The sequence below is a fragment of the Microbacterium elymi genome, assembly GCF_021582895.2.
Taxonomy (GTDB): domain Bacteria; phylum Actinomycetota; class Actinomycetes; order Actinomycetales; family Microbacteriaceae; genus Microbacterium; species Microbacterium humicola.
This window is the reverse complement of record NZ_CP091139.2, coordinates 286696-343546: the sequence shown is the minus strand read 5'-3', so window position 1 is coordinate 343546 and position 56851 is coordinate 286696. Positions and strand designations below refer to the sequence as shown.

Here is a 56851-nt window from a genome sequence, read left to right as displayed (position 1 = left end):
CGTCGACGGGCTGTCCGATCCTGAGCTGTCCGGCTGCTGCGGCGCCGTCTGGAAGCCCTTCCGCGATCAGCCGACCGTACTCCTGATCCGCCTCATCGAACGGCACCGGGCCGAGCTCGACGACGTTCGCGTGCAGTGCTTCCTCCAGCACGCGGTTCGGCAGCATTTCGGCGCAGGCGCCGTCGAACTCGATCTCCACCTCGGTCTCGGTCATCATCGCGGCCCCCTCGGCGACCTTCTTGACCCGCTCGTACAGCGTGCGCATACTGACCACGGTGCGGGAGCGGACGATGTAGTACAACGCTGCGGTCGGCTGCACCACGTTCGCGGAGGGCCCGCCGCCATCCGTGAAGGCGTAGTGGATGCGATCGGAATCGTCCATGTGCTCACGGAGGAAGTTGACCCCGACGTTCATCAGCTCGGCCGCGTCCAGCGCGCTGCGCCCGTGCTGTGGCATCCCTCCGGCGTGCGAGGCGACCCCGCGGAACCGGAAATACGCCTGCGTATACGCGAGTGTGTTCCACTGCGTCGTGGTCATGGCATCCATCGGATGCCATGACACCGCGGCGTCGACGCCGTCGAAGGCTCCGCCGGCGACCATGAAGGTCTTGCCGGCCGCTCCTTCTTCGGCGGGACAGCCGTAGTAGCGCACGGTGCCCGGCTGCCCGGTGGCTGCGAGGTGGCGGGCGAGAGCGACGGCTGCCAGCAGCGATCCGGCGCCGAGCAGGTTGTGGCCGCAAGCCGTGACCGGCACTGGTCGTGTTGCCCGGGTCCGGTTCGCGGATGGTGGAGCCGGCGGCCTGGCTGAGGGAGGCGAGGGCGTCGTATTCGCCGAGGAAGCCGATCACGGGGGATCCGGACCCCCATTCGGCGGAGAACGCGGTGGGAACGCCGCCGGCTTCGCGGGTGATGCGACCGCCGAACTCCTCGGCGGCTTCGATCTGCTTGGCCATGGAGCGGTGCTCTTCCAGCGCAAGCTCGGGGTGGCCCCAGATCTCATCGCTGAGCCGGGTGAACCGGTCACCGAGCTCCTCCACGAGCGGTGTGACCGTCGCGATCGAGCTCACTGTCTGCGCGTCCATCGTCATCTGCGTATCCTTTCTGCCGCGGCGTGTGGTTGCGTCCTCGCTCACGACATGTCCTCGAGCTCGGGGTCCTCGACCACAGGCTCAGCCTTCTTGCGCCCCGGAAGCACCAGGGCGAGTACGACGGTGGCGACCACCGAGACCGCGATGCCGATCAACGCGAAGATCGGGATGAGCGGAGTCAGTACGAGCTGGACCACAAGACCCACGACGATCGCGATGGCCAGGATGCGCGGCTGCGGGTTGCTTGCGACCATCTGCACGATCACGCCGCCCATCACGGCCGGGAGTACGAACGTCTGGATGGAGGTGACGATGTCAGCCGGAATGACATTGAGCACGAGAGTGCCCAGGATGCCCACGAAGATGATCAGACTGAGCAAGTGCGTCGCGGCCGCGCCGCAGATGGCCAGCACAGCTGCCAGCTGTCCTCGTTTGGTCTCGGGTCGGGCACCGATGGTCGACTGCGCCACGATGGCGGACGGCAAGCTTGTTCGAGATGTTCCCGATCATGAAGGCCTGGTACATGCTCGCAGGACCCAGGATGGGGAAGTATGACAGCGGCTCGATGAACCAGAGCGACCCGAACGCGACGGCCACGGCCAGGACCCCGGTGACCACGGCGCTGGGAGCCACACCCAGCTGTACGGCGATGGTGCCCGGGCCGGTGACCATGATGATCATGGCGATGATCATCGTGATCCGGCCCCAACGGGACGTCGTGGTGTCGAATGCCGACCAGGCTGCGGTGGCGGTGTCGGCGGAATCAGTGGAGGTGGGGTCGTTCACAGTCGCTTCTCCTGAGGCTCGATCGATGGCGCTCATGCGATCCCCGCATTGCTGACGAGGATGCCGACGAAGATGCCGATCACGAGTGAGAAGCCGAGTCCCCACTCGCGCAGCCATGGTTGCCGTGCGGCCTTGGCCAGCCAGAGGCAGAGGACCATCACGAGGCCGCTCACGATCACGACGATCGACGCGGCGAGCCCGCGTTGGAACTGTTGGATTCCGAAGGTTCCGAACGCGCCCAGCAGAGCCGCGGCAGGGATGATCGCCATGGCTCCCGCGGCACCCGCCGTGCTCTTGGACTCGAGCTTGTTCGAGCCGCGTTTGAGCAGGGGAGTGGCGATCAGTGTCACCAGCATCCACCCCGCTCCGGACAGGGCTATGCACAGCAGCACCGTCGCGAACACGGCCTGCGTGTAGCCGTCGCCGCCCAGGGTGGCGTTCTGGGTGCCTGCGGCGATCTGCCCGCCGGCGACGTCGAACGCTGCGGAACCGATCAGGCCGATCCGGGTGAGGACGCCCGGGGTGCCGAACACCGCGATCAGGGTGATGGCGATGAGGGCTACAGCCATCGAGGGTCCGATGGCGGCCACGGCGCCGGCGCGGAATGAGCGCTTGACGTCGTCACCCGACATCCCGACCGCCGGTGCGGCCTTGCGCACGGCAAGGAAGTAAATGACGGTCTGGACGCCGATCACGACGAAGATGCCGCCCGCACAGAGCCACAGGATCGGCTGGTCGGCAGCGGCGAGGATGTCAGTTGATCCGGGATCGAGCGCAGTCAACGGTGAGTGCACGGGGAACTCCTCCTGATGGTGGACGTTGCAGGGCGCCGACTCTGGCGTCCTGAGTTCCCCTCTGTCCTTGTGCCTGAGAGTGTCGCGCGGAGCGCTCCCCTTCGGCGGGCCATCTCGGTGGCCGCTCTCCAGAGTTCCCCAGTCGCGGGTCCTTTTTGCCTGAGAGATTGGCGGGTGCTTGCCCCTTCGGCGTCCGCGTGTGCGGAACTCTCCCCTGCGACTTGTGGGCATCAGAGGCCAGGTGGGCCGCCGATGGTGATGCGTGTGGAGTTGGTGTCCTCAATGATGGACACTGTCCGATTGTATCGGAAGAGGCAGAAGATCACGATTGGGTAACGGCATCTCCGTATGACTTCTCTCACACAACGACAGTTGACAGGCCGCGCTTGGTCTGCATAGGCTCGCCGGGCAACCGAACAACGGACCATTGGATCCACTCGGGAGAATGCCGCATTCGCGGCTGCCGTAGGAGCAAGCCCTCCCCGGAATCTCTCAGGCGCACGTACCGAGCGGATCAGGTCACTCTGGAAAGCGGTGCGTCGCGCACCCGCCGACGGGGCAAGCACCGCACGCGCGGTGCGGAAACTCTCAGGCCGATGACAGAGGGGAGGAACTCATGTCAACCACTGTTGACGCCCTAACGAGGAGTTCCCACCATGACCATCGATGTTCAACCCTCCACTTCCCCCTCACCGCGTCGCTCGCTGACCTCGATCCCGTCATCGCCCAGGCTCTCGACCGGGAACTCGCCCGCGAACGCGCCGGACTCGAGATGATCGCCTCGGAGAACCATGCGCCGGTCGCTGTCATGCAGGCGCAGGGTTCGGTTCTGACGAACAAGTACGCCGAGGGATACCCGGGCCGCCGCTACTACGGCGGCTGCGAGGTCGTCGATGTCGTCGAGACGCTCGCGATCGAGCGCGCCAAGGAACTCTTCGGCGCCGCATTCGCGAATGTGCAGCCGCACTCGGGAGCCCAGGCAAACGCCGCGGCCATGCACGCACTCATCCAGCCTGGCGATACGATTCTGGGGCTGGACCTCGCACACGGCGGGCACCTCACGCACGGCATGCGGCTGAACTTCAGCGGCCGACTGTACGAGGTCGCCGCGTACCACGTGCGCGACGGCCACGTCGATATGGACGAGGTGCAAGAGCTCGCCCGGCGCCACCGCCCGCGACTGATCATTGCCGGGTGGTCGGCGCACACCCGCACGATCGACGCCGCGGCGTTTCGTGAGATCGCCGACGAGGTCGGAGCGTTCCTGCTCGTAGACATGTCCCACTTCGCCGGGCTCGTTGCCGCCGGCCTGCATCCGTCGCCGGTGCCGCACGCACATGTGGTCACAACGACGACGCACAAGACGCTCGGCGGCCCACGGGGCGGACTTATCCTCAGCAACGATCCCTCGACAGCCAAGAAGATCAACTCCGCCGTCTTCCCCGGCCAGCAGGGCGGTCCACTCGAGCACGTCATTGCGGCGAAGGCCGTCGCGCTCGGGATCGCGAGCACCGAGGAGTTCCGGGATCGTCAGCGGCGCACCCTGGCAGGCGCTCGCATCCTGGCCGAACGACTCTCAGCCGGTGACTGCGCCGCCGCCGGCATCGTGCTGGTCTCCGGGGGAACCGACGTGCACCTGGTCCTGGTCGACCTGCGCGACTGCGCCCTGGACGGCAAGAGCGCCGAGGCGCGGCTCGAGAGCATCGGGATCACGGTCAATCGCAACGCCGTGCCGGACGACCCGCGCCCGCCCATGGTCACCAGCGGCCTGCGTATCGGCACACCGGCACTTGCCACACGCGGCTTCGGCGACCACGCATTCCGCGAGGTCGCGGACGTCATCGCCACGACATTGATCGCGTCCGACGGGGCCGAGCTCTCCTCGCTCGCGCGGCGGGTCAGTGAGCTCGCCCTCGCGCACCCCCTCTACCCCGGGCTCACGCCGCTCGGTGCCGCGTCATGACCGTCGGGGTCTTTGACCTGTTCACCGTCGGAATCGGCCCGTCCAGTTCGCACACGGTCGGCCCGATGCGCGCGGCCGCCGACTTCATCTCACGCATCGACGTCGCACGCGTCGCGCGATTGGACGTCGAGCTGTTTGGATCGCTCGCCGCCACCGGCCGCGGCCACGGCACGCTGACAGCCGTGCTGCTCGGACTGGAGGGGTTGCATCCCGAAACGGTGCTGCCCACGCAGGTCGACAGCCGGAGCGCGGCGATCGAGTCGCAGCGCCGCGTCCGCGTGGGCGGTGTCACCGACGTGCCGTATTCCGCCGACGACATCCGGCTCAGCCCCCGCACGGTCCTGCCCGGCCATGCCAACGCCCTACGTCTGCAGGCATGGGACGCTGCCGATGAGATGCTGGATGCCGCGGTCTATTACTCCGTGGGCGGCGGGTTCATTGAGCGCGAGGGAGAGGCGGTGCATGCCGGTGCCGAGGTGGCCGTGCCGTTCCCCTTCGCGACTGCCGCCGAACTCCTCGCCCACTGCGAGCGCGAAGGCGCGCCGATCTCCGAGATAATGCTCGGCAACGAGGCGGCGTCGCGCTCGCAGGATGACGTCCGCGACTGCATCCTGCATCTTCGCGACGTCATGGACGAGTGCGTGCGCACGAGCATCGGCCGGGCCGATGTGCTTCCCGGCGGCCTGCGCGTACGGCGTCGTGCCCCCGCGTGGCATGCGCGGCTCATGGCGGAGGATCCGGACGCGATAGACCCCGGTCTCTGGCAGGAGTGGGTCAATTTCGTGGCACTGGCCGTGAACGAGGAGAACGCCTCCGGCGGGCGCGTGGTCACTGCTCCCACCAACGGTGCCGCTGGGATCATCCCGGCCGTGCTGTGGTACGCGACGCACACGGCCGCGCATGGCACCGGCCGCACCCGCGATCAGATCACGGTCTCGTTCCTGCTGACCGCTGCCGCCATCGGCGTCCTCTACAAGGCTCGCGCGTCGATCTCCGGCGCCGAGGTGGGGTGCCAGGGCGAAGTCGGATCGGCATCGTCAATGGCCGCAGCAGGCCTGGCCGAGGTGCTGGGCGGTACGCCGCAGCAAGTGGAGAACGCCGCCGAGATCGCCATGGAGCACAATCTCGGCCTGACCTGCGACCCGATCGGCGGGTTGGTCCAGATCCCGTGCATCGAACGCAACGCCATCGCTGCCGCGAAGGCCATCAATGCGGCGAAGATGGCTCTGTGGGGCGATGGACATCATCGGGTGTCGCTTGACCAGGTCATCGCCACGATGCGTGAGACCGGACGCGACATGAGCAGGCAAGTACAAGGAGACGGCGCTCGGCGGCCTCGCCGTGAACGTCGTCGAATGTTGAGCGGAAGGACGGACATGACACCCACCGAATCGGATCCGGCGCGCACCAGCCCCCTGCACGATCGGCATGAGGCCCTCGGTGCGACCTTCACCGACTTCGGCGGCTGGCTGATGCCGGTCCGCTACGCATCCGACCTCGACGAGCATCGTGCGGTCCGGGAGGCGGCTGGACTGTTCGACATCTCGCATATGGCGGAGTTCACCGTCGTGGGCGAGGATGCCGCGGCTTACCTCGACAGAGCACTGGCCGCTCGCCTGTCGGCGATGGCGGAAGGTCGGGCGAAGTACTCTCTGCTGCTCGCCTCGTCCGGGGGCATCCTGGACGACGTCATCGTCTACCGTCTGGCCGCGGATCGGTTTCTGATCATCGCCAACGCGGGCAACCGGGCCGTGGTGGCGGGCGCGCTCGCCGACCGCGTGGGCAGCTCCGGGTCGAGGTGGCCGACGTCAGCGATGCCTTCGGCCTGATCGCGGTGCAGGGACCCGCGGCTCGCGCGATCCTCCAGGCCGTGCCGGAGATCTCCGGCTGGGAGGACCCCCTGGAGGACGTGCCGTACTATTCGGCCACGCACGCAGCCTTCGCTGGCGAACCGCTGATGATCGCACGGACCGGGTACACCGGCGAGGACGGCTTCGAACTGCTCGCGCCCGCCGGCGTCGCACCGGCGCTCTGGGACGCAGTGCGGGCCGCCGGAACCGCGGCGGGCCTGGAGCCGGCGGGTCTGGCCGCGCGTGACACCCTCCGACTCGAAGCCGGCATGCCGCTGTACGGGCACGAGCTGTCACCGAACATCGTCCCGACGCAAGCCGGTCTCGGCCGGACCGTTGCCGGAGACAAAGACGACTTCGTCGGCAAGGCCGCACTGGAGGCGATCGTCGCCTCCGATGCACCGGTCCTGGTAGGTCTGGTCTCGGACGGCCGCCGCGCCGGGCGGGCGGGCTACGAGGTGTTCGCCGGCTCCGAGCGCGTCGGCGAGATCACCAGCGGCGCGCTGAGCCCCACCCTCGGGCATCCCATTGCGATGGCCTTCGTCGCGCCCTCCCACGCCGAGGTCGGCACCGCCTTATCCATCGACATCCGGGGAACCCGGATTCCCGCCACCGTCACCGCACTGCCGTTCTACCGGAGGAAGAAATGACCGACCTGACTGCACTCTCCTACACCGCCGAGCACGAGTGGATCTCGTTCGACGCGGACATCGCCACCGTCGGGATCACCGACTTCGCCGCCGACAAGCTCGGTGACGTCGTCTTCATCGAGCTGCCGGATGTCGGCGCCACGGTGGAAGGGGCCCAGGTATGCGGCGAGATCGAGTCCACCAAGTCGGTGGGCGAGCTGTTCGCGCCGCTGAGCGGCGAGGTCGTCGAAACCAACGAGGCCGTCGTCGACGATCCGTCGCTGCTGAACTCCGACCCGTTCGGCCAGGGCTGGCTGATCAAGCTGCGGGTCGACGCCGCGACCACCCCCGACTTCCTCGACCGCGACGCGTACGTGGCGCTGACGGACGGCCAGGAGTGAGCGTCGACGCGCGCGGGGAGTTCGCCCGCCGCCACATCGGCATCGACGACGCCGCGCAGCGGCGGATGCTGGATGCCCTCGGGTTCGCGAGTGTGGACGCGCTCGTGGACGCGGCGGTGCCGGCATCCATCCGCTCCACCGCGGCGTCTGCGCCGCGGACGACCACCGACATCCCGCCGGCCGCCACCGAGGCCGAGGCGCTGGCCGAACTGCGCGCCCTGGCGGACCAGAATCGCTCCGCCCGTCCGATGATCGGCCTCGGCTACTACGACACCTTCACCCCGTCGGTGATCACGCGCAACGTGCTGGAGAACCCGTCCTGGTACACCGCGTACACCCCCTACCAGCCCGAGATCTCGCAGGGACGGCTGGAGGCGCTCATCAACTTCCAGACCATGGTCACCGACCTGACCGGCCTGGCCACCGCGAACGCCTCGATGCTCGACGAGTCCACGGCCGTCGCCGAGGGGATGCTGCTGGCCCGGCGCGCCTCGAAGGCCGCCAGCCCGGTGTTCGTCGTGGACGCCGACGCGCTGCCCAGACCAAGGCCGTGCCTGCGCGTGCGGGCCGCCGCCGTCGGCATCGAGCTGGTCGAGCGGGCCCTCGCCGACGGGGCCACGCTGCCGGACGAGCTGTTCGGGGTGCTCGTGCAGTACCCGGGCGCGTCCGGGCGGGTGTGGGATCCGTCCGGCGTGATCGATGCCGCCCATGTGGCCGGCGGACTGGCGGTGGCCGCCGCCGACCTGCTCGCCCTCACGCTGCGCGTCGCCGGGCTCGCTGGGCGCGGATGTCGCGGTCGGCACGACCCAGCGCTTCGGCGTGCCGATGGGCTTCGGCGGCCCGCACGCCGGCTACATGGCGGTGCGGCAGGGGCTGGAGCGGCAGCTGCCGGGACGCCTGGTGGGCGTCTCGCAGGATGCCGCGGGCCAGCCGGCGTACCGACTCGCGCTGCAGACGCGCGAGCAGCACATCCGGCGAGAGAAGGCGACCTCCAACATCTGCACCGCCCAGGTTCTGCTGGCGGTGATGGCGGCGATGTACGCCGTCTACCACGGCCCGGACGGGCTTGCGTGCGATCGCGTCGGACGTCGCCCGCAAGACCACGGCGCTCGCCGGGCGGCTGCGCGACTACGGGCAGAGCGTGCACCACGACGCGTTCTTCGACACGCTGCGGGTGACCGTGCCCGGCACCGCGCAGCGGGTGATCGAGCGGGCGCGCTCCCGCGGATACCAGCTGTTCTGGGCCGACGAGGCCACGGTGGGCGTCTCGGTGGACGAGACCACGACCGCGGCCGACCTCGCCGCCGTGGCATGGGCGTTCGGTGCGCCGGATGCGGACGAGCACGGCGAGCGCGAACTGGACTGGGCCGACGCCGTGCCCCTGGCCGGGGTGGATGTCGTGCTTGCGCCGCGAGGACGAGTACCTGCAGCATCCGGTGTTCCACACGCACCGCTCCGAGACCGCCATGATGCGATACCTGAAGCAGCTGGCCGACCGGGACTACGCGCTGGACCGCGGGATGATCCCGCTCGGCTCGTGCACCATGAAGCTGAACGCGGCCACCGAGATGGCGGCGATCGGGTGGCCCGAGTTCGCGCGCGTGCATCCGTTCGCGCCCGAGCGGGACGTGCGCGGATACCTGGCGATGATCGAGCAGCTGGAGACCTGGCTGGCCGAGGTGACCGGCTACGACAGCGTGTCGCTGCGAGCCGAACGCGGGCTCGCAGGGCGAGCTGGCCGGGCTGCTCGCGATCCGCGGCTACCACCGCGGCAACGGCGAGGAGCAGCGCACGGTCTGCCTGATCCCGTCGTCCGCGCACGGCACGAACGCGGCGTCGGCGGTGCTGGCCGGGCTGCAGGTGGTCGTGGTCGCCTGCGACGAGGCCGGCAACGTCGACCTCGACGATCTGCGGGCGAAGATCGCCGCGCACGCCGACACCCTCGCGGCGCTGATGATCACCTACCCGTCCACGCACGGAGTGTACGAGCAGGATGTCGTGGCCATCACCCAAGCCGTGCACGACGCCGGCGGGCAGGTGTACGTGGACGGGGCGAACCTGAACGCGCTGCTGGGATTCTCGCGGTTCGGCGACCTGGGCGGGGACGTATCGCACCTGAACCTGCACAAGACGTTCGCGATCCCGCACGGCGGCGGCGGCCCCGGCATCGGCCCGGTGGCAGCGAAGGCGCATCTGGCGCCGTACCTGCCCTCGCACCCGCTCGCGCAGCGCGCCGACCACGCGGGGGAGTCCGGTTCACCGGCGGGCCGGTCTCGGCCGCGCCGTATGGCTCGGCCGGCATCCTGCCGATCTCGTGGGCGTACATGCGGATGATGGGCACCCAGGGGCTGCGGGATGCCACGGCCGCCGCCGTCCTGTCGGCCAACTACCTCGCCGCCCGGCTGCGCGAGCACTTCCCGGTGCTGTACACGGGGGAGTCGGGCCTGGTCGCGCACGAGTGCATCCTCGATCTGCGTCCGCTTGCGCGAGCAGACCGGGATCACCGTGGACGACGTCGCCAAGCGGCTGATCGACTACGGCTTCCACGCCCCGACGATGTCGTTCCCCGTCGCCGGGACGCTGATGGTCGAGCCGACCGAGTCGGAGGACATCGACGAGCTCGAGCGGTTCGTCGAGGCGATGGTCGCGATCCGGGCCGAGGCGCTCGCGGTCGCCGCCGGGCAGTGGCCCGCGGATGACAATCCCCTCGTGAACGCGCCGCACACCGCGGCATCCGTCGTCGCAGGGGAGTGGACGCACCCGTACCCGCGCGAGGTCGCCGTCTACCCGGTGCCGTCGCTGGTGCGCACGAAGTACTGGCCCCCGGTGCGCCGGATCGACAACGCCTGGGGCGACCGCAACCTGGTCTGCGCCTGCCCTCCGGTCGAGGCGTTCGCCTGACCCGCCCGCGCGGGCCCGTCCCGGGCGGTTCTAGCGGACCCGGGCGGCAGTCCCGACTCCGGCCCGGATCAGGACGGGGACGGCGACGGGGACGGGGAGGGTGACGGGGCGGGGGCGAAGACCCCGGGCCACAGGGCGGCGGCCAGCGGGTAGCCCACGAACGAGACCACATCCAGGATCGTGTGGGCGACCACGAGCGGCATCACGCGGCCCCAGCGCTTGTAGCACCAGCCGAAGACCACGCCCATCACGAAGTTGCCGACGATCGGGCCGACCCCCTGGTACGCGTGGTATGAGCCGCGGATCGCCGCCGACACCAGGATGATCGTCCACGCGTTCCACCCGGCCTGGCGCAGCCGGGTGAACAGGTAGCCGATCATGATGACCTCCTCCTGCAGCGCCGCGCGCACGGCCGCCAGGATCAGCAACGGGATCGTCCACCATGTGGGGTCGAGAGGGGATGCCGAGACCTGCACGGTGATGCCGAGCACACGCCCGACCGCGTAGAGGCCGAGCCCGGGCACGCCGATGACGAGCGCGATGAGCGCTCCGGCACCGAGATCACGGCCGGGACGGCGGAAGTCCAGCCCGATGCGCCGGAACGGGCTGGTCCCGACATCCCACAGCAGATAGAGCACGAGACCGACGAGGGCCAGCGAGAAGCCGATGTCCAGCAGCTGATACAGCAAGTCCCAGAACGCCTGCATGGCCCGCGGCGGGTTCAGCGCGGTCGACTGGTCGCCCAGCGGCACGCTGACCAGCAGCCGACGCACCAGCAGGATCAGCGCGTACACCGCCGACTGGCCGAGGGTGCAGGCCAGCACCAGTGAGACCTCCCACCCGATACGTGCTCGAGACGGAGGAGCGAGGGGCGGTGAGGATGCGGACACTCCACAGATTGTCACATGCGAGGCACGATCGGTAAAAGGTGTGTAACGGTTTGGGGCCATATTTGGAGCAGAGCCGTCAACGTGCTTATGGTGGGCGTCATCGCCGCGCGTAGAAAGCGGTGCGCACAGTGGCGCACGGCTGCGGGCGGACATCAATCCCTTTCACAGGAGGACACGTGAAGAGCACGAAGATCGCTCTCGCGTCTCTCGCGCTGCTGACTGCGGGCGTCATCGCCCTCAGCGGCTGCTCGGGCGGCGGGAACTCGGGCGGCAACGGCACGACGAGCGGCGGCAGCGGCGACGCGTCGGCGATCATCAAGGTCAACGGCAACGAGCCCGAGAACCCGCTGATCCCGACGAACACCAACGAGGTCGGCGGCGGCAAGATCCTCGACTCGATCTTCGCGGGCCTGGCGTACTACGACGGCAAGGGCAAGCTCGTCAACGACATGGCCGAGTCGATCACGGTCGACGACCCGTCGAACCTGACGATCAAGATCAAGAAGGGCGAGAAGTTCACCAACGGTCAGGAACTGACCGCGGACAGCTTCATCAACGCCTGGAAGTACGGCGCGAAGTTCTCGAACAAGCAGCTGAACTCCTCCTGGTTCGCCGACATCGACGGCTTCGACGCCGAGAAGGACTCGGACCTGACCGGCCTGACGAAGGTCGACGACCAGACGTTCACCGTCAAGCTGAACTCGCCGGTGGCCGCAGACTGGTCGCAGCGACTGGGCTACTCGGCCTACTACCCGCTGCCGGACGTGGCGTTCGACGACATGAAGGCGTTCGGCGAGCACCCGATCGGCAACGGCCCGTACAAGCTGGCCAGCGACTCGGCGTGGCAGCACGACGTGCAGATCGACCTGGTCAAGAACGACGACTACACCGGCGGACGCCAGGTGAAGAACGGCGGTCTGACGATCAAGTTCTACGCCTCGCAGGACTCGGCCTACGCCGATCTGCAGGCCGGGAACGTCGACGTCATCGACGCGATCCCGCCGTCGGCGTTCGCGACCTTCGAGTCCGACCTGGGTGACCGCGCGGTGAACCAGCCGGCCGCGATCTTCCAGTCGTTCTCGATCCCGGGCGACGCCGCGCACTTCACCGGCCAGGAGGGCGAGCTTCGCCGTCAGGCCATCTCGTTGGCGATCAACCGCGACCAGATCACGAAGACGATCTTCAACAGCACCCGCACCCCGGCAAGCGACTTCACCTCGCCGGTCATCAACGGATGGTCCGACTCGCTCACCGGCGCCGACGTCCTGAAGTACAACGCCGACAAGGCCAAGCAACTGTGGGCGCAGGCCGACGGCATGTCCAAGTGGAGCGGCACCTTCCAGATCGCATACAACGCGGACGGCGGCCACAAGGAGTGGGTCGACGCCGTGTCGAACTCGATCAAGAACACGCTCGGCATCGACGCGTCCGGCAAGTCGTACGTCGACTTCGCCACGCTGCGCGCCGACGTGAACGCCCGCAAGATCAAGACGGCGTTCCGCACCGGTTGGCAGGCCGACTACCCCGGCATGTACAACTTCCTGCAGCCGCTGTACTCCACCGGTGCCAGCTCGAACGACACCGATTACGCGAACAAGGACTTCGACGCACTGCTCGCGCAGGGCGCATCCTCGAGCGACCAGAAAGCGGCCATCGCCGACTACCAGAAGGCGCAGGAGATCCTCCTCAAGGACCTCCCCGCGATCCCGCTGTGGTACTCGAACGTCACCGGCGGCTACGCCGAGGGCGTGCACAACGTCACGTTCGGCTGGAACTCGGTTCCGCTGTACTACGAGATCACCAAGGGCTGACCCAGCCTGAGGGATCAACACCGCGAGGCGGTGACGATCGCGTCACCGCCTCGCGGCGTGTCATCCTCCACTCGCACTCGCATCAGTTCCGCGAGAGGATGTCGGCAGCACACCCCGCTGCCCGGCAGCCGCCGCGACGCGATGAGAGGCATGCCTGTACCCGAAGGGAGGGCGCATGTTCGCGTACATCCTCAGGCGCCTCCTGCAGGTCATTCCGGTGTTCATCGGAGCGACCCTGCTCATCTATTTCCTCGTCTTCGCCATGCCCGGCGACCCGATCGCCGCGCTGTTCGGCGACAAGCAGCCCAGTGACGCGCTGCTGGCCGAACTGCGGGCCCAGTACCACCTGGACCAGCCGTTCCTCGTGCAGTACTGGTTCTACCTGACCGGCATCTTCCGCGGAGACCTGGGCACCACCTTCTCCGGCCAGTCCGTGAACGACGTGCTCGCCCGCACTCTGCCCGTGACCGCACGCCTTGCGGTGATGGCCATTGTCATCGAGTTCATCCTCTCGATCGTGGTCGGCACGGTCTCGGCGCTGCGCAAGGGCAAGCTGTTCGACAACGCCGCGCTCATCGCGGGCTTGATCTTCCTGTCCGTCCCGGTGTTCGTGCTCGGCTTCGTCGCCCAGTACTTCCTGGCGATCAAGCTCGGCTGGTTCAAACCCACGGTCGGCGCCGACAACGGCTGGAACGGCCTCTGGCTGCCGGCGATCGTGCTCGGCGTCAGCCTGTTCGCCACCAGCATGCGGCTCATGCGCGGCTCGGTGCTGGACACGCTGAACCAGGACTGGGTGCGCACGGCCTACTCCAAGGGTCTGTCGCGCAACCGGGTGCTTCCGGTGCACGTGCTGCGCAACTCGCTCATCCCGGTGATCACCAACTCCGCGACGAACTTCGGCGTGCTCCTGGTGGGCGCGACGGTCACCGAGGCGGTGTTCAACATCCCGGGGGTCGGCAACACGCTGTTCCACGCGACGCTGCTGCACGAGGGACCGACGATCGTCTCGTTCGTGACCATATTCGTCATTCTGTACGTGCTCGTGAACCTGGTCGTCGACCTGCTCTACGGGTTGCCTGGACCCGAGGATCCGCTATGTCAAGTGAAGTCACGTCGACGCACTACGTCGCGCCGGTGGAGACCACCACCATCACGGTGGACGCCGTCAAGGTCGCGGCCAAGCCCACGAGCCTGTGGTCGGATGCCTGGCAGGACATCCGGCGGCGCCCGACGTTCTGGATCTCGGTTGCCATCGTCATCGTGGTCCTGCTGATGTCGTTCGTCCCGACCCTGTTCACGCACACCGACCCGACCGCGTGCGACCTCACCTACTCGAACGCGGGGCCCGCTGCCGGGCATCCGCTCGGCTACACCTTCCAGGGCTGCGACATCTACTCGCGCATCGTCTGGGGCACCCGGGTGTCGGTGTCGGTGGGCATCCTGGCCACCCTGATCGGATCGATCATCGGCCTGATCATGGGGGCCCTCGCCGGCTTCTACGGCGGATGGCTCGACTCGGTGCTCTCCCGCGTCGGCGACATCTTCTTCTCGATCCCCTACATCCTGGCCGCGGTCGTGGTGATGACCGTGTTCGCCCAGTACCGCAACGTGTTCACGCTGTCGCTGGCGATCGGCGGGTTCGCCTGGGCGTCCACGGCACGCGTCGTGCGGGCCGAGGTGCTGCGGGTGCGGCAGTCCGACTTCGTGACGGCATCCCTGGCTCTGGGCAAGTCGAAGTTCGGCACCCTCAGCTCGCACGTGATCCCGAACGCGATCGCGCCCCTGCTGGTGGTGACGACGCTGAGCCTGGCGGCGGCGATCGTGGCCGAGGCGACGCTGGCCTTCCTCGGCGTGGGCCTGGGCGATGAGGTCATCTCGTGGGGCACGGAGATCAGTGCGGCCCAGACCTCCATCCGCGTCGCGCCGATGTCGCTGATCTACCCGTCGATCTTCCTGACCGTCACGGTGCTGGCGTTCATCATGCTGGGCGAGCTCATCCGAGACGCCCTCGACCCGAGAGCGAGGGCACAGCGATGAGCGAGTCCGTTGCCACGCCCCTGCTGAGCATCCGCGACCTGAAGGTCGCGTTCCGCGGGCAGAAGACCGAGCGCGAGGTGCTGCACGGCATCAGCCTGGAGCTGTACCCGGGCGAGACGCTGGCGATCGTGGGGGAGTCCGGGTCGGGCAAGTCCACGACCGCCTCGGCCATCGTGAACCTGCTGCCCGGCACCGGCCACGTCACCGGCGGCAGCATCCAGCTCGACGGCCGCGAGCTGACCACCCTCAGCGAGAAGCAGATGGAGCGGGTCCGCGGGCGCGAGATCGGCTACGTGCCGCAGGACCCGATGTCCAACCTCAACCCGGTGTGGTCGATCGGCTTCCAGGTGAAGGAGGCCATCCGCGCCAACGGCATCGCGCACGGCCGGCGCGAGGTCAACGCCCGCGCGATCGAGGTGCTCAAGCAGGCGGGCCTCGCCGACGCCGACCGGCGGCTGCACCAGTATCCGCACCAGTTCTCCGGCGGCATGCGCCAGCGCGCCCTGATCAGCATCGGCCTCGCGGCCGATCCCAAGCTGCTCATCGCCGACGAGCCGACGAGCGCCCTGGATGTCACGGTGCAGCGCGTGATCCTGGACCACATGGCCCACCTCACGCGCGAGCGGGGCACGTCGGTGCTGCTGATCACGCACGACCTGGGCCTGGCCGCCGAGCGGGCCGAGAAGATCGTCGTGATGCAGCAGGGCGTGATCGTCGAGTCCGGGCCCAGTCGCGAGATCCTGGAGAACCCGCAGCATCCGTACACCCAGCGCCTCGTGGCCGCCGCCCCCAGCATCGCCTCGCAGCGGATCCAGGCCTCGGTCGAGCGCCGCGGCATCGAGCACGGCGACGCGGATGCCGCACCCGCAGTCCGGGTGCGCGACCTGACCAAGGACTACAAGATCCGCACCGGCGGCTTCCGCTCGGTGCCGTTCCGCGCGGTGGATGCCGTCAGCTTCGACATCCCGAAGGGGAAGACGCTGGCGCTGGTGGGCGAATCCGGTTCGGGCAAGTCGACGGTCGCGAAGATGGTGCTCAAGATCGAGGACCCGACCTCGGGTGCGATCGAGATCGACGGCATCGACATCGCGGGTCTGGGCAGCCGTGAGGTGTTCGGGCTGCGCCGACGCATGCAGCCGGTGTTCCAGGACCCGTACGGCTCGCTGGATCCGCTGCGCAACATCGGCAACACGATCTCCGAGCCGCTGGAGATCCACAAGGTCGGCGACGGCGCGTCCCGACGGGCGCGGGTGGTCGAGCTGCTCGACCAGGTCGCTCTTCCGCAGGAGCTGGCCAGTCGCTACCCGAACGAGCTGTCCGGCGGCCAGCGCCAGCGGGTCGCGCTGGCGCGGGCCCTCGCGCTCAAGCCCGAGATCATCGTCCTGGACGAGGCGGTCTCGGCGCTGGACGTGCTGGTGCAGGACCAGATCCTGCAGCCTGCTGGCCGCGCTGCAGGACGAGCTGCATCTCACCTACCTGTTCATCACGCACGACCTGGCCGTGGTGCGCGTGGTCGCCGACGAGGTGTGCGTGATGGAGAAGGGCCGGGTGGTCGAGCACGGCACCGTGGACGAGATCTTCGCGAACGCGTCCCAGGAGTACACCCAGCGGCTGCTGGATGCGATCCCGGGCGCCGCGATCCCGCTCGGCGGTGGTGCGCGCTGACCGCTTCCCCGTCCGCCCGGCGGGTCTTCCGGCCCGCGTCGGCCGTTCCGCTGCTGATCATCTCAGCGGCGATCGTGCTGTTCCTGCTGGGCGACGCGCTCGTGCGCAGCGACGTCGGCGAGGCGCTCCTGCTGGCGCCGTGGCCGCTGCTCGCGCTGTGGTTCGTGTACGTCTCGGCCTTCGCGTCGCATCTGGAGGTGGACGACGACGCGATCACAGTGCAGAACATGCTGCGCGTGATCCGCGTGCCCTTCGCGCGCATCGTCGACATGCAGTGGCGCTGGCAGGTCGAGCTGGCCCTCGACGACGGCACTTCCGTGCGCTCGCTGGGCGGCCCCGTGCAGGGCCGCCCGGGACGCCGTCCCGGGCGGCAGGACCAGACCCCTCCCACGGTGCAGGCGCAGTGGGACTACCTGGTGCGGGTGCGTGAGGATGCCGCGGGCCGAGCCGTCGGCTCGCCGGAGGACCCGGTCCGCCGCGGGTGGGACGTCCCCGCGCTGATCGTGCTGGCCGTGCTCGTGGTCTGGGCTGGTGCGGCCCTGATCGTCAGCGGAGGACCTTCATGACGAAGGATCTGGCGCAGGGCGGTGTGATCGTGCTGCGTGCGGTCTCGTCGGTCATCACGTTCTGGGCCCTGGCGGGCCTGGCTGTGATCTTCGTGGGCGATGCCGCCATCCGCGGACGGGTCGAGCTGGCGCTGCGCGCCGGCGGAGTGATCGCGTTCATCCTGTGGTGCGCCTGGGTGTTCCTGATCCGGATGAGCGTGCGGGTGGACGCCTCTGCACTGTCGGCGCGCAATCTGCTGCGCTGGGTGCGCATCCCGTGGGCTCGGGTCGCGGATGTCGAGCGTCGGGCCCAGCTGCGCATCACGTTGGACGACGGATCGGCGGTGGAGTGCTGGGCAGCCCGTTCGCCCCGCGTGCGGGGGCGCGGGCGGGTCTGCGAGAGGACGGCGCACTGCAGACGGTGCGGGCGGCGTGGCAGTCGGCGACCGGGTCGGATGGGCCCGTGACCCGCGGCTGGGACGTGCCGGCGGTGGTCGTCGGGGTCGTGCTGGCGGGGTGCGCAGTGGTGGCGCTGCTGCCATGGTGATCCGTCAGTGTGCACGCCCCGAACGCCGATCAGCTAACACCCCGATAAAGAATTCGTGTGAAGTCAGGCAGAATCGCTGATGTCGATTAGAGTAGACGCCGGTCCAACAGCGGCCTGCGCCGAGAAACCTTCGGCATCGACATCGGCGTCGATCACAAGTCGGCGCTCGACGAGCAAGGAAACGTTCACGAACGTGATCAACAGGAACTCCGCACTCCCTGCGGGCGGCGTGCACATCGTGTGGCCGGACCGGACAGCATCCGCCGCAGATGCGGGGTGGCGTCTGTGACTCTCTACATCATCCGCCGGATCTTCAACTACCTGATCCTGACCGCGGTCGCCGCGTCGCTGGCGTACATGCTGGCCAGCACCGGTCTGAACCCGGTCTGGGAGCTGGAGAACCGGCACCCGCGCCCGCCGCAGTCCTCGATCGACCAGCTGCTGGACGCGTGGGGCGTGAACCCGAGCGTGCCGCTCATCGAGCGCACCTGGACCTGGTTCATCAACATCTTCCACGGCGACCTGGGCCTGACCGTGGCCAACCAGCCGGTCACCCAGCAGATCGCGATCCGCGCGGGCGTGAGCCTGCAGCTCGCTGCTGGTCGGGGCCATCCTGGGCGCGATCCTCGGCGTGATCCTGGGCGTGTGGGGCGCGGTGCGCCAGTACAAGTTCAGCGACCAGGTCGTCACCACGCTGTCCTACATCGTGTTCGCCACCCCGGTGTTCGTCATGGCCATCCTGTTCATGATCATGGCGACCTACCTGAACCAGGCGCTGGGGGTGCAAGCTGATCACATTCAGCGGACAGTACTCGGCGAACGCCCCGGCCGATTTCTGGGGAGCGCTGGGCGACCGGATATCGCACGCCGCGCTCCCGACCCTGGTGCTGGCGATCGCCGGCGCCGCCTCGTACAGCCGGTATCAGCGCAACACGATGCTGGACGTGCTCGGCGCCGACTACATCCGCACCGCCCGGTCCAAAGGGCGCACGCGCGGCTCGGCGCTGGTCCGCCACGGCGTGCGCATCGCGCTGATCCCGATGTCGACGTTCTTCGCCTACAGCTTCGGCACGCTGGTGGCGGGCTCGGCGATGCTCGAGATCGTGTTCAGCTGGCACGGCATGGGCGAGATGACCATCCAGTCCATCCAGCAGAACGACATCAACTCGGTCGCCGGATCCACGCTGTTCGTCGCGATCCTGATCCTGTGCTCGTCCACGCTGTCCGAGATCCTGTACGCGGCGCTCGACCCGAGAGTGAGGCGCTGACATGGCGATGCCCGAAGCCGGTCTGCTCGCCCAGACCGATGATGCCGCAGCTTCCCGAGACCGAGCCGGAACCCACCAAGCTGGCCAGCAAGCCCGCCTCGCGCGGACGCGTGATCTGGCGGCGGCTCGAGCACACCCCCCGCTTCTGGATCGGCGCGACGGTGCTCGCCCTGTTCGTGCTGTGGGCCCTGTTCGGGCAGTTCCTCACGCCGTGGTCGCCCACCGACCAGGACGTGAACAACATGAACTACCCGCCCACGATCCTGCACTGGTTCGGCACCGACATCCTCGGCCACGACCTGTACGCGCAGATCGTGTCCGGCCTGCAGAAGTCGTTGATCATCGGCTTCATCGCCGGCCCCGCCGCCACGATCATCGCGGCGGTCCTGGGCGCCACCGCCGGGTACCTCGGCGGATGGGGAGACAAGGTCATCGCCTGGCTGATCGACCTGATGCTGGTGCTGCCGGCCTTCTTCATCCTGGTGCTGCTGTACCCGTTCACGCACGGCAGCTGGGTCGTGATGATGATCTTCCTCGCCGTGACCGGCTGGATGATCATGGCCCAGGTCATCCGCAACCAGACCCGGTCGCTGCGCGAACGCGAGTTCGTCAAGGGCGCCCGCTACATGGGATTCGGCACCTGGTCGGTCGTGCGGCGGCACATCATCCCGAACGTGGCGTCCCTGCTGATCATCGACGCGACGCTCGGCATCGCGGCCATGATCCTCGCCGAGACCAGCCTGAGCTTCTTCGGCTTCGGCGTGCAGCCGCCGGACGTCTCACTGGGCACGCTGCTGGCCAACGGCCAGTCCGCCGCCACGACGCGGCCGTGGCTGTTCCTGTTCCCGGCCGGCACCCTGATCGTGCTGCTTCTGGCCATCAGCCTCGTCGGCGACGCCCTGCGCGACGCCATCGACCCGACTTCTGGGGTGAACCGTGCCTGAGACCCTGCTCCAGCCCCAGCCCGCGGCATCCGCCCCGGCCGGCCGCCACCTGCTCGAGGTCAAGAACCTCTCGGTGACCTTCCCGCAGCGCTCCGGCGACGTGCGGGCGGTGCGCGACATCAGCTACACCATCGACGAGGGCGAGTTCCTGGGCATCGTCGGCGAATCCGGCTCCGGCAAGTCCGTGTCGTCCCTGGCGGTCATGGGTCTGCTGCCGGACACCGCTGAGGTCACCGGCGACATCCTCTACAACGGCAAGTCGCTGCTGCGGATGAACGACCGGCAGCTCTCGCACATCCGCGGCAGCGAGATCGCGATGGTCTTCCAGGATCCGCTGTCCGCGCTGACCCCCGTCTACACGGTGGGCGATCAGATCTCCGAGGCGCTGCGCCTGCACGACCGCGCGCTGAGCAAGCAGGCCGCCGCGGTGCGCGCCGTCGAGCTGCTGAAGATCGTCGGCATCCCCGACCCGTCGCGTCGGGCCCTGGCGTTCCCGCACGAATACTCCGGCGGGATGCGGCAGCGCGCCATGATCGCGATGGCGATCGCCAACAACCCGCGCCTGATCATCGCCGACGAGCCGACCACCGCGCTGGACGTGACCATCCAGGCGCAGATCCTCGAGGTGCTGCAGGAGGCCAAGCGGCTCACCGGCGCCGCCGTCTCGCTGATCACCCACGACCTGGGCGTGGTGGCCGGCCACGCCGACCGGGTGGCGGTGATGTATGCCGGCAAGCTGGTCGAGTTCGGCACCGTCGACCAGGTGTTCCACGAGCCCACCATGCCGTACACCGTCGGACTGCTGCGCTCGGTTCCCAACATCCGCACCGCCGGCACCAGCCGGCTGGTGCGAGCTCGAGGGCGTCCGCCGTCGCTGGCGAACCTGCCGGTGGGGTGCCCGTTCGCGGCGCGCTGCCCCGCGGCGATCGACATCTGCCGGACCACCGAGCCTCCGCTGGTCGAGCACGGCGGACCGGACAACCACCTGTCGGCCTGCCATCGCGCCGGCGAGATCCTGTCCGGCGAGCTGACCCGCCCCGAGATCTTCCCCCGCCCCGAGGCGCTCGTCGTGCGGGAGAAGGCACCGGAGAGTGCCGAGCCGGTCCTGGTGGTCAAGGACCTGGTCAAGCACTTTCCGCTGATGAAGGGCGGCGTCTTCCGCCGCCAGGTCGGCACCGTCCGCGCCGTGGACGGCGTGTCGTTCTCGCTGGACCCGGGCCGCACGCTGGCGATCGTGGGGGAGTCCGGCTTGCGGCAAGACCACCACCATCCTCGAGCTGATGGAGCTGACCAAGCCCCAGGTCGGCACGATCCAGATCGTCGGCAAGGACATCGCCAAGCTCACGCCGCACACCCGCCGCCAGCTTGCGAGCGAGATCCAGATCGTGTTCCAGGACCCGGCCGCCGCCGTCGACCCGCGTCTGCCGATCGCCGACGTGGTGGGCGAGCCGCTGCTGGCGCAGGGCGTCTCGCGCGAGAAGCGCAACCGTCGGGTCGCCGAGCTGCTGGACCTGGTGGGGCTGGACTCCACCATGCTGGACCGCTACCCGCACGAGTTCTCCGGCGGTCAGCGCCAGCGCATCGGCATCGCGAGGGGCCTGGCCACCGACCCGAAGGTGCTGGTGCTGGACGAGCCGGTCTCGGCGTTGGACGTGTCCATCCAGGCCGGCGTGATCAACCTGCTGCAGGACCTGCGCGACCAGCTCGGCCTGTCGCTGATCTTCGTCGCCCACGACCTGGCGGTGGTCCGCCAGATCGCCGACGAGGTCGCGGTGATGTACCTGGGGCAGATCGTGGAGTACGGGCACATCGCCGAGGTGTTCGAGAACCCGAAGCATCCGTACACCCAGGCGCTCATGTCCGCCGCCCCCATCCCGGACCCGACCATCGAGCGCACCCGCGAGCGGGTGCTGCTGGACGGCGATCTGCCGAGCCCGGCCGAGCAGATCGACGGATGCCGCTTCCGCACGCGGTGCCCGCTGTACAAGATCCTCGGCGAGCCGCAGCGCGCGCTGTGCGATGCGAAGGACCCTGAGCTGATCGACCACGACGGCGACCTGGTGGCCTGCCACCACGTGGACCGCAACACCCTGGTCGTCGGCTGATCACCAAGACTCCTGTCGACAGCGGCGGGATACACAGAAGAAGAGGAAGCACCATGAACCGCAGAACCACAGCACTCGCGGCTGTCGCTGTGCTCAGTGCTGCCGGCCTTGCACTGGCCGGGTGCGCGCAGCCCAATGCGACGCCGCCCAGCAGCAGCGAGGCCCGCAGCTTCCGCTCATCGGCTGGACGCCGGTCCCGGCGTCCGACGTGCAGCAGGGCGGCACGCTGAACCTGGCCGTCCTGTCCAGCGGCACCAACGAGGGCAACTGGAACATCAGCACCACGCAGGGCGCGAACGTCCCGGTCGTGAACATGCAGTCGCCCCTGATGGGAACGCCCTACAAGGCGACCAAGGACGGCAGCGTCGAGCCCGACCCGAACTACGCCACGTCGATCGAGCTGACCAGCGAGTCACCGCAGACGGTCGATGTCAAGCTCAACGACAAGGCGGTGTGGGAAGACGGCTCGCCGCTGACCGCGAACGACTACAAGGCGACGTTCGCGGCGCTTTCCGGCAAGAACGACAAGTTCAACATCGCCTCGTCCGCCGGCTTCGACAAGGTGGCGTCGTTCGACGTGGTCAACGACTACGAGTTCACGTTCACCTTCTCCGCACCGTACGCGGACTGGCAGGCGCTGCTGACGACCCCGGCGGTCCCCGCCGACATCGCCAGCGACCCGGTCAAGTGGAGCACCGGCTACACGCAGAAGCCGCTGCCCTCCAGCGGCCCGTTCGTGATGAGCAAGATCGACAACAGCGCCAAGATCTACACCGAGACGCCGAACCCCAAGTGGTGGGGCGACAAGCCCAAGCTCGACAAGATCACCTGGACGGTCATCGACCAGGGCTCGCAGGCGCAGTCCTTCGCGAACAACGAGATCAACGCGGTCGAGGCGCAGGACGTCGACACGTACACGGCGGCCCTGAAGAAGTCGGGCGCCAAGGCGCTCAGCTCGGGTGGCCTGACCTACTCGCAGGTGACCTTCAACGGTCTGCAGGCGCCGCTGGACGACGCGAACGTGCGCAAGGCGATCGCCCAGTCCATCGACCGTGAGCTCATCGCCAAGACGGCGAACGAGCCGCTCGGCGTGAAGGGCACCACGGACGGCAACTGGATCTACATGCCCGGTCAGAAGGGCTACGAGGACACGGTCGGCGACAAGCTGCCTACGACCTGGACGCCGCCAAGAAGCTGCTGAAGGACGCGGGCTGGACCAACGCCGACGGCAAGTGGACCAAGGACGGCAAGGACCTCGCGCTCTCGGTCATCGTTCCGCAGGGCACGAAGTCGAACGAGCTGCGTGCGCAGCAGATCCAGTCCTCGCTGAAGAAGATCGACATCGACGTCAAGCTGGACGAGGTGCCCAGCGCTGACTACTTCACCAACATCATGGCGGGCAAGTACGAGATGGCGACCTTCGGGTGGCAGGGGACGCTGTTCCCGGTCTCGTCCTCGGAGTCCCTGTTCTACCCGGAGATGAAGCCGGGCGGCGACGGACAGAACTTCGCGTTCGTCACGGACCCGAAGCTGGGTGACCTGTGGACGCAGGCCAACACCGAGCTCGACCCGGCGAAGCGGCTGAAGATCACGAGCCAGATCAACGACACCATCGCCAGCTACATGCCGATGCTGCCGATCTACCCGTACCCGAACGTGCAGGTCGTGGACAAGAACCTGGCCAACTACGGCCCGGGCACGTTCACCGACCTGACGGACGACTGGACGAAGGTCGGCTTCACCAAGTAGTCACCTCGAACGGGCGCCTGAGCGCCTGCTGAGCGGGGCGTCCGCTTCGCACCGATAGAATCGGTTGCGGGGCGGGCGCCTTTCTGCGTTCCCGCCGCGTCGAGCCTGAGCTGCACCGTGAGAACGGGACCGTGACAGGACCCCGCATCCTCATCATCCTTCTTCCACCGAAAGGTGCCACCGGCCATGTCCATCGCCCACCGCTCAGATCTGCGCAACGTCGCGATCGTCGCCCACGTCGACCACGGCAAGACCACGCTCGTGGACGCCATGCTCCGCCAGACCGGCTCGTTCGGCGACCACGCCCACGTCGAGGAGCGCGCGATGGACTCCAACGACCTGGAGCGCGAGAAGGGCATCACGATCCTCGCCAAGAACACGGCGATCACCTACAACGGCATCCACACCGACGTGCCGGTCACCATCAACGTGATCGACACCCCCGGCCACGCCGACTTCGGCGGCGAGGTGGAGCGCGGTCTGTCGATGGTGGACGGCGTCGTGCTGCTGGTGGATGCCTCGGAGGGGCCACTGCCGCAGACCCGCTTCGTGCTGCGCAAGGCGCTGGAGGCCAAGCTCCCCGTCATCCTGCTGGTGAACAAGACCGACCGCCCCGATGCCCGCATCGCGGAGGTCGAGGAGGAGAGCCACGATCTGCTGCTGGGCCTGGCCGCCGATCTGCAGGACGACGTGCCCGACCTGGACGTGGACTCGCTGCTGGACGTGCCGGTCGTGTACGCGTCCGGGCGGGCGGGCGCGGCATCCCGCACCCGTCCCGAGAACGGAAGCTGCCCGACAACGACGATCTGGAGCCGCTGTTCGAGGCGATCCTCGAGCACGTGCCGGCGCCCAGCTACGACGACGAGGCGCCGCTGCAGGCGTGGGTGACCAACCTCGACTCCTCGCCGTTCCTCGGCCGCCTCGCGCTGCTGCGCGTGTTCAACGGGACGCTGCGCAAGGGCCAGACCGTGGCCTGGGTGCGGCACGACGGCTCGCACGCCAACGCCCGGATCACCGAGCTGCTGAAGACCCGCGCGCTGGAGCGATACCCCGCCGACTCGGCCGGCCCCGGCGACATCGTCGCGATCGCCGGGTTCGAGGACATCACCATCGGCGAGACCATCGCCGACCCCGACGACGTGCGCCCGCTGCCGCAGATCCACGTCGACGACCCGGCGATCTCGATGACGATCGGCACGAACACGTCGCCGCTGGCCGGAAAGGTCAAGGGGCACAAGCTCACCGCCCGGATGGTCAAGGACCGTCTGGACCGCGAGCTGGTCGGCAACGTGTCGCTGAAGGTCGTCGACATCGGACGGCCGGATGCCTGGGAGGTCCAGGGTCGCGGCGAGCTGGCGCTGGCGATCCTGGTGGAGAACATGCGCCGCGAGGGCTTCGAGCTGACCGTCGGCAAGCCGCAGGTCGTCACCCGCCGCGACGAGCGCGGCACGCTGCAGGAGCCGTTCGAGCACCTCACCGTCGATGCGCCGGAGGAGTACCTCGGCCCGATCACGCAGCTGCTGGCCGCCCGCAAGGGGCGGATGGATTCGATGACCAACCACGGCACCGGATGGGTGCGGATGGAGTTCGTCGTGCCCTCGCGCGGGCTGATCGGCTTCCGCACCGAGTTCCTGACCACCACCCGCGGCACCGGCATCGCCAACGCCATCTCGCGCGGCTACGAGCCGTGGGCCGGGCATATCGTCACCCGGCAGAACGGGTCGATCGTCGCGGACCGCACCGGGGTGGTCACCCCATTCGCGATCATCGCGCTGCAGGAGCGGATGTCGTTCTTCGTGCAAGCCGACCGAGGAGGTGTACGAGGGCATGGTGATCGGCGAGAACTCGCGCAACGACGACATGGACGTGAACATCACCAAGGAGAAGAAGCTCACCAACATGCGCTCGTCCACCGCCGACACGTTCGAGTCGATGACGCCGCCGCGCATCCTCTCCCTGGAGGAGAGCCTGGAGTTCGCCCGCGAGGACGAGTGCGTCGAGGTCACGCCGGAGAAGGTGCGCATCCGCAAGGTCGTCCTGGACGGCCACGACCGCGCCCGGGCCACGGCCCGTCTGAAGCGCCAAGACGCGACCGCCTGACCCCCTCGTTCTTCTCGAGATCGTACGATCTGGCCGAAACCACATCAAACTCGGCCAAGTTTGATGTGCACTCGGCCAGATCGTACGATCTCGTGGCCAGCTTGATCTGCGTGGGGGAACTGCTCATGATGGGGGACATGCGTTCACCGGACCGGGCAGGATGCGCGCGGTGACCGACGACGAGGCCGCCGCACGGCGGCGCGCGGTCCGGGCGCGCTCGGCGTGGCGGTCGCCACCAGCGCGTACGGCATCTCGTTCGGCGCCCTGGCCACGGCATCCGGCTTCGACGTCTGGCAGACGTGCGTGCTGAGCCTGCTGATGTTCACCGGCGGGTCGCAGTTCGCGTTCATCGGCGTGATCGGCAGCGGGGGACTGGCCGCGGCCCCCTCCGCCGTAGCATCGGCGGCGCTGCTGGGCGTGCGCAACATCGCCTACGGCATGCGGATGGCGCCGCTGATCGGCGGCGGCCTGTTCCGCCGCGCCGCGGCCGCCCAGCTCACGATCGACGAGTCGACCGCGATGGCACTGGGCCAGACCACGCTGCGCGCGCAGCGCCTCGGCTTCTGGGTCACCGGCCTGGGCGTCTACATCGGCTGGAACCTCACCACCCTCGCCGGAGCGCTCCTGGGCGACGTGCTGGGCGACCCGAAGGCGTACGGACTGGATGCCGCGGCTGCGGCCGCCTTCCTCGCGCTGCTGTGGCCGCGCCTGCGGGCACGCCAGGCCATCGCCGTGGGCATCGCCGCCGCGGCGGTGGCCACCGTGCTCACCCCGGTCCTGCTGCCGGGGATGCCGGTGCTCGTCGCCGCGGTCGTGGCGATCGTCGTCGGCTGGTTCAACTGGCTCGGCCGGGACGCCGCCCCGCCGGTCGAGCCGGACGACGTGCCCGAGCGGGAGGGCCTGCCGTGACCCTGTGGAACGCCGTGCTGCTGGCGGCCGTCATCTGCGTGGCGCTGAAGGCCGCCGGCTATCTGGTGCCGGCCCGGATGATGGAGGCTCCCCGCCCCGCGCGGATCGCCGACCTGCTGACCGTCACGCTGCTCGCTGCCCTGGTCGCCGTCCAGACCCTCGGCGTCGGGCAGCACATCGTCGTCGACGCCCGCGTCCCCGCGATCGCCGTCGCCGCGGGCCTGCTGCGCTGCGCGCGCCGTTCCTGGTCGTGGTCGCCGCGGCAGCCCTGGTCGCGGCACTGCTGCGGCTGTGGGGCTGGGCGGCGTGAACGCTGCACCCGGTCGCCTGCACCCGGTCGCCTGCACCCAGTCGCCTGATCACCCGGTCGCCTGCACCCGGTCGCCTGATCACCGCCGGCTGATCACCGCGCCGCCGTAGACTGGCGCGGTGAATCAGACCCTGTCGCGCGTGCTGTCCTGGGTGCTCGCCCTGGTCGTCGGCGCCGTCTACGGCACCGCCGGCACGATCGCCCACGCCTACCGGCTGGGTCCGATCCCGGTCGGGCTGATCCTGGCCGTCATCGGCATCGCCGCGCTGTTCGTCGCGCTGCGCGCACTCACCGGCGACCGCTGGACGGCGCTGTGCGGCGGGGTGGGCGCGCTGGCGGCCACCGTCGTGTTCTCCGGGTCCGGGCCGGGCGGCGATGTGGTGGTGCCCGGAGGCGACCTCGACCTGCTCGCCGGGGTGAACCTGGGCCTGGCGTGGGGGATCGCCGTCGGACTGGCCGCCACGATCGTGGTGGCCTGGCCCGACCTGCGGGCCGCCTCGTCGCGTACGGACAACTAGACTGGCCCCGTGACGTATGTGATCGCCCTCCCGTGCGTGGATGTCAAGGACCGCGCTTGTGTCGACGAGTGCCCGGTGGACTGCATCTACGAGGGCGAGCGCTCCCTGTACATCCACCCGGATGAATGCGTGGACTGCGGCGCGTGCGAGCCGGTGTGCCCGGTCGAGGCGATCTACTACGAGGACGACCTGCCCGAGGAATGGGCGGATTACTACAAGGTCAACGTCGAGTTCTTCGACGACCTGGGCTCGCCCGGCGGCGCGGCCAAGGTCGGCGTGATCCACTCCGACCACCCGATCGTCGCCGCCCTGCCGCCGCAGAACGGCTGAGCGGTGGGCGTCGCCGACCTCGCCGAGTATCCCTGGGATGCCATCGCGCCGTACGCCGCCCGTGCCCGCGCACACCCGGACGGCATCGTCGACCTGTCGATCGGGTCGCCGGTGGATGCCACACCCGCCGTCGTCCGGGACGCCCTGACGGCCGCGACCGACGCACACGCCTATCCGCAGACGGTCGGCACGCCGGCACTGCGCGCGGCGATCGCCGACTGGTACGCGCGGCGCCGCGGCGTGCCGGGTCTGACCTCGGCGCAGATCGTGCCGACCGTCGGCTCGAAGGAGCTCGTGGCGCTGCTGCCGCTGCTGCTGGGGGTCGGCCCGGGCGATGTCGTGGTGCACCCGCGTGCCGCGTATCCGACCTACGAGGTGGGGGCGCGCCTCGTGGGCGCGACCCCGCTGGCCGGCGACGACCCGGCCGAATGGCCGGTGGGCACCCGGCTGATCTGGCTGAACAGCCCCGGGAACCCGGACGGGCGCGTCCGCGACATCCGATCGCTGCAGACCGCGGTCGCGCGCGCACGAGAGCTCGGCGCCGTGATCGCCGGCGACGAGTGCTACGCCGAGCTCGGGTGGGATGGGCCGTGGGACACCGAGCCGATCCCGTCGATCCTCGACCCGCGCGTGGTGGGCGCCGAGCCGGCGGGCGTGCTGTCGGTGTACTCGCTGAGCAAGCAGTCGAACCTCGCCGGCTACCGCGCGGCGTTCGTGGCCGGCGACCGGGCGCTGACCGAGGCGCTGGTCACCGCCCGCAAGCACCTCGGCCTCATGGTGCCGGCCCCGGTGCAGGCCGCGATGGCCGCGGCTCTCGGCGACGACGCGCACGTGGCCGGGCAGAAGGCGCTCTACCGGCGTCGCCGCGACCTCCTCAAGCCGGCGGTCGAGGCGGCCGGCTTCCGGATCGACGGCAGCGAGGCGGGGCTGTACCTGTGGGCCACCGAGGGACGGGATGCCTGGGAGAGCATCGACCGGCTCGCCGAGCTGGGCATCCTCGCCGGTCCCGGGCATTTCTACGGCGCGGACTTCCCGCAGCACATCCGGCTGTCGCTGACCGCGGCCGATGAGCGGGTGGCCGCCGCCGCATCCCGCCTGCGTTCGTAGCGGACCTCCAGTCGATCCGAGGATCCTTTGGCCGATGTCTCAGTTGGCCAAGCGGCGGGTTAGGCTGTAGGAAGAGCGGATCCGCGGGCGCACGCGGCGATCACATCGGCTGCGCGACCGAACCGGCGACGCTTCGCGGACCGAGCGGCACCCACCCCGATCGGCCCACGCATCCCCCTCGACGACAGACATCGTAAGGAGGCGCCGTGACCGACGCGGGAGCCCAGCCGGACATCGCCACTCTCACCATCGCGGGCACCACCGCGCAGCTGCCGTGCCTGCAGAGCGTCGACGGCGCGCCGAGCATCGACGTCTCGACGCTGACCCGGCAGACCGGGCACACCGCGCTGGATTACGGCTTCGTGAACACGGCGGCCACCAAGTCCGCGATCACCTACATCGACGGCGAGGCCGGGGTGCTGCGCTACCGCGGCTATCCGATCGAGCAGCTGGCCAAGAACAGCTCGTATCTGGAGGTGGCCTGGCTGCTCATCTACGGCGAGCTGCCCTCGGCCTCCGAGCTCGCCGACTTCGACGAGCGGATCCGTCGTCACACCCTTCTGCACGAGGACCTGAAGCGCTTCTTCTCCGCGCTGCCGCACACCGCGCACCCGATGTCGGTGCTCTCCTCCGCCGTCTCGGCGCTGTCCACCTACTACGAGCACCAGTCCGACCCGCACAATTCCGAGCACGTCGAGCTGAACATCGTGCGGATGCTCGCCAAGCTCCCGGTGATCGCCGCCTACGCGCACAAGAAGAGCATCGGGCAGGCCTTCCTGTACCCGGACAACTCGCTGAGCTTCGTCGACAACTTCCTCAAGCTGAACTTCGGGGTCCTCTCCGAGGAGTACGAGGTCAACCCGGTGGTCTCGCGCGCCCTCGAGCGCCTCCTGATCCTGCACGAGGACCACGAGCAGAACGCCTCCACCTCGACGGTGCGCCTGGTCGGATCCACCGGCGCGAACCAGTTCTCCGCGATCTCGGCCGGCATCAACGCCCTCTACGGCCCGCTGCACGGCGGGGCGAACGAGGCCGTGCTGTCGATGCTCGCCCGCATCCGCGACTCCGGCGAGAGTGTGGAGCGGTTCGTGGAGCGGGTCAAGAACAAGGAAGAGGGTGTCAAGCTCATGGGCTTCGGGCACCGCGTCTACAAGAACTACGATCCGCGGGCCAAGCTCGTCAAGGAGTCCGCGGACGAGGTCCTGGCCGAGCTCGGCATCCAGGACCCGCTGCTGGACCTGGCCAAGGAGCTCGAGGCGATCGCGCTGGCCGACGACTACTTCGTCGAGCGCAAGCTGTACCCGAACGTCGACTTCTACACCGGCGTGATCTACAAGGCGATGGGCTTTCCCACCCGCATGTTCACCGTGCTGTTCGCGATCGGGCGTCTGCCCGGCTGGCTCGCCCAGTGGCGCGAGGCCGTCAACGACCCGCAGACGAAGATCGGCCGTCCGCAAGCTGTACGTCGGCGCGCCCGAGCGCAACTACCCCGGGGTCTGATGGCCCGCCTGCTCGTCCGGCAGCCCTCGCCGCTCCTGGAGGACGGCGAGCTGACCCATCTCGAGCGGGTCGGCGCCGATGTCGATCTCGCGCGTGAGCAGTGGGAGCACTACGTCGATGCCTTCCGCGCGCGCGGATGGGATGTCCGACCGCTGCCGGCCGCCGACGAGCATCCCGACGGCGTGTTCGTCGAGGATGTCGTGGTGATCTTCGACGACCTCGCGGTCATCACCCGGCCCGGTGCCGACTCCCGTCGCGGCGAGATCGAGACCGCGCGGGCGGTCGTGGCGGCATCCGACCTGGCCGTCGCCGCCATCGCCCACCCGGGCACGCTCGAAGGCGGGGACGTGCTCAAGGTGGGACGGAGGGTCTACGTCGGCCGGTCCTCGCGCACGAACGACGAGGGCATCGCGCAGCTGCGGCAGCTCCTGGAGCCACGGGGGTGGGATGTCGTGGCGGTGCCGATCACGAAGGTCCTGCACCTGAAGACCGGCGTGACCGCCCTGCCCGACGGCACGATCATCGGATACCCGCCGCTCGTCGACGACGCATCCCGATATCCGCACTTCGCGCCCATCCCGGAGGCGGAGGGCAGCGCCGTCGTCGTGCTCGACGAGCACACCGTGCTGATGTCGGCGTCGGCGCCGCGGACGGCGGAGCGCTGCGCGCGCGCGGACTGGAGGTGGTCGCGGTGCCGATGACGGAGTTCGAGAAGCTCGAGGGCTGCGTCACCTGCCTCTCGGTCCGCATCCGCCTCTGATCGGTTCCGGTCGATCCGCCCCGCACCGGCAATCCCGTGTCGGGACCGTCAGGCGTGCAGCGCCTCGTTCAGGGTGATCCCGACGCCGGCCCGGCGCAAGCGCCTCGACGGCGCCGGTGAGCGAGTTGCGGCGGTACAGCATGGCGGACCGGCCGGACAGCTCGGCCGCCTTCGCCGTCGGGCGTGACCCGTCCGCCCGGACCGCCTCGTCGGCCAGCACGACCTTGGTGCCGCCGGTGACGTAGAGCCCCGCCTCGACCACGCAGTCATCGCCCAGCGAGATCCCGACCCCGGCGTTCGCGCCCAGCAGGCACCGTGCGCCGATCGCGACCCGGTGGGTGCCGCCGCCGGAGAGCGTGCCCATGATCGAGGCGCCGCCGCCGATGTCGCTGCCGTCGCCGACCACCACCCCCTGCGAGATGCGGCCTTCGACCATCGAGGAGCCGAGGGTCCCCGCGTTGTAGTTGACGAATCCCTCGTGCATGACCGTGGTGCCGGGGGAGAGGTAGGCGCCCAGGCGGACGCGCGCGGCATCGGCGATGCGCACCCCCGGCGGTGTCACGTAGTCCAGCAGACGCGGGAACTTGTCCAGTCCCTGCACCTGGATCCCGGCGGCCCGCATCGGGGCGCGCAGCCGGTCGACGTCGTCCGGGTGCATGGGGCCGGCGGTGGTCCAGGCCACGGTGGGCAGGAAGGCGAACACGCCGTCGAGGTTGACCGTGTTCGGCAGCGCGAGGCGGTGCGAGAGCGCGTGCAGGCGCAGGTAGGCGTCGGCGGTCGATGCCGGCGGCGCATCGAGGTCGATCTCCAGCTCCACGACCGCGGTGTGCACGCCCCGGCGCGCGTCCTCGCCGACGCCGCTGCGCAGCTCGGCGGCGCGCGTCGCCATCGTGGTGCCGTCGCCGCGCCCCACCCGCGGTGCGGGGAACCAGGCATCCAGAACCGTCCCGTCGGAGGCGGACGTGGAAAGCCCCGTCCCGAAGACGCGCCGTTGATCGCTCATCCCTCCACGCTAGCGTGGCCGTGGCGGGCACCGCGAACCAGAATCGCGGACCAGAACGCGGCCCCGCCCGGACGTGCGGACCGCGCTGGCTAGACTCGGAGGATGCCGGTGCTCGATCTGTCCCAGACGTCCCCCGATCTGACCCGAGTCGTGTGCGACATCCCGAGCGTCTCGGATGACGAGACGACGCTGGCCGACGCCGTGCACGCCGCGATGAGCGGCCTGGACCACCTCGAGGTGGTGCGCTGCGGCGACACGATCGTGGCCCGCACGAACCTCGGCCGTGACCGCCGGGTCGTGATCGCCGGGCACCTGGACACCGTGCCGATCAACGGCAACGTGCCCACGCGCGACATCGAGATCGACGGCGAGCCGTACATCTGGGGTCGCGGCACCGTCGACATGAAGGCCGGGGTCGCCGTCCAGCTCAAGCTCGCGGCCGAACTGCGCGCTCCCCGCGTCGACATCACCTGGATGTGGTACGACCACGAGGAGGTCGATGCCGAGCGCAACGGACTGAACCGCCTGTCGCGCGAGCGACCGGACCTGTTCGAGGCGGACTTCGCGATCCTGGGCGAGCCGTCCGACGGCGAGGTGGAAGGCGGCTGCAACGGGACGCTGCGGGTCGCCGTGCGCACCCACGGCGTCCGCGCGCACAGCGCGCGCGCCTGGATCGGCGAGAACGCGGTGCACATGGCCGCGCCGGTGCTGGCCCGGCTGGCCGAATACCGGCCGCGCGACGTCGAGGTCGAGGGCCTCGTGTACCGCGAGGGGCTGAACGCGGTGCGGATCAGCGGCGGCATCGCCGGCAACATCATCCCCGACCTGTGCGAGGTCGAGGTGAACTACCGTTTCGCGCCGAACCGCACCGTCGACGAGGCCGTCGCGCATGTGCGCAGCGTGTTCGCCGGGTTCGAGGTGGAGGTGACGGATGCCTCTCCCGGCGCCCGCCCCGGGCTGGATGCGCCGCTGGCGCAGGAGTTCCTGGCCGCGGTCGGCGCGCAGCCGCGCCCGAAGTACGGCTGGACCGACGTCGCCCGCTTCTCGGCTCTCGGGGTGCCGGCCGTCAACTACGGCCCGGGCGACCCGCACCTGGCGCATCACGACGAGGAGCGCGTGCCGATCGCCCAGATCGAGGCGGTCGAGCGGGGCCTGCGGGCGTGGCTGAAGCCGAGCTGACCCGGCGCGGCACCGGCTGGCGGCGCCTTCCGGTCGCGCTGCGCCTGGGCATCCTGTACCTGGCGGCGCGGGTGGTCACGACGGGGCTCTTCGCGCTGGCCTCGCAGCTGTCCACGCCGCAGTCGCGCTATGGCGCGGATCCCGGCGTGGGCGCGCTGCTGATGGGCTGGGACGCCCAGTGGTACTGGTACATCGCGGTGCACGGCTACCCCACCACGCTGCCGGTGGATGCCGCCGGCGACGTGACGCAGAACGCGTGGGCGTTCATGCCGCTGTACCCGTATCTGGCGCGGGTGCTGGGCGGCACCGGGCTCGGCTGGCAGGTGGCGGCGATCGGCATCTCGCTGGTGGCCGGCTACCTGGCCTGCCTGGTGCTGTACGCCCTGCCTGCGACCGCGGCTGCCGGTGGATGCCGCCACCTGGGCGGTCCTGTTCTTCGCCGCCGCTCCGGTGTCGGCGATCTTCCAGGTGGGGTACGCCGAGGCGCTGTTCCTGCTCTGGCTCTTCCTCGCACTGTGGTGCCTGCGGCAGCGCCGGTACGTCTGGCTGTATCTGCTCATCCCGCTGATGGGATACACGCGCCCCGGCGTTCTCGCATTCGCGCTGCTGCTCGGACTGCACGGCATCCATCGCTGGCGGATGCGGCGGCGCGAGCCGCTGCGCATCGCCGAGATCGTGCACATCCTCGTCCTCGGGGCCTGGGCGGTGGTCGTGGGACTCTCCTGGACCGTCATCGCCGGACGGGTCACCGGCTGGCCGGATGCCTACTTCGCCACCGAGCTCAGCTGGCGGCGCGGCTGGGTGGACGCCGTCGACGCGTTCGTCCCGTTCCGGGGATTCTGGGATGCCGCCGGCTTCTGGTTCGACAGCTGGGGCCTCGGGCGGATCACCGGCTATATCGTGCTGGTGCTGCTCGTGCTGGGCTTCGCCGCCGCCCTGGTCTTCGACGCGCGGGTGCGTCGGCTCTCTCCGGAGATCCGGCTGTGGTCGGCCTCGTACGCGGTCTACCTGCTCGCGGTGTTCTTCCCGCAGTCCAGCGTCTTCCGGCTCGCTGCCGCTGTCGCCGCTGTGGGGCGCGGTCGCCGTGCCCCGGTCGGGGATCTGGCGGGCAGGCGTGCTGGCGGCCTGCATCGGGGGGCAGTGGTGGTGGGTCTACAGCATGTACGCGGTGGGGAATACGTACTGGCAGATCCCGTGACCGGGCGCGATTCCGCGGTCGTCGGGCCTACACGATAAACTGTCAGCCAGACCACGACGAAAGGGAGCCGCGATGGCAGCCATGAAGCCGAGAACCGGAGACGGGCCGATGGAGGCCGTGAAGGAGGGGCGCCTGATCATCGTACGAGTGCCGCTCGAGGGCGGCGGGCGTCTTGTCGTCTCCGTGAACGACGCCGAAGCGAAGGAGCTCTACGACGTGCTCGGCGGTGTCGTGAACGCGTAGTCCACGCACGACCTTCTTCGTCAGCGGCCGGTCCTCAGACCGGCCGCTGACGTGTTCGCGCCGCCGACCTCGCGGACGGTGGTCAGCTCGAGCAGCCCCTCGCCGGACAGCGACAGGGCGCCGATCACGGCCGGCGAGTTCTGCGTCTCGTGGATCAGCGAACGGTAGGCGGTCGTGACCGCATCCCGCCGCACCGGGTCGGCGACGGCGCCGCCGGCCAGGACGCGCGGGACCAGCACGGTGCCGCCCGGCCGCACCAGGCGCAGCCCGTGCTCGACGTACTCGATCACGCCGTCGGGGTCGGCATCCACCAGCACCACGTCGTACGAGCCCTCGTTCATCCGCGGCAGCACCTCCGCGGCACGGCCGGCGATGAAGCGTGCCCGGGCGGCAGGGATCCGCGCCTCGGAGAACGACTGGCGTGCCACGCCCAGGTGCTCGGGCTCGCTGTCGATCGTGGTGAGGATGGCCCGGGGCGCGCCGTGCAGCGAGCCAGAGGCCGGAGACGCCGGCGCCGGTGCCGATCTCGATGATGCTGCGGGCGTCCGCGCAGGCGGCGATCACGGCGCACTGGGCTCCCACCGCGGGGCTGATGGGGGCGACTCCGAGCTCGAGGGCGTGCGCGCGGGCACGCGTGATGTGGTCGGGCTCGATCGTCGCCTCCTGAACGAACCGCTGATTCGCATCATGCTCACTCATGGGCGCGCACCTCCGCGGCAAGCCTACGTGAGTCGTGCGGGCGGGCAGGCCAGCCACGGCGGGTAATCTGAACTCATGATCTTCGGGCTCACGATCGAGAAGCTGGTGGTGATCGGCGTGATCGTCGGCCTGCTTCTCGGGCCCGATCGGCTGCCGCGCTACGCGGCGATGCTCGCCCAGGCGCTGGCGCGGGGTCGGGAGATGCTGGGCACGGCCAAGTCGAGGATGAAGGACGAGCTCGGCGACGACGTCGACTGGCGCACGCTCGATCCGCGGCAGTACGACCCCCGGCGGATCATCCGGGAGGCGCTGCTGGACGACGAGCCGCCTGTGCCGCCGATCGCGCCGCGCGCGGCGGCGATCGTCCCGCAGTCGTTCAGCCCGGGCACGGTGCCGCCGTTCGACTCCGAGGCGACCTGAGCCGCCCTCTCCTCCCCAGGCGGGGGTGGGCCGCGACTTGTCCACAGATCGGCTCCGAGCGACCACCTCCAGCGAGCGCCTCGCCAGGCTGGAGGCATGACGAAGCAGACCGCGGCCGACCGTGAGGCGCCGCTGACCGACGACAGCCTCCTCACCGAGCGGGTCTCGCACCTGCTGGGTCAGGCCCACAGAAGGCAGATCTGGATGATGTTCCTGGACGAGGACGATGTCCAGGCACCCCTCATCATCCCGTGTGCGGATCTTCCGTCCGACCCGGGGAGACGTTCGCCGCCACCGGATCCGGGGACGTCACCGCCGCGGATGCGCTGGCGTGGCGCGTGTCTGCGCTGATGGAGGAGCTCCCGGCGGCGCAGGCGGTGTTCTCATGGGAGCGGCCGGGTGGGCCGCAGGTGGGCGCCGAGGAGCGCGCGTGGGCGCGCGGACTCGGTGCGGCGTGCGCACGGGCCGGGGTCCGGGTGCGGGCGCAGTTCGTCGTGCACGACCGCGGGGTCCGCGTGCTCGCGCCCGACGACTACGCGTGACCGGGCTGGATCCGATCGGTCTGTGCCGAGCCGGTCGCCGAGGAGTCATCCGCCTGCGGCGACGGGCGCCCGGTGCTGCCGAGGTTCGTCGCCCCGCGCCGCGGCCGGGCCGGTGTCGCCGCGCCGGGCCGAGGCAGGGCGGCGAGCCGGTCCGCCAGGGCCTGCAGCGCCTGGGCGGCGGGGTCGTCCGGACGGGCGGCGACGATCGGGAGCCCCTCGTCGCCGGCGGACCGCAGGCGCGGGCTCAGCGGCACGGATGCCAGCAGGGGGACGGATCCGGTCACGTCCGACAGCGCCTCGGCCGCCCGCGCGCCGCCGCCGGAGCCGAACAGGTCCAGCACGGTTCCGTCCGGCAGGGTCAGCGGTGCCATGTTCTCCACCACGCCGATGACGTGCTGGCCGGTCTGGCGGGCGACCAGGCCGCTGCGCACCGCGACGTCGACGGCGGCCGGCTGAGGGGTGGTGACCACCAGCACACCGGCACCGGGCAGAAGCTGGCCGACGGTGATGGCGATGTCGCCGGTCCCCGGGGGCATGTCCAGCAGCAGGACGTCCGGGGTGCCGAAGTAGACGTCGGCGAGGAACTGCTGGACGGTGCGGTGCGGCAGCGGCCCGCGCCAGGCCACCGCCTGCTGCCGGTCGCCCTCGCGCAGGAACATCCCGATCGAGATGGTCTTCACGTCGTGCGCGATCGGCGGCAGGATCATGTCGTCGATCCGGGTCGGATGCGGCACCCGCCCGTCCGCGTCCACCAGACCCATCAGACCCGGGATGGAATAGCCGTGCACGTCGAGGTCGACCAGTCCCACCGACAGCCCCCGGCGGGCGAGCGCAACGGCGAGGTTCGCGGTCACGGTCGACTTGCCCACCCCGCCCTTGCCGCTGGTCACCGCGACCACGCGGGTGGGTCCGTCCGCAGCGAACGGCGACCGGCCCGCGGCGCGGCGGCCGCGCAGCCGCTGGATGAGGGCGGCCCGCTCGTCCGGACTCATCACCGTCAGGGTCACCCGGGAATCCGTGACCCCGTCGACCGTCCGCGCGGCGGCCGCGACATCCGCGGCGATGCGATCCGACATCGGACAGCCGACGACGGTGAGCGAGATGCCGACGTGCGCGATCCCGGCATCGTCGACCCGGATGTCGCGCACCATGTCCATCCCGGCGATCGGCCGGCGCAGCTCGGGGTCGACGACGGCCCCGACCGCCGCGCGCACGGCCTCGGTGAGCGGATTCATGACGGCGTCTGGGCGGCGCCCGGCCGGTCCTCGAGCTGTTCCAGCAGCGCCTTCAGCTCCTGCCGCAGCGTCTCCCGGGTCATCACCCCTTCGGACAGCTCGGTCATCGCCATCCGCAGCGCGACGATCTCGCGCGCGAGGTACTCCGTGTCGGCGAGGTTGCGCTCGGCACGCTGGCGGTCCTGCTCGATCTGCACCCGGTCGCGGTCGTCCTGCCGGTTCTGCGCGAGCAGGATCAGCGGGGCGGCGTATGAGGCCTGCAGCGAGAGCATCAGCGTCAGCGCGGTGAAGCCGTTCGCGGCCGAATCGAACCGCAGGGCGTCCGGCATCATCGTGTTCCACGCGATCCAGACGATGCAGAAGATCGTGAGCATCGCCAGGAATGCGGGGGTGCCCATCGCGCGCGCGACCCACTCGGTGAACCGACCGAACCGATCCCGCGAGGGCTGGGCCGGGCGCGAGCGCATTCCCGTGCGCCCGCGCGGGGCGTCCAGCCGCCCCCGGTCGGCCGCCCGCGCCATCAGCGCCGCCTCGGAATGCTCGCGGTGGTCGTGGGCACCGGCTCGGGATTGTCCTCGGCCGCCTGGGAGCGCCAGTCCTCAGGCAGGAGATAGTCCAGCACGTCGTCCACGCTCACCGCCCCGACCAGGCGCTGCGCCGGATCCACCACCGGCACCGAGACGAGGTTGTAGCTGGCCAGCAGGCGGGCCACCTCGGCCGCGGATGCGGTGACCGGCACCGGATCGACCGTGTCGTCGATGATGGCGCCCAGCCGCTCATGCGGCGGGTAGCGCAGCGCATCCGCTGGAAGTGCACCGTGCCCAGCAGCCGCCCCGTGGGCGTCTCATACGGCGGCAGCGTGATGAACACCGCGGCCGCCAGGGCGGGATGCAGCTCGTGCCGCCGGATCAGGGCGAGCGCCTCGGCGACGGTGGCGTCGGCCGGGAGCACGATCGGCTCGCTCGTCATCAGACCGCCGGCGGTGTCGGGGCCGTACTTCAAGAGGGCCCGCACGTCCTCGGCCTCTTCGGGCTCCATCAGCTCCAGGAGCTTCTCCAGCCGATTCTCCGGCAGCTGACCGAGCACGTCGGCCGCGTCATCCGGCTCCATCGCGTCCAGGATGTCGGCGGCGCGCTCGTCACCCAGCTGGTCCAGGATGTGCAGCTTGCTCGTCCTCGGGCATCTCCTCGAGCGCGTCGGCGAGCCGGCCGTCGGCAGCTCCTCAGCGACTTCGAGCAGGCGGTCATCGGGCAGGTCGAGCAGGGTGTTCGCCAGATCGGCGGGCTTGAGCTCGGAATAGGTGGCGACCAGCTGCTCGGCCGACTGCGCCTCGCCGGGCGTCTGCTGTTCGCGGACGTCCTGCCAGTCCGCGAACGTCGTCGGTCCCTTCGCGAACGGCGAGGCACTGGTCTTCGGCTTGCGCAGGAACAGCTGGCTGACGTTCCACAGGCCGTGCCGGTCCTGGTCGATGGCGACATCCTCGATGACGGCGTGACCGCTGCCGTCACGGAAGTACACCTTGCGACCGAGCAGCTCGGCCATCACCCGTACCTCGCCGCCGCGCTGCTGGAACCGCCGCACGTTGATCAGGCCGGTCGTGATCACCTGGCCCATGGCGATCGAGGTGACCCGTCCGATCGACAGGAACACGTTGCGGCGCCCCGGGATCTCGACGACCAGTCCCACGACCCGCGGCGGATTGTCCTTGCGGTAGATGACGACCACGTCGCGCACCCGCCCGACCCGGTCGCCCGCGGGGTCGAAGACCGTGCAGCCCGACAGGCGTGCGACGAAAACCCTCTGCGTGCTCACGCTTCCAGCGTAGCCGTCGGGCACCGGCCGGTCGGGGAATGCGAAGGGCACCGTGACAAGATGGAGGGATGAGCATGCCGAGGGTACCGCAGGGCGCAGCGAGGTCGGCGAGACGGTCGCCAGCTTCCCGTCGTACGAGGGTGCGCAGAAGGCGGTGTCGGCGCTGATCGCCGGCGATATCCCCGCCCGCGACATCGCGATCGTCGGCAGCGGACTGCGCTCGGTGGAGCGTGTCACCGGGCGGCTCGGCTACGCGACGGCGGCGCGCTCGGGCGCGATCAACGGCCTTCTGCTCGGCCTGTTCTTCTCGGCGATCTTCGTGCTGGGCAACGCGGCCGTGCCCGTCTCGGCGTTCGTCGGCGTGCTGTTCGTCGGCGTCGCCCTGGGGATGCTGCCGAGCATCGGCGCGTACGCGATCGTGCGCCGCCGCCGCGACTTCGCATCGGTGATGCAGGTCATCGCGGATCATTACGAGGTCACGGTGATGGCCACCAGCATCCATCGCGCGCGCGAGGTGCTCGGTCCGCAGGCGGCGAGCGGTCCCGGGGTGCAGACGCCGCCGCCGGCAGCCGACCCGGCGGCCGGGGGAGACCCGCCGCGCTACGGCCAGCGCACCGGGGTCCCGCCCCCGGCATACGGCGAGCGGATGCCGCAGCTCGATCCGCAGCAGCCCGTCATCGGACAGTGAGCGGCCGCAGGCCGAGCGGCCGCAGCCTGAGCGGCAGCAGCCCGAGCCGCCGCGGTACGGCGAACGGACGACGCCGGACGCCGCCCCGGATGCCGCCCAGACTCCGGCCGAGCCGTCCGCGCCGGCCGACCGTCCGGACGAGTCCGGGGATGACGAACGCGACGCGTGAGCGGAGCGTCACCGTGCCGCTTCCGGCCGGCGACGTCCAGGTCACGACCGTGCGCCACGAGCCGCACGCTGCACAGGCGACGCTGATCCTCGCGCACGGCGCCGGCGCGCGCCTCGATCACCCGTTCCTGGTCGGCTTCGCGGACGCGGTGTGCGCGGCGGGGATCCGGGCGATCCGGTTCGCGTTCCCGTACGCGCAGGCGGGGCGCCGGATGCCGGGCCCGGCCGCGCACGCGGTGGCGGCGTGGGCGGCGGTTGCGGCATCCGTGCCCACCGAGCTGCCGCTGTTCGCCGCGGGGCGCTCGTACGGCGGGCGGATGGCCTCGATGGCGGCGGCGCAGGACCGCATCCGACCGCAGGGTCTCATCTACCTCGCCTACCCGCTTGCACCCGCCCGGCCGCCCGGACAGGCCCCGGGCGGAGCACCTGCCGCAGATCACGGCGCCGCAGCTGTTCCTCTCCGGCACGCGCGACCCGTTCGTGGATCCGCACGCCCAGCTCGAAGAGGCGGTGGCGTCGTGCCGGCACGCCGAGCTGCAGTGGGTGGACGGCGCCGGGCACGGCTTCGACGTTGCCGGGCACAAGCACCCCGCCGCCGATGTGGGCGCGGACATCGCGGCCCGCGCACTGGACTGGATCGCTGCTCTCTGACCGGTCGGGACGCGGCAGCGGTCAGGGCATCGGCCCGACGTAGCGGCCGCGCGGGCGCAAGCCGCAGCGGCGGTTCCGCGTACTCGTCCAGGCCGTGCGCGATCCAGCCCACGGTGCGCCCGACCGCGAAGATCGTCGCCCCGGCATCCGGGGCATCTCCGCCGCGATGGTGAGGGCGGCCAGTGCGAGGTCGACGTTCGGGTGGAGTCCGACACGGCGGACGAGGACCTCGGACAGCCCGGCGACCGCCGCCCGCAGGTCGGCGCCACCCGGCAGCGCGTACACCAGCGGCAGCAGCGCCGCGGCGCGGGCGTCGGTGCCTGTGTACAGCCGCTGTCCGAATCCCGGCACGCCGCGACCCGTGCGCGCCACCGCGGCCGCTATCGCGTCGGCCGGATCGGCGCCGGACCGGACGTCGTCGAGGAGGGCGCGCGCCGCACGGCTCGCGGTGCCGTGCAGCGGCGACTCGAACGCGCCCAGCGCCGCGCCGACGATCGCGTACGCCGACCCACGGGCCGACGCCGCCATGCGGGCCGCCATCGTCGACACGGCCAGGTCGTGATCCACGACCAGGATCAGCGCGGCCTCGAGGGCACGGCGGTCCTCGGCGGAGGGGGCGCGCGCGCTCAGGGCGTGCCACAGCGTCGGCGGATCCGCCGCATCCAGCGCACACGGGAGGTGGACGAGCACCCGTGCCGCCGCCCGGCGCAGCTGCTCGGTCGAGGTGTCGGCGCGCAGCGGGTCGGTAGCGGCGAGCACCGTGACCGCCGTGCGGATGCGGTCCAGCGGCGACGCGGAGGCCGGCAGCGCCGAGACGGCGCGGCGGATGTCGGCCGCGTCCGCCGCGTCGACCCGAGGCCACGGGTCGGTCATGTCCCACAGCCAGCGGGCCACGTCGGCAAGCGTGGACCCGGTCGCCAGTCGCGTCACGTCCCGTCCGCGGAGGAAGAGCTCGTCATCCAGCACCACGGCCACATCGGTGTCCAGCACCATCAGCGGAGACCCGGCGGCCTGCACGGTGTCCGGCGGCCGCCGTCGTGTCCGGCGCGCGGCGAACTCCTCGATCGCGAGCGCCTCGAACCGCGACCCCTGAGGCGTGCGCCGCCGGTCCAGCAGACCGCGGGACACGTAGGCGTACAGCGTCGCCGGCTTGACGCCCAGACGCGCCGCCGCCTGCGCGGCGGTCAGCATCGGCGTCGTCGTCATGTCGGTCATGTTGATCCGATCAACATTGACGGAAACGGCGTCATGTTCACACACTGACGGTATCGCAGAGCGGAAGGACGAGGACATGGATGCCGTCATGCACCACAGCGGGAGGATCGAGGTCCCCCGCGGGCTGGCCGGAGTGGTGGTCGCCGAGACCGGGCTCAGCGACGTCCACGGCGACGAGGGATGGTTTCAGTACCGGGACCGGTCGGCGGTCGGGCTCGCCGCATCGGCATCCTTCGAGGACGTATGGCACCTGCTGCTGATCGGGGACCTGCCCGACCCCGCGCAGCGGCGCGTGTTCGCGGAGCGGATCGCCCGGGCCCGGGACGGCGCGGACGTGCGCGAGATCGTCGCTGCGCTTGCGCGGCGCGACCGCAGACCCTGTCGCCGTGCTGAAGGCGGCCTGGGCCGTCCTGTCCGCACGTCGGGGGATGAGCGCCCTGTACGACCTCGACGAGGCCGGACGCACGGCATCCGCTCTCGAGCTGGCGGCCGTCACGCCCACGATCGTGGCGCTGGCTCACCGGCGGGGGAGCGCGCCGGTGACGACCGGCCGCGGCGTCGTCGCCGATCATCTGGCGAACCTGACCGGGCGGGAACCGGATGCCTGGGCCGAGCGTGCGCTGTCGGCCTATCTGATCGCGGCGATGGACCACGGGTTCAACGCCTCGACGTTCGCGGCGCGGGTGATCGCCTCCACCGGCGCCGACCTCGCGTCGTGCCTGGCCGGCGCCCTGGGAGCGCTGTCCGGGCCGTTGCACGGCGGTGCCCCCGCTCGTGCACTGGAGGCGATCGACCGGTTCGACGATGTGGACGACATCGAACCGTGGGTGCGCGCCGAGCTCGCGTCCGGCCGCCGCCTCATGGGGTTCGGGCACGCCGTCTACCGCACGGCCGACCCGCGAGCGCGGCTCGCTGCGAGATCTGGCGGTGCAGCGCGGCGGCCACCGGGTGGAGATCGCGGTGGCCTACGAGCGCATCGCCGAGCAGGTGCTCGCCGAGGTCAAGCCGGGGCGCGGACTGCATGCGAACGTCGAGCTGTTCGCCGCGGTCGTGATGGAGCTGTGCGGCATCCCGCGGGAGCTGATGACCCCGACGTTCGCGGTGGCGCGCACGATCGGGTGGACCGCGCACGCCGTCGAGCAGGCCCGGGACCCGAAGATCATCCGTCCGGCCGCCCACTTCACCGGCCCCGCGGTGCGCGCCCGGTGACGGTCCTCAGCGACGCGCCTGCGCCACCCACGCCTCGATCTCGTCGGCCGTCCGGGGGAGGGCGGCCGACAGGTTCTCGACTCCGTCGGCGGTGACCAGCACGTCGTCCTCGATCCGCACGCCGATGCCGCGGTACTCGGCCGGCACCGTCTCATCGTCGATCTGGAAGTACAGCCCCGGCTCGATGGTGAAGACCATGCCCGGTTCGAGGATGCCGTCGTAGTACATCTCGCGACGGGCCTGCGCACAGTCGTGCACGTCCAGGCCGAGGTGGTGGCTGGTGCCGTGCACCATGTACCGCCGGTGCTGCCCGCCGGTGTCGGCATCCAGCGCCTCGTCGGCCGTGACCGGCAGCAGGCCCCATTCGGCGGTGCGCCGGGCGATCACGGCCAGGGCGGTCTCGTGCACGGTGCGGAAGGTCACGCCCGGCTTGGCGGCGGCGAACGCGGCGTCGGCGGCCTCGCGCACCGTCTCGTACACGGTGCGCTGCACGTCGGTGAAGGTGCCGGACACCGGGATCGTGCGGGTGATGTCGGCGGTGTACAGGCTGTCGACCTCGGCGCCGGCGTCGATCAGGATGAGGTCCCCGTCGGCGACGGCGCCGTCGTTGCGGGTCCAGTGCAGGTAGCAGGCGTGCGGGCCGGAGGCGGCGATCGTGTCGTACCCCTCGCCGTTGCCGTCGCTGCGGGCGCGCAGGTGGAACACGCCCTCCACCACGCGCTCGCCGCGCGGATGCGCCAGGACCGCGGGCAGCTCGCGCACGATGTCGTCGAACCCGCGCGCGGTGACCTGCACGGCCAGTCGCAGCTGCGCGAGCTCGTACTCGTCCTTGACCAGGCGCAAGCTCCGAGACCGCGCGGGTCAGCGCGGCATCGTCGTCGACGACCAGATCGTCGTCGTGCGCGGCGAACGCATCGATGTGGGCGGTCGCGACGCCCAGATCCGCGGCGACGCCGGCCAGGGCGGGACGCGGCCCGATCCAGAATTCGCCCACCGAGGCGTCGCCGTAGAACTCCGTCGTGGTGCGGTCGGCCCGCTCACGGAAGTACAGGGTGGTCTCGTGCCCGTCGGCGGACGGATCGAACACCAGCACGGCGCCGGGTTCGGCATCCGCACCCCATCCGGTGAGGTGTGCGAACGCGGAGTGCGCCCGGAACACGTAGTCGGTGTCGTTGCTGCGCTGCTTCGAGGTCCCCGGCGGGGATCACCAGGCGCCGGCCCGGGAACTGCGCGGACAGCGCCTCGCGCCGACGTGCGGCGTACGCCGCCTGCGCGCGCTGCGGCGGGAGCGTCTCGGGGCGCGATGCCCAGCCGGTCGAGATGGTGTCGAGGAATCCCCGGGGAAGGGCTGGCGCCGGTTCTCGCTGCCTCGAGGGGCGCGCCGCGGTCTCGGCGGAGGTCTCACCTGTCGTGCTCATGCCTCCAGTTTCTCACGTCGTCGGATGCCTCGCCCGGCGGGTCGTCGCGCGAGATTCGCGTGCAGAACTCCGGAGGGTCGTGGCCTGCCCGGCACCGACCCCGCGAGATTCCGCGGACGTGCCGTTGGTCACGCCCAGAATCTCCGGAGTTCTGCACGGCACGATCGCACCCGCTTCGTGCGCCGACGGCGGGCAGGGGGCAGGGGCAGGGGGAGGGGCAGTGTCAGTGCGCGGGATCGAGCTGGACCACCAGAGGCCGGTGGTCGCTGCCGCTGCCGTCCATCGAGGTGAGCACCACCGATCCGGCGGCGGTCCAGGCATCCGTGGCCATCACGTGGTCGATGGGGGCTCCGGCCAGCGCCGGCATCGAGGTCGGCCACGTGCCCACGCCGCCGTTGCCGGTCGCGTCCTCGCTGTCGTGGCAGCGGCCGAGCGTCCCGCCGTCGGTGCCGAGCCCCGCCATGTGGTCCACCGTCGCGTTGAAATCGCCCGCGATGATGACATCGGCGGACGCGCACTGGTCGGCGATCCACTGCAGATCGTGCTTCCAGCTGTCCATGTAGTGCTCCCGCGGCGCCACGGCGTGGGCGGCGACGATCGTCGGCCCGGACCCGTCCACCGGCATCGCGACCGCCGACGGCACCGTGGAGGTGTTGCTGCTGCCGTCGGATGACGATTCGATCACCGAATAGGTGCCCAGATCGGGGAGATCAGCACGGTCGTCGAACTCGCGTCCCAGCCGTGCGCGCCGTACTGCGTGTGGTACGCCCACATCCGGTGCCCGAGCGTGCGCATCGCCACTGCCACCTTCTCGCCGGTCTCGATCGTCGTCTCCGGCAGGGTCACCACGTCGGCCTCCATCGCGACGGCGGTGCGCGCGATCTCATCCGGCGAGGTCGCCGAGCCGGCGGTGTTCCAGGTCATCACCCGGACGCTGCCCTCACCCTTGGCCGGGAGGGCGTCGCTGCCCGTGCCGCGCGAGACGATGATGCCGGCGTTGACGCCGCCGGCGACCAAGGCGATGAGGGCGAGGGATGCCGCGAGCGGGCGGAGCGGGCGGGCCAGCATCAGCAGCGCATGAGCAGCAGCAGGGCGGCGAATCCGAGCGTGATCAGCCCGCGGAAGGAGATGACCTGCGCCACCGGGAACACCCGCTCGAGGCGGAAGAACTGCGGCCAGGTGAGGATCGCCGCCCCGATCGCGCACAGCACGGTCAGCAGGATTCCGAGGAGGCGAAGCACGGACGCGACTCTATGCCAGCAGGCTGAGAGATCGGCGGACGGGGCACGCTACTCTCGGGGGATGGCGCCGCACGTCTTCGAGGGTCCGAGTGATCTGCATCTGCATTCGGACCGCTCCGACGGCACGCAGGCTCCGGCCGAGGTGATGCGCGCCGCGCATCAGCACGGCATGCGCACGGTGGCCCTGACCGATCACGACACCACCGCCGGATGGGCGGAGGCCGCGCAGGCGGCGACGTCCCTGGGGATGACGTTCATCCCGGGGATGGAGATGTCCGCCAAGCACACCTGGCGCAAGCGTGCACATCCTGGCGTACCTGATCGATCCCGACGACGCCCGGCTGCGGGCGATGCTGGATCGGGTGCGCCGGTCACGGCGGGAGCGGGCCCGCACGATGGCCGACAACATCGCCCGCGACTACGACCTGGACTGGGACGACATCCTCGCCCAGACCTCGGACGACGCGACCGTCGGCCGGCCGCACATCGCCGACGCGCTGGTGGCGCGGGGCCATGTCCGCGACCGCACGGAGGCGTTCTCCGGCATCCTCAGCCCCGCCGGCGAATACTACGTCGCCCTCTTCGCCCCCGACCCGGTGACCGCCGTCGGCCTGATCGCCGATGCCGGGGGCGTGCCGATCATCGCGCATCCGGCCGGTCGGGCCGGCGTCCTGCCCCGCCAGCTGCTCACCCGGATGCGGGAGGCGGGGCTCGCCGGCTTCGAGCTCGGCCATCGCGAGAACCTCGAGCCGGGCGTGCGGATGCTGCGCCGGCTGGCCGAGGAGCACGACCTGATCATCACCGGCTCCAGCGACTACCACGGGGCGGGCAAGCCCAACGTCCCGGGCGAGCACACCACGGCCGACGACATGGTCGAGCGGATCATCGCGCGCGGGACCGGCAGCGCCCCGTCTTCGGCTGACGACGAGGCGGGGAGCTCAGGCGCCGGGGTTCGGGGTGGCCGCGCCGGAGCGACGACGGCGCCGACGGCGGCGCGCCGCGGCCGGCTTGCCGTCGTGGTGCTCGGTGCCGCCGCCGTCGTGGGTGCCGGCGCCTTCCGCGGCCCCCTCACCCGCGGCGGGCGCCGCGTCGGCGGCGGCAGCGGCTGCCGTCCATCGGGCTCGAAGCTCGCGCCGACCCGCTCGGGTCCGCCCTCGCGGCGGCGGCGGCGACGCCGGGTGCCGCCTTCGCCGTCGGTGGCGGCATCCGCCGCCCGCTCGGGGCGGGGGCCGCGCTGGGTCTTGACCGACGACGTGCGCGGTGCGGTGGTGATCCGTCCCTTGGTGCCGGCTGGGATGTCCAGCTCCTCGTACAGGTGCGGGCTGGACGAGTAGGTCTCCAGCGGCTCGGGCTTGCCGAAGTCGAGGGCGCGGTTGATCAGGGCCCACTTGTGCAGGTCCTCCCAGTCCACGAACGTGACGGCGATGCCGGTCTTGCCCGCGCGGCCGGTCCGGCCCACGCGGTGCAGGTAGGCCTTCTCGTCGTCCGGCACGGTGTGGTTGATCACGTGGGTGACATCGTCCACGTCGATGCCGCGGGCGGCCACCTCGGTGGCGATCAGCACGTCGCGCTTGCCGGCCTTGAACGCCGCCATCGAGCGTTCGCGGGCCTCCTGGCTCATGTCTCCGTGCACGGCGACGGCGTTGAACCCGCGATCGCTGAGCTCGTCCACCAGCTTCTGGGCGGCGCGCTTGGTGCGGGTGAAGACGACCGTCTTGCCGCGGTCGCGCGCCTGCAGGATGCGGGCGATCACCTCGTCCTTGTCCAGCGAGTGCGCGCGATAGACCATGTGCCGGATGTTGGCCTGGGCCAGGCCCTCGTCCGGGTCGGAGGCCCGGATGTGGATCGGGTTGGACATGAACCGGCGGGCCAGCGCGACGATCGGGCCGGGCATCGTCGCCGAGAACAGCTGGGTGTGCCGCACCTCGGGCACCTTCTGGAAGATCTTCTCGATGTCGGGCAGGAAGCCCAGATCGAGCATCTTGTCGGCCTCGTCCAGCACCACCTCGCGGGCGTGGGACAGGTCGAGCAGGCGCTGCCCGGCGAGGTCGATGAGCCGCCCGGGGGTGCCCACGACGATCTGCGCGCCGGCCCGGCAAGCCTCGATCTGGCCCTCGTAGGCCTTGCCGCCGTAGATCGCCACGACGCTGGTGGCGCGGTTGGCGGTCAGCATGTCGATGTCCTCGTAGACCTGCACCGCGAGCTCGCGGGTCGGGACGACGATCAGGGCCTGGACGCCCGGCGCGGGGTCCAGTCCGAGTCGCTCGCACGACCGGGATGCCGAAGCCGAACGTCTTGCCGGTGCCGGTCTTGGCCTGTCCGATGATGTCCTGGCCCGGAAGGCTCAGCGGGATGGTCTGCTCCTGGATCGGGAAGGAGTCCGCGATGCCGTGGGCGGCGAGCGCGTCGATGATGTCCTGATCCACGCCGAGGTCGGCGAAAGTCGTCACGATGTATATGCCTGTCTGAGTGAGGGCGGCCCGAGGGGCCGCCGGAAGAAGTCCACGCCCTCTCGTCAGCTGCAGGCGCGGGATCCCGATCCGATGCCGGGATGAACACGATCCTACCGGAGGGGTCTGTGCACGGCCGCGCGGGCGCGCTCGGACGCGCATCCCCGGGCCGTAGGCTGTATCTCGTGTTCGGGTGGTTCCAGCGGCGACGGCGACCGGCGGTGCGCACGCTGCGGCTTGCGCTCGCGCGGCGACCTCGGCGACGCCACCCGGGTGGCGTTCGAGGATCTCGCGCCCGACGTCGACACGTTCCTCGGCCAGGCCGCATACCTGCAAGCTGGGCTACTTCGAGACGCTCAGCGAGCTGATCGCGGCGACCCCGCAGCTCGGACACAAGGAGGCGCTGTCGCGCGCGGCCGGTGCGGCCCTGACCAAGCATCAGGAGCTGGTGGCGCTGATCCGGGACCGGGACGCGGACCCGACCGAGCTGATGGCGCCGTTCCGCGAGCCGCTGGACGCGTTCCGCAGTGCCACCCACGGCATCCGACCGCAGGAGACCATGCTGTCGGTGCACATCACCGCCGGGATGCTGGACGACTTCTACGACGCGCTGTCGCAGAGCTATGGCGAGACCGGCGCCCGCGTCGCCCGGATCCTGCAGGCGGACGACGATCGCCAGGCGATCGTCGAGCTGCTCGCGCAGGGGATCGCCGAGGACGGCGAGCTGCGCTCCCTGCTGGCGATGTGGGGACGGCGTCTGGTCGGCGACACCATCCTCATCGCCCGGGCGGCGCTGCGCACCGGCGTGCTCGACGAGACCGAGCAGGAGCAGGTCGAGCCGGTGTTCACCGAGCTGCTGGCCGCGCACGCCCGGCGGATGGGCGCGATCGACCTCACCGCCTGAGGGACGACCCGAGCGTGATGCGTCGGCGGGTCACGCGAGCCGGAGGCGCTCGCGTTCGCGCTCGTCGCGGGCGCGGCGCAGGCGGGTGAGTACCGCCACAGCGATGTAGACGACCGCCGCCGGCACGATGAGGGCCGCCAGCCACAGCCAGGGGCTGTCCAGTCCCAGGCCGACCCAGGTCAGGATCGTCCAGACGGCGCCGCCGACGACGGCGCCGAGCATCGGCGCGAGTGCCGAGCCGCGCATGTCGCGCGCCGGCATGGTGAAGTGGGCCAGCGCCCCGATCGCCGCCCCGTAGATCAGAGCGAGCACGATCTGCATCAGGCCACGAACCCGACCCGGCGCACGTCCTCGGTGCCCAGTTCGACGTAGGCCAGGCCCGCGGTCGGCACGATGTAGGTGTTGCCCTTGCCGTCCGCGAGGCTCACGTGGGTGGCGCCGGACTCCAGCGCGGTGGTGATCGTCGAGCGCACGCTGTCGGCCGACTCGTCGGTCTCGAAGTTCAGCTCACGTCCGGTGTTCACGATGCCGATGCGGATCTCCACGGATCCCTGCCTTTCTCTGGCCTGCTGGCTGGTGGTGGGTATGGCAACTCTACGACACGCCGCGCAGGCCCGAGCCGGCGCCGGCGCACGCTCTGGGCGAACGACGCCACGCGCTTCCGACGCGCGACCGTGTCGGCGCCGGGCGATAGCGTAGCCAGACGATGGCCGACAGCACCCCCGACACCGAGACCCGCACTGCTTCGGAGCCGCACCGCCCGTTCGCGCCCGATGAGTCCCAGCGCGCGGTGATCGCGCTGCCCGCCGACGCATCCGGCACCGTGGTCGGCGCGCCCGGCACCGGCAAGACCGCCACCCTGGTGGCCCGGGTGCGCGCGCTCACACAGGACGGCACCGGGCTGACCGCCGACCACGTGCTCGTCCTCACACCCAGCCGGACCACGGCGACCGCCCTGCGCGACCGGCTCGGACTGGCCGTCGGCGGGGCGACCTCGGGCGCGCTCGCGCACTCGATCACCTCGTTCGCGTTCCGGCTGGTGCGCGGGGCCGAGGTGCACGCCGGCGGCGAGCCGCCCCGCCTGCTGACCGGCGGCGACGAGGACCAGCTGATCCAGGATCTGCTTGCCGGCGACGCCGAGGACGAGGCATCCGGCGCCCAGCGGTGGCCCGCATGGCTGCCCGCCGACATCCGCGCGACCCGGGGGTTCCGCAGCGAGGTGCGCGCCTTCTTCGCCGAGTGCATCACGCTGGGGGTCGAACCCGACCGACTCGCACGGCTCGGCGCGCGGTTCGAGCGGGAGTCGTGGACGGCGATGGCGTCCTTCTTCCGCGAGTACCTGCAGGTGCGGGCCGACATGCGCGGCGCGCACCGGGATGCCGCGGGCCTGGTCCGCGAGGCGGTCGGGCTGGTGCGCAGCGCCGGAGATGCGGTCCTGGCCGAGCTCACCCGCGCCCGCGTGATCCTGGTCGACGACGCGCAGGAGCTCACTCTGGGCGGCGTCGAGCTGCTGGAGGCCTGTCGGGCGCGGGGGATCGCGGTGCTGGCCTTCGGCGATCCGGATGTCGGGGCCGGCGCGTTCCGCGGGGCGACGCCGGAGAACTTCGCGCGGCTGAGCGCGTCGCTGCGGGAGGTGCACGTGCTGGCCGCGCCGCACCGCGGCGTGCACGTGCTGGCCGCGCCGCACCGCGGCACCGCGTCGATGACCGATCTGGCCCGTGCGGTCACCGCGCACATCGGCGCCGGCGGGGTGGTCGCCCACCGGCGGGCCCCCGGCGGCGTCGCCGTCGGAGACGAGGTGCAGACGATGCTGCCGCGCTCGGCCGCCGAGGAGTACGACGTGATCGCGCGGCTTGCCGGGAACGGCACGTGCGCGACGGGATCGGCTGGGAGCGGTGCGCGGTGATCGCCCACGACACCCGGCAGGTGGCCGCGCTGGAGTCGGAGCTGTCCGCGCGCGAGGTGCCGGCACGCTCCGCCGGCCCAGGGCAGGCTCTGGGCACGCTGCGCCCGGTGCAGGACCTGCTGCGGGTGGTCGAGCTGGCCGCCGTCGATCCCGGCCAGTGGACCCCCGAGCTGGTCGCCGAGACGCTGCTGGGCGTGATCGGCGGGTTCGATCCGGTGCAGCTGCGTCGGCTCGCGCACCGCCCTGCGGCACGCCGAGCTGCGCGGCGGCGGCGACCGGGCGGCCGCCCAGCTGCTGTGCGAGGCCTGCCGGTTCCCGGTCGAGTTCGACGTCGTCGACACTCGCGAGGCGCGGCGGGCCGCGCGGCTCGCGCGCACCCTGGCCGACGTGCGCGCCGGCCTGGAACGCGGCGACACGGCGCACGAGCTGCTGTGGATCGCGTGGCAGGCATCGGGTCTCGAGCGGGTCTGGGCCCGCGCCGCGGACGGCACCGGACCCCTCGCCGAGCAGGCGAACCGGGATCTGGATGCGGTGGTCGCCCTGTTCCAGGCGGCGAAGCGGTTCCAGGAGCGGGCCGACGCCGCGGCGGACAACCCGCTGGTGTTCGTGCGCGGCATCCTGGACAGCGACGTGGCCGAGGACCGGCTCGAGGCCTCTGCGGTGACCGAGGCCGTGTCCGTGCTCACCCCCGCCGGGGCCCTCGGGACCGACTTCGACACGGTCGTGATCGCGGGGGTGCAGGACGGCGTCTGGCCGAACACCCGGCTGCGCGGAAGCCTGCTGGACACCTGGCGGCTGGCCGACGCCATCGCACGCGCGCCCGGCGACGCCGGCGCGCCCGAGACGCTGGATCGTCGCCGCGCGGCGATGCACGACGAGCTGCGCCTGTTCGTGCGCGCGATCTCGCGGGCACGATCCCGCCTGATCGTGACCGCGGTGGACGACGACGACACCGGCCCCAGCGTGTTCTTCGAGTTCCTTCCGACGCCCACGCCGCCGGGCGCGCTGGCCGAGCACCCGCTCTCGCTGCGCGGGACCGTCGCCCGCCACCGTCGCACGCTCACCGACCCGAGCCGCGCCGCGGCCGGCCGCGCCCACGCCGCCGGCCAGCTCGCGCTCCTGGCCGATGCCGGAGTCGCCGGCGCCCACCCCGACCAGTGGTACGGCGTGCCCGAGCCCACCTCCACGACCGGGCTTGCGCGATCTCGCCCGCGAGGACGTGCGCGTCTCGCCGTCCCGCCTGGAGGCGCTGGAGACGTGTCAGCTGAACTGGGTGATCGGCGACCTCGGCGGCGATCCGGGCAGCACGACGGCGGGGCTGGGCACCATCATCCATGCCGCCCTCGAGCACGCCGACGGCGCCGACGAGGAGGCGCTCTGGCAGCAGGTGGTCGGCCGTTGGGGCGAGCTCGAGTTCGAGGCCGGCTGGATCGAGGACGCGACCCGGCGCCAGGCGCGCGACATGGTGCGCCGCCTGCACGCGTACCTGCGTCGCTTCGACGCCGCCGGGGGCGGCTGGTCGAGGCCGAGCCGCACTTCGAGATCCCGGTGCCGATCGAGGATGCCGCCGAGCACACAGCGGTGCTCAGCGGCTACATCGACCGGGTGGAGCTGACCGCCGACGGCCGGGTGGTGATCGTCGACCTGAAGACCGGCAAGCGCGAGCCGCAGTCCGATGCCAAGGTGGCGGAGAACCCGCAGCTGGCCGCGTACCAGCTCGCGTTCGAGACCGGTGCGATCGCCGGGGTCCACGGTGCGGCGGGCGGGGCGAAGCTCCTCGTCCTGCGGCCGACCGCGAAGGGCAAGGAGTTCGCCGAGCCGTGGCAGCCGCCGTTCACCGATGAGGCCCGCACCGCGTTCCTGGCGCGCATCCGGTCGGCCGTCGAGGTCATGCGGTCCGCCCGGTTCACCGCTCCGTTCGAGGAGCACTGCCGCGACGAGCACTCCTACGGCCTGTGCCGCATCCACACGATCGGGGCGGTGAGCGCGTCATGAGCGACGAGCGCACGACACCGGAGCTCACGCCCGCGGTGATCGCGGCCGCGCTGGGCCAGTTCCCGCCCACCGCCGAGCAGTCGGCCGTGATCTCCTCGCCCTGGAACCGGCCCTGGTGGTCGCCGGCGCCGGCAGCGGCAAGACCGAGACGATGGCCGCACGCGTGGTCTGGCTCGTGGCCAACGGGCTGGCGCGTCGCGACGAGGTCCTCGGCCTGACCTTCACGCGCAAGGCGGCCGGCGAGCTGGCCGAGCGCATCCAGCGCCGGCTGGCGCGCCTGGCGGAGTTCGAGCGGCGCGGACTGCTGTCGCATCTGCCGGCGCTGCACGCGCGAGGCCGGCTCGAGCCGCTGGCCGGCGCCGACGGCGACCGTGCGCGTCACGACATCCTGGAGGCACTGGCCACCGAGGTCGAGGCCGTCCCGATCGCCCAGGACGCCGAGACGCTGCGATCGCCCGACCGTGGCCACCTACAACAGCTTCGCCGACGGGATCGTGCGCGAGCACGCCGTGCGGATCGGACGCGACCCCGAGGCCGCGCTGCTGAGCGAGTCGGCGGCCTGGCTGCTGATGCGCCGCGTGGTGCTCGGCAGCGACGACGAGCGGCTGGAGGGGATCGAGCGCTCTCCGCGCGGGATCATCGACGCGGCCCTGCGGATCGCGCGGGACGGCGTCGACAACCTCGTCGACCTGGACGATCTGGCGGCCTTCCCCGCCCGGTTCCGCACGGTCCGCGATCTGCCGTCGACCGACCGGCGCACCACCGTCTACGCGGACGTGGCGACCGCCGCCGCCAACATCGACGGGCTGGAAGTGCTGGTCGATCTGGCGCGGGAGTACAACCGGCAGAAGCGGCGGCTGGGCGTGCTCGACTTCTCCGATCAGGTCGCCGGCGCGCGCGAGGTGGTGCACGGCCATCCCACCGTGACCGCCGAGATCCGCGATCGCTTCCGGGTGGTGCTGCTGGACGAGTACCAGGACACGTCGGTCGTGCAGACCGAGCTGCTGGCCGCCCTGTTCGCCGGCCGCGCGGTGATGGCGGTCGGCGATCCGCACCAGGCGATCTACGGCTGGCGGGGGGCGAGCGCCGGCAACCTGGGCGGGTTCGCGGCCGCGTTCGCGCCTGCGGGCGGATGCGGGACGTACGCGCTGATGACCAGCTGGCGCAACAGCGCCGGGGTGCTGCGGGCGGCCGGTGCCGTCCTGAAGCCGCTGGCCGCGGCATCCTCCGTCCCGGTGGGAGCTGCGTCCCGGCCGGGCGCCCCGGACGGCGAGGTGCGGATCGCGGTGGAGGACGACCTGGATGCCGAGGCCGACCGGGTCGCGGGCTGGTTCCAGCAGGTGCGGGCAGAACGAAGCCGGCGCGGGCTGACCACCACCGGAGCTGTGCTGTTCCGGCAAGAAGCACATGGTCCGCTTCGGCGATGCGCTGGGCGCCCGCGGGATCCCGCACCGGATCCTGGGCCTGGGCGGCCTGCTGTCCACCCCCGAGGTGGTCGACGTGGTCAGCGCGCTGCGGGTGATCTCCGACCCGCGCGCGGGCTCCGCGCTGATCCGGCTGCTGTCCGGTCCGCGCTGGCGTATCGGGCTCAGCGATCTGCGCGCGCTGGCCCAGCTCGCGCAGCGCCTCGCGCAGCACGACGCCGCACTGCAGCCGCTGGAACCCGAGATCGCCGCCCGCGCGCGGGCGTCCGCCGGCGACGAGCAGGGATCGGTGATCGACGCCCTCGACTTCCTGCTGCGCGCACGGGACGACCACGGGTGGCTCGCGGGGTTCACCGTCGCGGCCCGCGCACGCCTGCGGGACGCCGCCGCCGTGTTCGAAGGCCTCCGCCGGTCGGCGGCGCTGCCGATCGCCGAGCTGATCCGGCTGATCGAGCTCGAGCTGCGTCTGGACGTCGAACTGGCCGCCAACGAGGCCCGCGGGCCCGCGCGCATCGCATCCGCCCAGCTGCGCGCGTTCGTCGACGAGGTGCACGCGTTCCTGTCCGCGGACGAGACCGGGTCACTGCCGAGTCTGCTGGCGTGGCTGGACCACGCCGAGGAGCTCGACGAGTTCGCGCCCCGCACCGAGCCGCCCGAGGACGATGTCGTCCAGCTGCTGACCATCCACGGCTCGAAGGGACTGGAATGGGATGCCGTGGCGGTTGTGCGGATGGTCGACGGCGAACTGCCCACCGGTGCCAAGGACACGAAGGCCTGGCTCGGATTCGGCGTCCTCCCGTACGCGTTCCGCGGCGACGCGTCCTGGCTCCCGGAATTCGGCTGGCGCAGCGCCGGGACGCAGCAGGAGCTGAAGGCGGCGCTGGAGGCGTTCGTCGCCGCGAACCGCCGGCGTCAGATCGACGAGGACCGGCGCCTCGCCTATGTCGCGGTGACCCGGGCGCGCGAGCATCTGCTGCTGACCGGGGCGCCCTGGGCGGGGACGACCAAGCCGCGGCCCTCCAGTGGGTTCCTGATCGAGATCGCCGAGGCCATGCAGATCGCGCTGCCGGCCGCGATGCCGGAGGAGAACCCGTATCTGGGGGAACGGCGGCTCGCTGCAGTGGCCGATCGATCCGCTGGGCGCACGTCGTGAGCGCGTGCGGGCCGCGGCCGACCAGGTCCGTGCGGCGCTGTCGGCGCCCCGGCCGGAGCCGGAGGACGAGCTCGCGCTGCTGCTGGCCGAGCAGGCCGCGCCGCACGGCGCGGGCCGCAGCGCGCCGGTGCGCATCCCCGCCTCCCGGTACAAGGACTTCGTCGCCGACTACGCGGGGACGGTGTCCGCGCTGGCGCGTCCGCTGCCGGAGCGCCCGTTCCGGCAGACCCGGCTGGGCACGCTGTTCCACGCGTGGGTCGAGCGTCGCTCCGGCCTCGTCGGGGCCTCGGGCTCGCTGGATGACGCGCTGTGGGAGGGCGGCGACGACGACGCCGCGTTCAGTCCCGCCGACTTGAGCGACCTGCGGACGCTGCAGGCCGCATTCGAGCAGTCGGAGTGGGCGGCGTTGCAGCCGATCGAGGTGGAGACCGAGATCGACTTCCGCTTCACCGGGCTCGACGAGCAGGAGCACCTGGCGATCTGCAAGCTGGACGCGGTCTACCGCCGCGGGGATCGGATCGAGATCGTGGACTGGAAGACCGGGGCACCGCCGCGCGATCAGGCCGCCCGCGAATCACGGATGCTGCGAGC

46 protein-coding genes, 18 pseudogenes and 3 riboswitches (2 of these 67 running past the window's edge) are annotated in these 56851 nt (G+C 70.8%); of the genes and pseudogenes, 44 read left to right on the top strand and 20 right to left on the bottom strand.

Going from position 1 to position 56851, the window contains the following annotated elements; translation table 11 throughout:
* Both L2X98_RS01870 and L2X98_RS01865 read right to left on the bottom strand, forming a co-directional pair.
* Positions 1–754 carry the 5' portion of an amidohydrolase gene (locus tag L2X98_RS01870; protein WP_435526238.1) on the bottom strand. The gene continues 374 nt to the left of window position 1, outside the view, so 754 of the gene's 1128 nt are visible here — the first part of the coding sequence; it begins with the start codon at positions 752–754; the stop codon falls past the left edge of the window.
* A gap of 375 nt (positions 755–1129) precedes the next feature.
* The gene (locus tag L2X98_RS01865; protein ID WP_259612148.1) at positions 1130–1573 is read right to left on the bottom strand and encodes a hypothetical protein; all 444 of its coding nucleotides are present in this window, start codon (positions 1571–1573) and stop codon (positions 1130–1132) included.
* A gap of 11 nt (positions 1574–1584) precedes the next feature.
* Between L2X98_RS01865 and L2X98_RS01860 the strand changes: the two genes are divergently transcribed.
* Positions 1585–1929 carry a hypothetical protein gene (locus L2X98_RS01860; protein ID WP_259612147.1) on the top strand — a complete coding sequence of 115 codons (345 nt, stop codon included), beginning with the start codon at positions 1585–1587 and terminating at the stop codon, positions 1927–1929.
* On the opposite strand, the gene L2X98_RS01855 is transcribed toward L2X98_RS01860, so the two are convergent.
* Positions 1907–2668, bottom strand: coding sequence for a DUF5058 family protein (locus L2X98_RS01855; RefSeq protein ID WP_259612146.1), 762 nt, complete (start codon positions 2666–2668; stop codon positions 1907–1909). The genes L2X98_RS01860 and L2X98_RS01855 overlap by 23 nt on opposite strands.
* A 137-nt stretch (positions 2669–2805) precedes the next feature.
* A riboswitch (glycine riboswitch) is annotated at positions 2806–2893 on the bottom strand.
* 203 nt (positions 2894–3096) lie between these two features.
* A riboswitch (glycine riboswitch) is annotated at positions 3097–3186 on the top strand.
* A riboswitch (glycine riboswitch) is annotated at positions 3187–3281 on the top strand.
* Between the two features lie 3 nt (positions 3282–3284).
* Between L2X98_RS01855 and glyA the strand changes: the two genes are divergently transcribed.
* The 5 genes and pseudogenes from glyA (at position 3285) to gcvP (ending at position 10412) form a co-directional block, all read left to right on the top strand.
* On the top strand, positions 3285–4631 hold the full coding sequence (glyA, locus tag L2X98_RS01850; RefSeq protein WP_259612145.1) for a serine hydroxymethyltransferase: 1347 nt from the start codon (positions 3285–3287) through the stop codon (positions 4629–4631).
* Positions 4628–5993: pseudogene (locus L2X98_RS01845) on the top strand (L-serine ammonia-lyase). The gene glyA and the pseudogene L2X98_RS01845 overlap by 4 nt, the downstream one beginning before the upstream one ends.
* A gap of 14 nt (positions 5994–6007) precedes the next feature.
* A pseudogene (gene gcvT / locus L2X98_RS01840) lies at positions 6008–7131 on the top strand (glycine cleavage system aminomethyltransferase GcvT).
* On the top strand, positions 7128–7511 hold the full coding sequence (gene gcvH / locus L2X98_RS01835; protein ID WP_259612144.1) for a glycine cleavage system protein GcvH: 384 nt from the start codon (positions 7128–7130) through the stop codon (positions 7509–7511). Before gcvT ends, gcvH begins: the two are co-directional and overlap by 4 nt.
* 65 nt (positions 7512–7576) lie before the next feature.
* Positions 7577–10412 (top strand): annotated as a pseudogene (gcvP, locus tag L2X98_RS01830) (aminomethyl-transferring glycine dehydrogenase).
* Between the two features lie 68 nt (positions 10413–10480).
* Here gcvP and L2X98_RS01825 read toward each other — a convergent pair.
* A complete protein-coding gene (locus L2X98_RS01825; RefSeq protein WP_259612143.1) occupies positions 10481–11236 on the bottom strand; it encodes a CPBP family intramembrane glutamic endopeptidase in 756 nt (251 codons plus the stop codon).
* A gap of 242 nt (positions 11237–11478) precedes the next feature.
* On the opposite strand from L2X98_RS01825, the gene L2X98_RS01820 reads away from it, so the two are divergent.
* The 6 genes and pseudogenes from L2X98_RS01820 (at position 11479) to L2X98_RS01795 (ending at position 17827) form a co-directional block, all read left to right on the top strand.
* Positions 11479–13113: a peptide ABC transporter substrate-binding protein gene (locus L2X98_RS01820; RefSeq protein WP_259612142.1), complete on the top strand. Its 1635-nt coding sequence runs from the start codon at positions 11479–11481 to the stop codon at positions 13111–13113.
* A 175-nt stretch (positions 13114–13288) separates the two neighbouring features.
* Positions 13289–14219: pseudogene (locus L2X98_RS01815) on the top strand (ABC transporter permease).
* Positions 14209–15150: an ABC transporter permease gene (locus tag L2X98_RS01810; protein WP_259612141.1), complete on the top strand. Its 942-nt coding sequence runs from the start codon at positions 14209–14211 to the stop codon at positions 15148–15150. The pseudogene L2X98_RS01815 and the gene L2X98_RS01810 overlap by 11 nt, the downstream one beginning before the upstream one ends.
* Positions 15147–16815 (top strand): annotated as a pseudogene (locus tag L2X98_RS01805) (dipeptide ABC transporter ATP-binding protein). Before L2X98_RS01810 ends, L2X98_RS01805 begins: the two are co-directional and overlap by 4 nt.
* Positions 16816–16889: 74 nt before the next feature.
* A complete protein-coding gene (locus tag L2X98_RS01800; protein WP_259612140.1) occupies positions 16890–17381 on the top strand; it encodes a hypothetical protein in 492 nt (163 codons plus the stop codon).
* A complete protein-coding gene (locus L2X98_RS01795) occupies positions 17378–17827 on the top strand; it encodes a PH domain-containing protein (protein WP_259612139.1) in 450 nt (149 codons plus the stop codon). The genes L2X98_RS01800 and L2X98_RS01795 overlap by 4 nt, the downstream gene beginning before the upstream one ends.
* Positions 17828–17970: 143 nt before the next feature.
* Here the strand turns inward: L2X98_RS01795 and L2X98_RS01790 are convergent, their stop codons facing one another.
* Positions 17971–18108: a hypothetical protein gene (locus L2X98_RS01790; RefSeq protein WP_259612138.1), complete on the bottom strand. Its 138-nt coding sequence runs from the start codon at positions 18106–18108 to the stop codon at positions 17971–17973.
* Positions 18109–18183: 75 nt separating this feature from the next.
* Here L2X98_RS01790 and L2X98_RS19745 point away from each other — a divergent pair, with 75 nt between their 5' ends.
* The 14 genes and pseudogenes from L2X98_RS19745 (at position 18184) to L2X98_RS01720 (ending at position 31448) form a co-directional block, all read left to right on the top strand.
* Positions 18184–18699, top strand: coding sequence for an ABC transporter permease family protein (locus L2X98_RS19745; protein ID WP_354002881.1), 516 nt, complete (start codon positions 18184–18186; stop codon positions 18697–18699).
* A gap of 92 nt (positions 18700–18791) precedes the next feature.
* Complete coding sequence (locus L2X98_RS19740) at positions 18792–19175, top strand: ABC transporter permease (protein ID WP_354002880.1); 384 nt, start codon at positions 18792–18794, stop codon at positions 19173–19175.
* A 38-nt stretch (positions 19176–19213) separates the two neighbouring features.
* The gene (locus L2X98_RS01780) at positions 19214–20119 is read left to right on the top strand and encodes an ABC transporter permease (RefSeq protein ID WP_259612137.1); all 906 of its coding nucleotides are present in this window, start codon (positions 19214–19216) and stop codon (positions 20117–20119) included.
* Positions 20112–22224: pseudogene (locus tag L2X98_RS22040) on the top strand (ABC transporter ATP-binding protein). The gene L2X98_RS01780 and the pseudogene L2X98_RS22040 overlap by 8 nt, the downstream one beginning before the upstream one ends.
* 121 nt (positions 22225–22345) lie before the next feature.
* On the top strand, positions 22346–23425 hold the full coding sequence (locus L2X98_RS01765) for an ABC transporter substrate-binding protein (RefSeq protein ID WP_259612136.1): 1080 nt from the start codon (positions 22346–22348) through the stop codon (positions 23423–23425).
* Entirely contained in the window at positions 23338–23973 is a 636-nt protein-coding gene (locus L2X98_RS01760; protein WP_354002979.1) for an ABC transporter substrate-binding protein, read from the top strand. The genes L2X98_RS01765 and L2X98_RS01760 overlap by 88 nt, the downstream gene beginning before the upstream one ends.
* 186 nt (positions 23974–24159) lie before the next feature.
* Positions 24160–26073 (top strand): annotated as a pseudogene (gene typA / locus L2X98_RS01755) (translational GTPase TypA).
* 222 nt (positions 26074–26295) lie between these two features.
* A complete protein-coding gene (locus L2X98_RS01750) occupies positions 26296–26982 on the top strand; it encodes an AzlC family ABC transporter permease (protein ID WP_259612135.1) in 687 nt (228 codons plus the stop codon).
* Positions 26979–27292, top strand: a pseudogene (locus L2X98_RS01745) (AzlD domain-containing protein). Before L2X98_RS01750 ends, L2X98_RS01745 begins: the two are co-directional and overlap by 4 nt.
* A 119-nt stretch (positions 27293–27411) precedes the next feature.
* Positions 27412–27810: a DUF6113 family protein gene (locus L2X98_RS01740; protein WP_259612134.1), complete on the top strand. Its 399-nt coding sequence runs from the start codon at positions 27412–27414 to the stop codon at positions 27808–27810.
* Between the two features lie 9 nt (positions 27811–27819).
* Positions 27820–28140: a ferredoxin gene (gene fdxA / locus L2X98_RS01735; protein ID WP_259612133.1), complete on the top strand. Its 321-nt coding sequence runs from the start codon at positions 27820–27822 to the stop codon at positions 28138–28140.
* Positions 28141–28143: 3 nt separating this feature from the next.
* Positions 28144–29247, top strand: a complete 1104-nt coding sequence (gene dapC / locus L2X98_RS01730; RefSeq protein ID WP_259612132.1) for a succinyldiaminopimelate transaminase — start codon at positions 28144–28146, stop codon at positions 29245–29247.
* Positions 29248–29453: 206 nt separating this feature from the next.
* Positions 29454–30747, top strand: a pseudogene (locus tag L2X98_RS01725) (citrate synthase).
* Complete coding sequence (locus tag L2X98_RS01720) at positions 30747–31448, top strand: dimethylarginine dimethylaminohydrolase family protein (protein ID WP_354002879.1); 702 nt, start codon at positions 30747–30749, stop codon at positions 31446–31448. The pseudogene L2X98_RS01725 and the gene L2X98_RS01720 overlap by 1 nt, the downstream one beginning before the upstream one ends.
* Before the next feature lie 107 nt (positions 31449–31555).
* On the opposite strand, the pseudogene dapD reads toward L2X98_RS01720, so the two are convergent.
* A pseudogene (dapD, locus tag L2X98_RS01715) lies at positions 31556–32510 on the bottom strand (2,3,4,5-tetrahydropyridine-2,6-dicarboxylate N-succinyltransferase).
* A 102-nt stretch (positions 32511–32612) separates the two neighbouring features.
* Between dapD and dapE the strand changes: the two are divergent.
* On the top strand, positions 32613–33689 hold the full coding sequence (gene dapE / locus L2X98_RS01710; protein WP_259612131.1) for a succinyl-diaminopimelate desuccinylase: 1077 nt from the start codon (positions 32613–32615) through the stop codon (positions 33687–33689).
* A gap of 205 nt (positions 33690–33894) precedes the next feature.
* Here dapE and L2X98_RS19735 read toward each other — a convergent pair whose 3' ends face one another.
* Positions 33895–34029, bottom strand: coding sequence for a hypothetical protein (locus L2X98_RS19735; protein ID WP_354002878.1), 135 nt, complete (start codon positions 34027–34029; stop codon positions 33895–33897).
* 65 nt (positions 34030–34094) lie between these two features.
* Here L2X98_RS19735 and L2X98_RS01705 point away from each other — a divergent pair, with 65 nt between their 5' ends.
* Complete coding sequence (locus L2X98_RS01705) at positions 34095–34925, top strand: hypothetical protein (RefSeq protein WP_354002877.1); 831 nt, start codon at positions 34095–34097, stop codon at positions 34923–34925.
* A 34-nt stretch (positions 34926–34959) separates the two neighbouring features.
* Positions 34960–35130, top strand: coding sequence for a DUF3117 domain-containing protein (locus L2X98_RS01700; protein ID WP_084515728.1), 171 nt, complete (start codon positions 34960–34962; stop codon positions 35128–35130).
* A gap of 20 nt (positions 35131–35150) precedes the next feature.
* Here L2X98_RS01700 and L2X98_RS01695 read toward each other — a convergent pair.
* A pseudogene (locus L2X98_RS01695) lies at positions 35151–35829 on the bottom strand (O-methyltransferase).
* 75 nt (positions 35830–35904) lie between these two features.
* Between L2X98_RS01695 and L2X98_RS01690 the strand changes: the two are divergent.
* From L2X98_RS01690 to L2X98_RS01680, 3 genes are all read left to right on the top strand, one after another.
* Positions 35905–36249, top strand: coding sequence for a twin-arginine translocase TatA/TatE family subunit (locus L2X98_RS01690; RefSeq protein WP_259612130.1), 345 nt, complete (start codon positions 35905–35907; stop codon positions 36247–36249).
* A 96-nt stretch (positions 36250–36345) separates the two neighbouring features.
* A complete protein-coding gene (locus L2X98_RS01685; RefSeq protein WP_259612129.1) occupies positions 36346–36600 on the top strand; it encodes a hypothetical protein in 255 nt (84 codons plus the stop codon).
* On the top strand, positions 36600–36791 hold the full coding sequence (locus L2X98_RS01680) for a hypothetical protein (protein WP_259612128.1): 192 nt from the start codon (positions 36600–36602) through the stop codon (positions 36789–36791). Before L2X98_RS01685 ends, L2X98_RS01680 begins: the two co-directional genes overlap by 1 nt.
* Here L2X98_RS01680 and L2X98_RS01675 read toward each other — a convergent pair.
* From L2X98_RS01675 to L2X98_RS01660, 4 genes are read right to left on the bottom strand one after another with little or no spacing between them, the layout of a single operon-like run.
* Positions 36782–38026, bottom strand: a complete 1245-nt coding sequence (locus L2X98_RS01675) for an Mrp/NBP35 family ATP-binding protein (RefSeq protein WP_259612127.1) — start codon at positions 38024–38026, stop codon at positions 36782–36784. The genes L2X98_RS01680 and L2X98_RS01675 overlap by 10 nt on opposite strands.
* Positions 38023–38547 (bottom strand): DUF1003 domain-containing protein, encoded by a 525-nt coding sequence (locus L2X98_RS01670; protein WP_259612126.1) that lies wholly within the window; start codon positions 38545–38547, stop codon positions 38023–38025. The genes L2X98_RS01675 and L2X98_RS01670 overlap by 4 nt, the downstream gene beginning before the upstream one ends.
* Entirely contained in the window at positions 38547–38738 is a 192-nt protein-coding gene (locus L2X98_RS01665; protein ID WP_259612125.1) for a CBS domain-containing protein, read from the bottom strand. Before L2X98_RS01665 ends, L2X98_RS01670 begins: the two co-directional genes overlap by 1 nt.
* Positions 38660–39838, bottom strand: a complete 1179-nt coding sequence (locus tag L2X98_RS01660; RefSeq protein WP_259612124.1) for a magnesium transporter MgtE N-terminal domain-containing protein — start codon at positions 39836–39838, stop codon at positions 38660–38662. The genes L2X98_RS01665 and L2X98_RS01660 overlap by 79 nt, the downstream gene beginning before the upstream one ends.
* Before the next feature lie 52 nt (positions 39839–39890).
* On the opposite strand from L2X98_RS01660, the gene L2X98_RS01655 reads away from it, so the two are divergent.
* The 3 genes and pseudogenes from L2X98_RS01655 (at position 39891) to L2X98_RS01645 (ending at position 41345) form a co-directional block, all read left to right on the top strand.
* Entirely contained in the window at positions 39891–40526 is a 636-nt protein-coding gene (locus tag L2X98_RS01655) for a YflT domain-containing protein (protein ID WP_259612123.1), read from the top strand.
* 89 nt (positions 40527–40615) lie between these two features.
* A pseudogene (locus L2X98_RS19730) lies at positions 40616–41038 on the top strand (alpha/beta family hydrolase); the annotation flags it as partial.
* A gap of 40 nt (positions 41039–41078) precedes the next feature.
* Positions 41079–41345, top strand: coding sequence for an alpha/beta family hydrolase (locus L2X98_RS01645; RefSeq protein ID WP_259612121.1), 267 nt, complete (start codon positions 41079–41081; stop codon positions 41343–41345).
* A 21-nt stretch (positions 41346–41366) separates the two neighbouring features.
* Here the strand turns inward: L2X98_RS01645 and L2X98_RS01640 are convergent, their stop codons facing one another.
* Positions 41367–42560 (bottom strand): citrate synthase, encoded by a 1194-nt coding sequence (locus L2X98_RS01640; protein WP_259612120.1) that lies wholly within the window; start codon positions 42558–42560, stop codon positions 41367–41369.
* Between L2X98_RS01640 and L2X98_RS19725 the strand changes: the two are divergent.
* Together L2X98_RS19725 and L2X98_RS01625 are read left to right on the top strand one after the other, a co-directional pair.
* Positions 42550–43414, top strand: a pseudogene (locus L2X98_RS19725) (citrate/2-methylcitrate synthase); the annotation flags it as partial. The gene L2X98_RS01640 and the pseudogene L2X98_RS19725 sit on opposite strands and share 11 nt — an antisense overlap.
* Positions 43415–43487: 73 nt before the next feature.
* Complete coding sequence (locus tag L2X98_RS01625) at positions 43488–43769, top strand: citrate/2-methylcitrate synthase (protein WP_259612119.1); 282 nt, start codon at positions 43488–43490, stop codon at positions 43767–43769.
* A 6-nt stretch (positions 43770–43775) separates the two neighbouring features.
* Here the strand turns inward: L2X98_RS01625 and L2X98_RS01620 are convergent.
* The 4 genes and pseudogenes from L2X98_RS01620 to L2X98_RS19710 all read right to left on the bottom strand — a co-directional run bounded on the left by L2X98_RS01620 (position 43776) and on the right by L2X98_RS19710 (position 46428).
* Positions 43776–45187: pseudogene (locus L2X98_RS01620) on the bottom strand (aminopeptidase P family protein).
* Between the two features lie 223 nt (positions 45188–45410).
* Positions 45411–45872, bottom strand: coding sequence for an endonuclease/exonuclease/phosphatase family protein (locus L2X98_RS19720; protein WP_354002876.1), 462 nt, complete (start codon positions 45870–45872; stop codon positions 45411–45413).
* Positions 45869–46255, bottom strand: coding sequence for a hypothetical protein (locus tag L2X98_RS19715; RefSeq protein ID WP_354002875.1), 387 nt, complete (start codon positions 46253–46255; stop codon positions 45869–45871). The genes L2X98_RS19720 and L2X98_RS19715 overlap by 4 nt, the downstream gene beginning before the upstream one ends.
* Complete coding sequence (locus L2X98_RS19710) at positions 46255–46428, bottom strand: hypothetical protein (RefSeq protein ID WP_354002874.1); 174 nt, start codon at positions 46426–46428, stop codon at positions 46255–46257. The genes L2X98_RS19715 and L2X98_RS19710 overlap by 1 nt, the downstream gene beginning before the upstream one ends.
* 61 nt (positions 46429–46489) lie before the next feature.
* Between L2X98_RS19710 and L2X98_RS01610 the strand changes: the two are divergent.
* A pseudogene (locus tag L2X98_RS01610) lies at positions 46490–47339 on the top strand (PHP domain-containing protein); the annotation flags it as partial.
* 27 nt (positions 47340–47366) lie between these two features.
* Here the strand turns inward: L2X98_RS01610 and L2X98_RS01605 are convergent.
* Positions 47367–48878: pseudogene (locus tag L2X98_RS01605) on the bottom strand (DEAD/DEAH box helicase).
* A 193-nt stretch (positions 48879–49071) separates the two neighbouring features.
* On the opposite strand from L2X98_RS01605, the gene L2X98_RS01600 reads away from it, so the two are divergent.
* Positions 49072–49782, top strand: coding sequence for a ferritin-like domain-containing protein (locus L2X98_RS01600; protein WP_259612118.1), 711 nt, complete (start codon positions 49072–49074; stop codon positions 49780–49782).
* A gap of 30 nt (positions 49783–49812) precedes the next feature.
* Here L2X98_RS01600 and L2X98_RS01595 read toward each other — a convergent pair whose 3' ends face one another.
* Positions 49813–50103: a hypothetical protein gene (locus L2X98_RS01595; protein WP_259612117.1), complete on the bottom strand. Its 291-nt coding sequence runs from the start codon at positions 50101–50103 to the stop codon at positions 49813–49815.
* Entirely contained in the window at positions 50103–50327 is a 225-nt protein-coding gene (locus L2X98_RS01590) for a DUF3107 domain-containing protein (RefSeq protein WP_259612116.1), read from the bottom strand. The genes L2X98_RS01595 and L2X98_RS01590 overlap by 1 nt, the downstream gene beginning before the upstream one ends.
* Positions 50328–50488: 161 nt before the next feature.
* Here L2X98_RS01590 and L2X98_RS01585 point away from each other — a divergent pair, with 161 nt between their 5' ends.
* The 5 genes and pseudogenes from L2X98_RS01585 to L2X98_RS22035 form a co-directional block, all read left to right on the top strand.
* The gene (locus L2X98_RS01585; protein WP_259612115.1) at positions 50489–51688 is read left to right on the top strand and encodes a UvrD-helicase domain-containing protein; all 1200 of its coding nucleotides are present in this window, start codon (positions 50489–50491) and stop codon (positions 51686–51688) included.
* A gap of 387 nt (positions 51689–52075) precedes the next feature.
* Positions 52076–52612 (top strand): annotated as a pseudogene (locus L2X98_RS01580) (3'-5' exonuclease); the annotation flags it as partial.
* A 202-nt stretch (positions 52613–52814) separates the two neighbouring features.
* Positions 52815–53303: a PD-(D/E)XK nuclease family protein gene (locus L2X98_RS01575; RefSeq protein WP_259613146.1), complete on the top strand. Its 489-nt coding sequence runs from the start codon at positions 52815–52817 to the stop codon at positions 53301–53303.
* Positions 53204–53683: a RecB family exonuclease gene (locus tag L2X98_RS01570; protein WP_259613145.1), complete on the top strand. Its 480-nt coding sequence runs from the start codon at positions 53204–53206 to the stop codon at positions 53681–53683. Before L2X98_RS01575 ends, L2X98_RS01570 begins: the two co-directional genes overlap by 100 nt.
* Positions 53680–56851 (top strand): annotated as a pseudogene (locus L2X98_RS22035) (ATP-dependent helicase); it runs 104 nt beyond the window's last position. The gene L2X98_RS01570 and the pseudogene L2X98_RS22035 overlap by 4 nt, the downstream one beginning before the upstream one ends.

Excerpts from the sequence above, each read along its gene's own strand:
- L2X98_RS01690 (WP_259612130.1), top strand. The coding sequence starts at position 35,905 with ATGATCTTCGGGCTCACGATCGAGAAGCTGGTGGTGATCGGCGTGATC.
- L2X98_RS19735 (WP_354002878.1), bottom strand. The coding sequence starts at position 34,029 with ATGCCGATCGCCGCCACCTGCCAGCCGAGCCCGGTGCCGCCCAGCACC.
- L2X98_RS01685 (WP_259612129.1), top strand. The coding sequence starts at position 36,346 with ATGACGAAGCAGACCGCGGCCGACCGTGAGGCGCCGCTGACCGACGAC.
- L2X98_RS01720 (WP_354002879.1), top strand. The coding sequence starts at position 30,747 with ATGGCCCGCCTGCTCGTCCGGCAGCCCTCGCCGCTCCTGGAGGACGGC.
- L2X98_RS01575 (WP_259613146.1), top strand. The coding sequence starts at position 52,815 with ATGCCGGAGTCGCCGGCGCCCACCCCGACCAGTGGTACGGCGTGCCCG.
- dapE (WP_259612131.1), top strand. The coding sequence starts at position 32,613 with ATGCCGGTGCTCGATCTGTCCCAGACGTCCCCCGATCTGACCCGAGTC.
- L2X98_RS01680 (WP_259612128.1), top strand. The coding sequence starts at position 36,600 with ATGGAGGAGCTCCCGGCGGCGCAGGCGGTGTTCTCATGGGAGCGGCCG.
- L2X98_RS19715 (WP_354002875.1), bottom strand. The coding sequence starts at position 46,255 with ATGCTGGCCCGCCCGCTCCGCCCGCTCGCGGCATCCCTCGCCCTCATC.
- L2X98_RS01795 (WP_259612139.1), top strand. The coding sequence starts at position 17,378 with ATGACGAAGGATCTGGCGCAGGGCGGTGTGATCGTGCTGCGTGCGGTC.
- L2X98_RS01670 (WP_259612126.1), bottom strand. The coding sequence starts at position 38,547 with ATGGCGCGGGCGGCCGACCGGGGGCGGCTGGACGCCCCGCGCGGGCGC.
- L2X98_RS01595 (WP_259612117.1), bottom strand. The coding sequence starts at position 50,103 with ATGCAGATCGTGCTCGCTCTGATCTACGGGGCGGCGATCGGGGCGCTG.
- L2X98_RS01860 (WP_259612147.1), top strand. The coding sequence starts at position 1,585 with ATGTTCCCGATCATGAAGGCCTGGTACATGCTCGCAGGACCCAGGATG.
- L2X98_RS01675 (WP_259612127.1), bottom strand. The coding sequence starts at position 38,026 with ATGAATCCGCTCACCGAGGCCGTGCGCGCGGCGGTCGGGGCCGTCGTC.
- L2X98_RS01810 (WP_259612141.1), top strand. The coding sequence starts at position 14,209 with ATGTCAAGTGAAGTCACGTCGACGCACTACGTCGCGCCGGTGGAGACC.
- L2X98_RS01780 (WP_259612137.1), top strand. The coding sequence starts at position 19,214 with ATGATGCCGCAGCTTCCCGAGACCGAGCCGGAACCCACCAAGCTGGCC.
- L2X98_RS01585 (WP_259612115.1), top strand. The coding sequence starts at position 50,489 with ATGGCCGACAGCACCCCCGACACCGAGACCCGCACTGCTTCGGAGCCG.
- gcvH (WP_259612144.1), top strand. The coding sequence starts at position 7,128 with ATGACCGACCTGACTGCACTCTCCTACACCGCCGAGCACGAGTGGATC.
- L2X98_RS01700 (WP_084515728.1), top strand. The coding sequence starts at position 34,960 with ATGGCAGCCATGAAGCCGAGAACCGGAGACGGGCCGATGGAGGCCGTG.
- glyA (WP_259612145.1), top strand. The coding sequence starts at position 3,285 with ATGTCAACCACTGTTGACGCCCTAACGAGGAGTTCCCACCATGACCAT.
- L2X98_RS01640 (WP_259612120.1), bottom strand. The coding sequence starts at position 42,560 with ATGACCGACATGACGACGACGCCGATGCTGACCGCCGCGCAGGCGGCG.